The following is a 57,671-nucleotide window of genomic DNA, read 5'->3' as shown; positions in this document are numbered from 1 at the left end:
AGCAGATCCAACGGCTGAGCATCAGCAATGATGTCGCCGTAGATCATATCAATACCGATACCAGAAAGTGCGTCCATAATAAGCGGCATTTGCACGGGGCCGGCGATTGTTTTGATATCCAGTCGCTGCGCATGGCCCTGGATAATAGAAACCCACATTTCATCCATCAGGTTGCCGTGAACACTGGCGCTGATCTCACTGTCGAGTAACAGGTAATCGACGGTGTGAAACTTCAGATTTTCAACGATCTCTAAGTCGCGTCCAACCTGGCTTAAAATAATCCGACAACCCGCGTGACGAAGCCGCTGAATGGCCGATAGGCTCTGAGCTGGATGCGATTTCATCACTCCGGCTGGAATGGTCAGGTGTAATAAGCGTGGTGGTAGCGGACTACGTTGCAACTGCGCCAGCAGTTCATCCACAAGTTCGGTACTCAACAGTCCGGCGGCAGAAAGGGGAAGGGCAATACTGAGTCCCTTACTGGCAATCGCCGTCGCTGCATGCTGGAAAAATTCGTTAAAAACCCGGCGGTCAAGCGCATGATTAAGCGCAGGGTCAACGAGCCCGGTACGGAAGATATGCTCTTCGATAACATCACCGTCCTCTGTTCCCAGGCGCAGTGAGAGGAGCCAGAAGCTGAATGTCTCAGGAATGCGTGGAGAGGCCACACCCCGGGCGATCATGAGCATCGGGTTGTGTGCAATAATGTGTTTCTGTTCATCAAACGACAGCAGTTCCCGTGAGGTGTGCGTCTGACTTTGCTGAGGTTCATACACGCAGACCCGGCCACGTCCGCTGTTTTTGGCGGCATAGCAGGCGATATCTGCCTGAGACATGACCTCAGTCGCGACATGATTTTTCTCATCGATCAGCGTAATACCCGCACTGGCGCCTATGCGGTGCAGACGGCCTTCCCACCTGAACTGATACTCGTTGATGGCGCTGATAATACGGCCTGAGATAAAGCGAGCGCTTTCGATGTTGCAATCAGGCAGCAACAGGCCGAATTCATCGCCACCGAGACGTGCCAGTACATCGCTGGTACGCAGCATGCTGAGCATCAGAGAAGCCAGTTCGCGCAGCAGGGCATCGCCAGCGGCATGGCCCGCGCTATCGTTCACGGCTTTAAACCTATCCAGATCGATAAAGACCAGAACATGGCGTTGATGCGTATCGTGTACGGCTTGTAGCAATTGTTTCAGATGGTTCTCGAAACTGACCCGGTTAGCAAGATGGGTGAGGTCATCATGCGACGCGCTGTAGCTCAGCTGGCGTAACATCTTACGCGACTCGGTGACGTCCTGAATGACCAGTACGGAGCCAATGCTGCCGCCGTCAAGGGTACTGAGTGGCGTAATGCTGTACTGAATGTCGTAACTGTTGCCGTTACGGCAATGCAAAACCACCTCCTGCTCTATGGCAGTACGTGACATATCGGCACTGTAGATGTTTTCCATCAATGGCCCGTTATCGCCAAAGGTAATACGCAGCACTGTCAGTAATGGAATACCTATTGCGTCATCCTGCTGCCAGCCGCTCATCTTCTCGGCAACCGGGTTCATAAAGGTCACATTCATGTCGACATCAATACAAATCACCGCTTCGCCGATTGAGTCCAGCGTGATGTGCAGGCGCTCTTTTTCCTGGTACAACGCTTCGTTGAGCTGCTTCACCTCGGTCATATCCAAATTAATGCCGAGTAAGCGTTCAACTTCTCCGTCTTTATTCAGCACCCGGTTAGCCAACGAGCGGATGTGTCGCACGCCGTCACGTACCGCAATACGAAATTCGAGTTTAAAGGGAATTCGTGCGGCCAGAGAGTCGCGAATCACATTTTCAGCATGCTCGCGATCTTCCGGTACGACGCACTCGTACCAGACTTGCCAACTGGGTTTGATATGCGGCGGGACTTCATAGAGATCGAACATGCGCTTATCCCAACTGATCACGTCGGGTTGCAGTTCCCACTCCCAGATACCAATACCGCCCGCTTCGTTGGCGAGAGTAATGCGTTCCATCAGTCGCTTATTCATCCACTCGGTGTGCTTCAGGTCGTTTATGTCTTCAACCTGCGCAATAAAGTAGAGCGGGGTGTTGTCGCTGTGGCGTACCAGCGAAACGGCCAGCAATGCCCAGACGACGTCGCCCGCACGCGTGTAGTAGCGCTTTTCCATGGAGTAGCTATCGATTTCACCACGGGCCAACATGCCGAGTTGTTCGAGGTCGTTATTCAGATCTTCCGGCCAGGTGAGCTGCTGGAAGGTCAGCGCTCTCAGTTCATCCTGACTGTAGCCAAGAAACTGACACAACGCCTTGTTTGCCTGTAACCACTGCCCTTCGGTACCGACCAGCGCCATGCCAATCGCGGAATATTCCATTGCATTACGAAAACGCGATTCGCTTTCAGAGATGTGTTTTCGCTCGGCCCGAAATGCGTACATCACCATAGTCATCATGTTGGCTGGCAACAGAATCATCAAAAACGGCAGCCACGGAATACTGGTCATCACATTCGCTTTTGGCGTGTAGAGCAGCGATGGGTTGGCAGCCAGCATCAGAGAGACCATCATGACGGTGCTGAGGAAAATTAAAAATGCTTCCATACGTGGCAAACGGACTGCGCTCCACATCAGCAACACAATGACGCAGGTAAACGGCCACGGCACGTACATCATGGAGAGCCAACTGAACGTTAAGGTGACGAGCAGCGTGATGAGGGTCTCAAGCAGTAAACGTGGATCGCGGTGGCGCAGCAGATAATGAGGCTTGAATAACAGACCCAATGGCACCAGCGCCAGCGCGCCGATGGATTCGGAAAGCACCCAAATGAGAAACGTATTTAACGAGGTTCCTTCCGGGAGCAGTAGCCACATCAGCACACCACCTAACAGCGGGGGGATGACGGCGCTACCTAACGCCAAACGCGCCCAGTCATTCAGATTCTGTAAGGGGTTATACCAGGGGAGCAGTTTGCGCAATAACATCGCGCCGGCGACCGCTTCAATAATATTGATGGTCGTATAAGTGTAGTTAAGCGAACCGCCAGGAAAAAACAGCAAAGACGCGCCGATGCTGCCGAATGCGCAAGCCAGCGCTATCCCGGGCCACATTTTTCCTGCATGGCGGTAAAACGCCACCATCATGATTGAGGTTGGAAACCAAAGCGGTGCCAGTTGGGTACCGAAACGCGACAGCTCCAGCGAGAATAGCGTAAAGATAAATGCCACCAGACCTAAACTGGCCAGGCGCAGCAGAGGATGGGGTAGGGTAACTAAAACATGTTGGAATTGTTTACTCATTACCACTTTACCCAAATAGCCGATGTCGGCCAGCAGAGTTACCGGCCGCATCACGTTTAATCTTCGTTTATGCTAGTACAAATAATTTACAATTTATACGCCAGTTGCTCATAAATTAACACGCTCAAGCCATTAATTCCTAAGGCGGGTGAATAAAAATTGAGCCTGCTTTAAAATTAACCGTTTTAATTTGCGACAGGGAAAGCATTGGTGCAGCCTGGGCTGGCATCGCGCTGCTGAAATCCCTATAATTGCCGCGTTTGGCGTTTCGACGCCGCCCTTCCTTACATCCAGGTTAATCAGGTCGCTAAATTTATGACTGATCAGTCCCATCAGTGCGTCATTATCGGCATTGCCGGCGCATCGGCTTCCGGCAAGAGTCTTATTGCCAGTACCCTTTATCGCGAATTGCGTGAACAAGTCGGTGACGAACATATTGGCGTTATTCCCGAAGACAGCTATTACAAAGATCAAAGCCATCTGTCGATGGAAGAACGCGTAAAAACGAACTACGACCATCCGAACGCGATGGATCACAGTTTGCTGTTTCAGCATCTGCAAACACTTAAACGTGGTTCCGCCATTGAATTGCCCGTTTATAGCTATGTTGAACACACGCGCACACAAGAAACTATTCATATTGAACCCAAGAAAGTCATTATCCTGGAAGGCATTTTGTTGCTGACGGATGCGCGTTTGCGTGACGAAATGAACTTCTCCATTTTTGTTGATACGCCGTTGGATATTTGCCTGATGCGCCGTATCAAGCGGGATGTGAATGAACGTGGTCGTTCAATGGATTCGGTGATGGCGCAATACCAAAAAACCGTACGTCCGATGTTCCTGCAATTTATTGAGCCTTCAAAACAATACGCCGATATCATCGTGCCTCGCGGGGGTAAAAACCGCATTGCTATCGATATTCTGAAGGCGAAAATCAGTCAGTTCTTTGAATAAGTTCAGCGAATTGTGTACCGTTCAGTGATAACCTGGTTCACCCTTAATGCGCCTGGCATTAAGGGGTTGAAGCACGAAAGGAGAAAGTGCCATGCGTTTATGTGACCGAGATATTGAAGCCTGGTTGGATGAAGGTCGTTTGTCGATCAATCCACGTCCTCCTGTCGAGCGTATCAATGGCGCAACGGTAGATGTGCGTCTTGGTAACAAATTTCGTACGTTCCGCGGTCATACGGCGGCGTATATTGATTTGAGCGGGCCGAAGGATGAGGTCAGCGCTGCGCTTGACCGCGTAATGAGTGATGAAATTGTCCTCAAAGATGGTGAAGCGTTTTTCCTGCATCCGGGTGAATTAGCGCTGGCGGTAACTTTCGAGTCCGTTACGCTACCTTCCGACCTTGTTGGCTGGTTAGACGGTCGTTCTTCGCTGGCACGTCTGGGCCTGATGGTACACGTTACGGCACACCGTATTGATCCGGGTTGGTCGGGCTGCATCGTCCTGGAATTTTACAACTCAGGAAAATTACCGTTGGCGCTGCGCCCCGGTATGCCGATTGGTGCGCTGAGCTTCGAACCGCTTTCCGGCCCGGCAGCGCGACCTTACAACCGTCGCCAGGATGCGAAGTATCGCGATCAGCAGGGCGCGGTAGCCAGCCGGATCGATAAAGACTGAGTGTTTTTCAGTCCATTGGGGATAGCATGAGACGATTTCTGACGACGCTGATGATTCTTCTGGTCGTGCTGGTGGCCGGTTTCTCTGCGTTAGTATTGTTGGTGAATCCGAACGATTTTCGCGCATACATGGTGAAGCAAGTTGCTGCGCGTAGCGGATATCAACTGCAGTTGGATGGTCCTCTGCGCTGGCACGTATGGCCCCAGTTGAGCATCCTCTCCGGGCGCATGGTGCTAACGGCCGAAGGCGCCAGCGAACCTCTTGTTCGTGCCGACAATATGCGTCTGGACGTCGCCTTGTGGCCGTTGTTGAGTCACCAACTCAGCGTAAAGCAAGTCATGCTCAAAGGCGCGGTGATTCAACTCATACCTGAAACCGAGGCTGTGCGCGGAGTCGATGCCCCTGTTGCGCCAAAAGATAATACACTGCCGGATCTGGCAGAAGATCGTGGATGGTCGTTCGATATCGCTCGCCTGCGCGTGGCTGACAGCGTTCTGGTATTCCAGCATGAAGACGATGAACAGATAACGGTTCGTGATATTCACCTGAATATGGAACAGGATGCCCAGCATCGCGGAACGTTCGATTTCACCGGCCGTGTTAACCGCGACCAGCGCGACCTGACGTTGTCGATCAGCGGCGCTGTCGATGCGTCAGACTATCCGCATGATTTAGTCGCTAACATTGAACAGCTGAGCTGGCAGTTACAGGGCGCTGACTTGCCGCCGCAGGGGATCCGCGGCCAGGGTCAGCTTCAGGCCCGGTGGCAGGAAGAGAAAAAACAGCTCAACTTTACGCAGATTAACTTAACTGCCAATGACAGTTCACTCGCCGGGCAAGCGCAGGTGACGCTGGCGGAGAAACCCGCATGGGACGTCGATCTGAAATTCGGCCAGCTCAATCTGGATAATCTGATCGTACAGCATGACGCTCTGGCGGCGACAGATACCGGGGCACAGCAGAGTCAGAGCCAGTCGACGCTGGCGCGACCGGTCATTGCCTCGCAGGTTGATGCCGTCTCTTATCAGGGACTGCAAGGATTTTCCGCCAATATTGCACTACAGGCGGATAAAGTTCTCTGGCGGAAAATGGCATTTGATAATGTTTCTGCAAAAATCGTCAACCAGGCTGGCTTGTTGAATATCAATGAGTTGCAGGGAAAAAATGACGGTGGATTGATCTCGCTTCCTGGCTCGCTGGATGCCAGAAAAGGCTCTCCTCGGGCAGTCTTTCACCCACGGCTGGAAGGCGTAGAAATCGGCACTATCCTGAAAGCCTTTGACTATCCGATAGCCCTTACTGGCAAGCTGTCACTGACTGGCGATTTTTCGGGCTCTGACATCGATGCGCAGGCATTTCGTCACAGCTGGCAGGGACAGGCCAATGTTGAGATGAGCGGCACGCGTATGGAAGGCATGAACTTCCAGCAACTGGTGCAACAGGCGGTTGAACGTAGCGGCGGCAATGCAAGCTCACAGCAGGATTTGGATAATGCGACGCGGCTGGATCGCTTTGTGACCGATCTGACGCTGGATAACGGCAAGGTTACGCTGGATAACATGGAAGGGCAGTCTGCCATGTTGGCGCTTTCGGGTAAGGGCACGTTAGATCTGGTTGAGCAAAATTGTGATACTCAGTTTAACGTACGCGTGCTGGGCGGATGGCATGGGGAAAGCAAATTGATCGATTTCCTCAAAGCGACCCCGGTTCCGCTCAGGGTCTATGGCAAGTGGCAGTCGTTGAACTATAACCTGCAGGTGGACCAACTCTTGCGTAAGCACATGCAGGATGAAGCAAAACGTCGATTGAACGACTGGGCCGATCGCAACAAAGACTCTCGCAACGGCAAAGACGTTAAAAAGCTGCTGGATAAACTCTGATCTCTATTGCCGGATGTCGCTTTAGCGCCATCCGGCATATCGCTTATACCTCGTAATCCATCTCTTCTTCACTGCGCAGTGGTATCAACTGGACTTTCTGCACCCGATGGTTTTCTACTTGCAAGGTTTTCAGCAAATAATCACCAACCTGTACTTCCTCTCCGGTTTTCGGGATACGCTGCAGATACTCCATTAACAGCCCGGCGATGGTGTGATACTCACGTTTCTCATCTAATGGGATCGGGACATACTGCACCAGGTCTTCCAGCGGCATATGACCGTTTGCCGTCCACGACCCATCGGCGTTTTTCTGAATATCATGACGAGCGTCGATCTCTTCGACTTCATTTGGCAAGTTACCCGCGATGGTTTCCATCACGTCGCTCAGCGTCACAATTCCTTCCACCGAACCAAACTCATCGGCCACAAAAGCGAAGTGCGTACGGGCATTACGGAACTGCTCCAGCGCCGGAAGAAGCGGCAGGGTTTCCGGGAATACCAATGGCTGGCGAAGCAAGACGCGCAAATCGAGCGGTTCGCCACGCAGCGACTGTTGCAGAAGGTCAATCACATGCACCACACCGAGCAGTTCTTCCTGCTCATCTTCTCCGGTTACGACCAGACGCGTATGCTGGTTTTTCTCCAGTAGTGTGCGAATTTCTGTTTCCGGCGCATTGAGATCAATGTGCTCGATATCATGGCGTGACGTCATGATGCTGCTGACGGTTCGCTGATTAAGGTTCAGTACGCGCTCAATCATCCGCCGTTCTTGTGGTGCAAAAATCTGACCTTCATGATGATCCGCCAACATGGCGGCAGTTTCAGCATCCAGCTCGGCATCTTCTTTTTGACCGCTTATCAGGCGCATCACTGCCTCGGCGGTACGCTGGCGTAACGTGTGGTTAGCCGACAGGAAACGACGACGGTTAAAAATAGCCAACTGGTTCAGGGCTTCTATCATGACCGAGAAGCCGATAGCCGCGTACAGATAGCCTTTCGGTATGCGAAAACCGAAGCCTTCCGCGACCAGGCTGAAACCAATCATCAGCAGGAAGCTCAGGCACAGAATAACAATAGTTGGGTGGCTGTTAACAAAGCGGGTCAACGATTTACTGGCCAACATCATCAGGCTGATGGCAATGATCACCGCCGCCATCATGACCGCCAGATGATCAACCATACCAACAGCGGTGATCACCGAGTCCAGTGAGAAAATGGCATCCAGTACCACTATTTGCGCGACCACGCCCCAAAATTTCGCACCCCGACGTTGGGTGGGATTGTCGCTATCTTTCCCTTCCAGCCTTTCGTTAAGCTCCATCGTCGCTTTGAATAGCAGGAAGAAGCCGCCAAATAGCATGATCAGGTCACGGGCGCTGAAGCTGAAGTCCCGAATGCTGAACAGAGGTGTGGTCAGCGTCACCAGCCATGATATTGACGCCAGCAGCAGCAGGCGCATAACCATTGCCAATAGTAGCCCGGTAATACGCGCCTTATCTCGCTGGGATGGCGGGAGTTTCTCCGCGAGGATGGCAATAAAAACAAGATTATCAATGCCAAGAACGAGTTCTATCACGATTAGCGTGACGAGTCCGGCCCAGATTGACGGATCGGCAATCCATTCCATAGTAAATGCTATACCCATAGTTATATGACAATTGTCACAATTCGATCATGGGTAAAACCGACGAAAAATGCAATGGCGAGAAGGGATTTCTCTGCCCTTTATATCATGACTGGGGCGAGAAAATAGCCTGAAGGTAACTGCAAGAAATGGCTTTATTCATCCAGTTATATTTAGGAAATATCGCAGGTTGGATATTTATATATTAATATTGTCAACATCAATAAAATCCTAAAAATAGACATATCTCACGCTTAATATTAATCTTAAAAGGCTATGTTTCAGGACTTGTTATCTTGCCTGCTATTCGGTTAGCTGCAACAATTCTTCCCGTAATAATCAAAAGAGAAATATGTTGCCAGTATCGCACCATGCTATTTCTGATGGGCAGGTGCTATGAATATGATGAAAATTGCGAGGACGGTAAAAATATAAATTAATCAGTGCATTGGTAGCTAATGAAGCCAGGGGCGGTAGCGTGCCTGGTCGCCTGATGATAAACCTAAATTATTCTGTCAAGAGACTGCAGATGAATTCATTTTTTTTAGGACTGATGCCAGTTAAATTTCTATTCAATTAACGGCAAGGTAAATGCAAACAGGCGTAATCGCTATTTAAAACGCACGTGATAATGACTCTGCCAAAGTGATAAATAATCAATGATGAAATCCAAACTTAAATTGATACCAGTATTGGTGTCGGTAATATTGATCAACGGTTGTACCGTGCTTCCGGGCAGCAATATGTCTACCATGGGCAAAGATGTGATTAAGCAGCAGGATGCCGATTTTGATATCAACCGAATGGTGAATGTTTATCCGCTTACCCCTCGACTGGTTGAACAATTGCGTCCGCGACCGAATGTTGCTCAACCTAATATGTCGCTGGATCAGGAGATCTCCGGGTATCAGTACCGGGTTGGACCCGGCGATGTCCTGAATGTCACCGTCTGGGATCATCCCGAACTCACCACGCCTGCGGGACAGTATCGTAGCTCAAGCGATACGGGAAACTGGGTGCAACCTGACGGCACTATGTTTTATCCCTACATTGGCAAAGTTAGCGTGGTGGGAAAAACGTTGGCAGAAATTCGTAGTGATATTACCGGGCGCTTAGCGAAGTACATCGCAGACCCGCAGGTGGACGTTAATATCGCCGCATTCCGCTCGCAGAAGGCGTATGTCTCCGGGCAGGTGAATAAATCCGGTCAACAGGCCATCACCAACGTACCTCTTACCATCCTTGATGCTATTAATGCTGCAGGCGGTCTCACTGAAGCGGCCGACTGGCGCAACGTTGTGCTGACCCACAAAGGGCAGGAGCAACGAATTTCTCTGCAAGCGCTAATGCAAAATGGCGATCTGAGCCAGAACCGTCTGCTCTATCCTGGCGATATTCTGTTTGTCCCGCGAAACGACGACCTGAAAGTGTTCGTGATGGGTGAAGTGAAAAAACAGAGCACCCTCAAGATGGACTTCAGCGGTATGACACTCACCGAAGCGCTGGGTAATGCGGAAGGCATCGACCTGACCACCTCCAATGCCAGCGGTATCTTTGTTATTCGTCCATTAAAAGGCGAGGGTGAGCATAACGGCAAGATAGCCAATATCTACCAGCTTGATATGTCTGATGCGACATCGTTGGTGATGGCGACCTCTTTCCGACTTCAGCCTTACGATGTGGTGTATGTCACGACCGCGCCGGTTGCTCGCTGGAACCGTTTGATCAATCAGTTGCTGCCGACCATTAGCGGTGTTCGTTATATGACGGATACGGCCAGCGACCTTCACAACTGGTAATCGCCATGTTTAACAAAATCTTAGTTGTCTGCGTGGGGAACATTTGCCGCTCTCCGACGGCAGAGCGCTTGTTAAGGCAATTCCATCCGGCGTTGACGGTGTCTTCCGCTGGCCTCGGCGCGCTGGTAGGCAAGGGCGCCGATCCGTGCGCCATCAGTGTGGCGCAGGCACATAACGTGTCGCTGGAAAACCATTGTGCACGGCAGATCTCGGGACGGATGTGCCGGGAGTATGACCTGATCCTGACTATGGAAAAACGCCATATTACGGCGTTGTGTGAAATGGTGCCGGAGATGCGCGGCAAAGTGATGCTGTTCGGCCATTGGGACAGCGAACGCGAAATACCTGACCCGTACCGCAAAAGCCGTGATGCGTTTGATGCGGTGTATGCACTACTTGAGCGGTCTGCCCGCCAATGGGCCCAGGCACTGAATGCGGAGCAGGGAAAATCATGACAGAAAAAGAAAAACAGTCTGCCACGCCGGTAACGGGCAACGATGAAATCGATATCGGACGTCTGGTGGGGACCGTAGTCGAAGCACGCTGGTGGGTACTGGGCATAACCGCCGCATTTGCGCTGTGTGCGGCGGTCTACACCCTGTTTGCCACGCCGATCTACAGTGCCGATGCGCTGGTACAAATTGAGCAAAACACCGGCAGCTCGTTGGTCCAGGATATTGGCTCGGCGTTATCCAACAAGCCACCTGCTTCTGAAGCGGAAATTCAGCTTATTCAGTCACGACGAGTATTGGGCAAAACGGTAGACGATCTCAATCTGGATATTTCCGTCACCAAAGATTCATTTCCTCTTTTTGGTGCCGGCTGGGACCGTCTGATGGGCCGCCAGAATGAAACGGTCAATGTGAAGACTTTCACCTTACCAACGTCAATGAATGAACAGACCTTCACGTTGAGCGTACTGAACGACAAAAGTTATCAACTGGTGAGTGACGGGGGTTTTAGCGCCCGGGGGCAAGTCGGCAAGGTGTTGGAACACGATGGCGTGACGATGCTGGTTGAGGCAATTCATGCCAGCCCGGAGAGCCAATTTACCGTCAGCAAATTCTCCACGCTGGGCATGATAAACACCCTGCAAAATAATCTGATGGTGGCGGAAACAGGCAAAGATACCGGCGTATTAAGCCTGACTTTTACCGGCGAAGACCGCGAGCAAATCCGCCAAATCCTCGACAGTATTACCCGCAACTATCTGCAACAAAACGTGGAACGTAAATCCGAAGAGGCCGCCAAAAGTCTGGCGTTTCTTGCAAAGCAACTGCCTGAGGTGCGTAATCGGCTGGACGTTGCCGAAAACAAGCTGAACGCCTTTCGTCAGGATAAAGACTCCGTGGATTTGCCGCTGGAAGCCAAAGCGGTGCTGGATTCGATGGTGAATATCGACGCGCAGCTGAATGAATTGACCTTCAAAGAAGCGGAGATTTCCAAGCTGTTCACCAAAGCGCACCCGGCGTACCGCACGCTGCTGGAAAAACGCCAGGCGCTGGAAGATGAGAAAAGTAAGCTGAACGGGCGCGTAACGGCGATGCCGAAAACACAGCAGGAAATTGTTCGCCTGACGCGTGATGTGGAGTCCGGTCAGCAGGTCTATATGCAGTTACTGAACAAGCAACAGGAACTGAAGATTACCGAGGCCAGTACGGTTGGCGATGTGCGCATTGTCGATCCCGCGATTGCTCAGCCTGGCGTGCTGAAGCCGAAAACGGCGCTGATTATTCTCGGCAGTATCATTCTCGGTTTGATGCTTTCCGTGGTGGGCGTATTGCTGCGTTCTCTGTTTAATCGCGGTATTGAAAGCCCGCAGGCGCTGGAAGAGCATGGTATCAGCGTGTATGCCAGTATTCCGCTGTCTGAATGGCAAAAAGCACGTGATAACGTTCAGACCATTAAAGGTGTGAAACGCTACAAGCAAAGCCAGCTGTTGGCCGTGGGGAATCCGACTGACCTGGCAATAGAAGCGGTGCGCAGCCTGCGTACCAGCCTGCACTTTGCCATGATGCAATCACGTAATAACGTGCTGATGCTGACCGGGGTCAGCCCGTCGATTGGCAAAACGTTTGTCTGTGCCAACCTGGCTGCGGTTATCAGTCAGACCGACAAGCGCGTGCTGCTGATCGACTGTGATATGCGTAAAGGCTATACCCATGAGCTGCTCGGGACCAATAACATCAACGGTCTGTCTGAGATCCTTAGCGGCAAGGGTGACATTCCCTCCTGCGCAAAACCGACTTCAATTGCACATTTTGACCTGGTCCCTCGCGGGCAGGTTCCCCCCAATCCTTCAGAACTGCTGATGAGCGAACGCTTTGGCGAGCTGATGACCTGGGCCAGTGCGAACTATGACCTGGTGCTGATCGATACGCCGCCCATTCTGGCGGTGACCGATGCGGCTATCGTAGGGCGCCACGTCGGCACCACGCTGATGGTGGCGCGTTACGCGGTCAACACGCTGAAAGAGGTGGAAACCAGTCTGAGTCGCTTCGGGCAAAACGGTATTCAGGTGAAAGGGGTGATCCTCAACTCCATTTTCCGGCGCGCCAGCGGGTATCAGGATTACGGTTACTACGAATACGAATACACGTCGGATTCGAAATAGATAACTAACAGCAACGCATATCGAATGTAGGCCTGATAAGCGTAGCGCCATCTGGCAACTTTATCTGGGACAAAAAAATGACGACAGACAACCCGCTAATTTCTATTTATATGCCCACCTGGAACCGCCAGCAGTTGGCTATCCGGGCGATTAAATCGGTGCTGCGCCAGGACTATAGCCACTGGGAAATGATCATTGTCGATGATTGCTCTTGCGAGTATGAGCAACTGCAACAGTTTGTTGAGGCGTTAAACGATCCACGTGTGAGCTATACGCATAACGAGATTAACTCCGGCGCGTGCGCGGTACGCAATCAGGCCATCATGCAGGCCAGTGGGCAGTACATTACGGGAATTGATGATGACGATGAGTGGACGCCGAATCGCCTGAGCACATTCCTTCAGTCTCGTCATCAACTGGTGACGCACGCTTTTCTCTACGCTGATGATTATGTCTGTGAAGGTGAGGTTTATTCACAGCCAGCCAGTCTGCCGTTGTATCCAAAGTCGATGTACTCACGACGGCGATTCTATAAACGCAATATCATTGGTAATCAGGTCTTTAGCTGGGCCTGGCGTTTCAAAGCATGCCTGTTTGATACGACGTTAAAAGCCGCGCAGGATTACGACATTTTTCTGCGCATGGTGGTGGCCTACGGTAAACCCTGGAAGGTAAAAGAGGCGACGCAGATCCTGCATGTGAATCACGGCGAGATGCGCATTACTTCCTCTCCACATAAGTTCTCCGGTTATTTCCAGTTCTATCGCAAGCACAAAGGTAAATTTGACCGGGCGAGTAAAAAATATCAGCTGTTTACCCTTTATCAGATTCGTAACAAGCGGATGAACTGGCGCACATTGCTGACGCTGCTTTCCATCCGTAACGGCAAACGCCTGGCTGACGGTCTGCGAGGACGTTAAGTATGCTGCGTCAACATGTGAGAGCAAAGGTAATGCAATGAATATTCTGCAATTTAATGTTCGGCTTGCCGAAGGCGGGGCGGCCGGGGTCGCGCTGGATTTACACCTGCGCGCACTGGAAAAAGGGTGGTCGTCGCGGTTTGTATACGGTTATGGCAAAGGAGGCAAGAAAAGCGCCAGTCACGGGAATTATCCGCACGTGATTAAACATGCGCCGCGTTTGACGTCGGCGGCGAATATTGCGCTGTTTCGCCTCGCAAACCGCGATCTGTTTGGCAATCTCGACAATATGTACCGCACAATCACCCGCACCGCGGGCCCGTTGGTTCTGCATTTCCATGTGCTGCACAGTTACTGGCTGAACCTCGAAGAGGTGGTGGCGTTTTGCCAAAAGGTGAAGGCACATAAGCCCGATATCACCCTGGTCTGGACGCTGCACGATCACTGGAGTGTTACCGGACGCTGCGCCTTTACCGATGGCTGCGAAGGCTGGAAAACGGGCTGCCAGAAATGCCCAACGTTAAGCAACTATCCCCCGGTTAACGTTGATAAAGCACATCAGCAACTGCCCGGAAAACGTCAAATGTTTCGCACGATGCTGGCGCTTGGCTGCCAGTTTATCTCGCCCAGTCAACATGTGGCGGAAGCATTTAATAGCCTGTACGGCGCCGGGCGTTGTCACATCATCAATAACGGTATCGATGTGGCGACGGAAGCGATTCTTGCTGATTTGCCGGTTCAGCATGAGCCGCTGGGCAGACCGAAAATTGCCGTGGTAGCCCACGATTTGCGCTATGACGGCAAAACCAGCCAGCAACTGGTCCAGGCGCTTATCGCGCTCGGTGACAAAATAGAACTGCATACCTTCGGTAAGTTTTCCCCGTTTGCCGGATCAAACGTCGTCAACCATGGGTTTGAAAGTGACAAACGAACCTTGATGGGGGCGCTAAATCAGATGGATGGGCTGGTGTTCAGTTCGCGGGTTGATAACTATCCGCTGATCTTGTGCGAAGCCCTTTCTATCGGTGTACCGGTTATCGCCACGCACAGTGAGGCGGCACAGGAAGTGCTGGCAAAATCAGGCGGCAAAACGTTCAGTGAAGCGGATGTTCTGCGTCTGGTACAACTGAAAAAATCAGAAATTGCACAGGCGGTATTTGACACCTCGCTGGCGACCTTTAGCCAGCAGAGCCGGACAGCATACAGCGGACAACAGATGCTGGAGGAATATGTCTCGTACTATCAGGGTCTGTAGCTATCTGGTGTTGCCGCTGCTTTATCTGCTGGTTAACGTCAAGCTTGCACAATTGGGTGAAAGTTTCCCTGTCACCGTTGTCACTTTTTTACCGCTGTTGCTACTGCTGTTTGTCGACCGTATCAATATTAAAAAACTGTTGATTGCGTTGGGAGTGGGTGGGGGGCTGACGGTGTTTAACTACCTGTTTGGCCAATCGCTGGATGCCAGCAAGTATGTAACATCCGCCATGTTGTTTATCTATACCGTGATCATTATTGGCATGGTGTGGAGTATTCGCTTCAAAACCATTTCGCCACATAACTATCCTAAGATTTTGCGTTTATTCTGGCTGGTGGTGGGGTTAGTGGTCGGTCTGGCGGCCGTTGAAATGGCACAGATCATTCTCAGCGGTGGCAGCAGTATAATGGAAGCTATTTCGAAATATCTTATTTACAGCAATAGCTATGTGCTGAACTTTATTAAATTTGGTGGAAAACGTACCACTGCACTCTATTTTGAACCCGCATTTTTCGCTCTGGCGTTAATCTCAATTTGGCTCAGCATCAAACAGTTTGGTATCAAAACGCCCGGGACCGATGCTATGATTCTGACTGGGGTGATATTGTCAGGATCGTTTTCAGGGGTAATGACATTTATTTTGTTTTACCTGCTGGAGTGGGCGTTTCAGTATCTGAATAAGGATGCGATAAAAAAGAAGTTACCCCTGGCGATTATCTCACTGAGTGTGTTTGTGGTGGGCGTGATATTTGCCTTCCCCTACATCGCGACGCGTCTTGGTGATTTAGGCACTGAAGGCTCTTCATCTTATTATCGCATAGTCGGGCCGTTGGTTATGGTTGGATATTCATTACTGAATGTCGACGGTGTAGTGAGATTTGGCTCACTTTATGAGTATGTTGCATCATTCGGAATCTTTAACGGTGCAGATGTAGGTAAAACGATAGACAATGGTTTGTATCTGTTAATTATCTATTTTTCGTGGTTTGCCGTAATATTATCCCTGTGGTACATGGGGAAAGTAACGAAAATGATGATGAATGCGTTTGGTGATAATCAGAATTATCGGGTGCAGCTTTATCTTTTTACACCGTTGTCGTTGTTTTTCACCGGTTCAGTATTTAGTCCGGAATACGCATTTTTAATCGTATGTCCGTTTATTTTGCGCAAAGCGCTGAATATCGCGAGGTAATTTACATGCTGCTGAGTATTATCACCGTCGCTTTTCGCAATCTGGACGGGATCGTCAAAACCCATGCGTCACTGGCGCATCTTGCGCAGGCGAGCGATATCAGCTTTGAGTGGATTGTTATCGATGGGGGGTCTACAGACGGTACGCCGGCGTTCCTGGAGAATCTCAATGGAGAGCATCAGTTACGTTTTGTCAGCGAGCCTGATAACGGTCTCTACGATGCAATGAACAAGGGTATCGCTATGGCGCACGGGCGTTTTGCACTCTTTCTCAACTCTGGAGATATTCTGCATGCTGATTCTGCACATTTTATTCGCCAGTTAAAAACGCAGAGTGATAAAACGATGGTGATTGGCGATGCTTTGCTGGATTTTGGCAATGGTAAAAAAATGATGCGCCGGGCTAAACCGGGTTGGTATATCTACCACAGTTTGCCAGCCAGTCATCAGGCAATATTTTTCCCGCTGACGGGCCTGCAAACCTGGCATTATGACTTGCAATATAAAGTATCATCGGATTATGCGCTGGCAGCAAAATTATACAAGTCCGGGTTCGCTTTTAAAAAACTGACTGGTTTAGTGTCAGAGTTTTCCATGGGCGGCGTATCGACTACGAATAATCTGGAATTGTGTCGGGATGCCAAAAGAGTCCAGCGTCAAATATTGCGCATGCCCGGTTTTTGGGCTGGATTTTCTGAATACATACGTCTGCGTACAACCGGTAAGACAAAACACTTATATGGTAAAACGTAAGGTTACACTATGCAGGATTTAAACGGCTTCGCGGTGCCGAAAGGTTTTCGCGGCGGCGGTGCAATTAAAGTGCAATTATGGTGGGCGGTACAAGCAACATTATTTCACTGGTCACCACAAGTTATGTACCGCTGGCGTGCATTTTTATTAAGGATATTTGGCGCAAAAATAGGAAAAAACGTAGTTATTCGGCCCTCAGTAAAAATTACTTATCCGTGGAAATTGACACTGGGTGATTACGTCTGGGTGGGGGATGACGCGGTTCTATATACGTTGGGTAATATTACGATTGGGGCTCATGCGGTTATTTCGCAGAAAAGCTATTTATGCACCGGAAGCCATGATTATGCCAGCCAACACTTTGATATTAGCGCCTCGCCAATTGTGATTGGCGAGAAATGCTGGCTGGCGACAGATGTTTTTGTCGCGCCTGGCGTGACGATTGGCGACGGCACCGTCGTGGGTGCACGCAGCAGCGTTTTTAAATCGTTGCCGGCCAATGCCATATGTCGGGGTAACCCCGCAGTAGTTACGCGTAAACGCGTCGAGAACGTTACTCCCTGAAGGGAAATTTTAAGAGGTAATAACATGTCAAAAGTCGCTCTCATTACTGGCGTAACCGGGCAGGATGGTTCTTACCTGGCAGAGTTTCTGCTGGAAAAAGGTTATGAAGTTCATGGCATTAAGCGCCGGGCCTCGTCATTTAATACCGAACGGGTAGACCATATTTACCAGGACCCGCATGCGGGTAATCCCAAATTCCATCTGCATTATGGCGATTTGACGGACTCCTCTAATCTGACCCGCATTTTGCAAGAGGTTCAGCCGGATGAAGTCTATAACCTGGGCGCAATGAGCCACGTGGCGGTGTCGTTTGATTCGCCAGAATATACTGCGGATGTTGATGGGATCGGCACGCTGCGTTTGCTGGAAGCGATTCGCTTTCTGGGGCTGGAAAAGAAAACCCGTTTCTATCAGGCCTCCACCTCTGAACTGTACGGTCTGGTTCAGGAGATCCCACAGAAAGAAACGACGCCGTTCTACCCGCGATCGCCCTATGCCGTCGCCAAACTGTATGCCTACTGGATCACCGTCAATTACCGAGAATCCTATGGCATATATGCCTGTAACGGCATTCTGTTTAACCATGAATCTCCGCGTCGTGGCGAAACCTTCGTCACACGCAAAATTACCCGTGCAATTGCCAACATCGCCCAGGGGCTGGAGTCCTGTCTGTACCTCGGCAATATGGATTCGCTGCGTGACTGGGGACATGCCAAAGACTACGTCAGGATGCAGTGGATGATGCTGCAGCAGGAACAGCCGGAAGATTTCGTGATCGCCACTGGCGTGCAGTATTCCGTCCGTCAGTTTGTGAAAATGGCCGCTGCCCAACTCGGTATTACGTTGCGCTTTGAAGGTGAGGGCGTGAATGAAAAAGGCATTGTGGTTTCGGTGACTGGGCATGATGCGCCAGGGGTGAAACCGGGGGATGTGATGATCGCCGTCGACCCGCGCTATTTCCGTCCTGCAGAGGTGGAAACACTATTGGGCGATCCGACAAAGGCACACGAAAAACTGGGCTGGAAACCGGAGATCACATTGCGCCAGATGGTTTCTGAAATGGTTGCTCACGATCTGGAAGCAGCGAAGAAACATTCACTACTGAAATCCCATGGTTACGATGTTGCTATTGCGCTGGAGCACTGAGGATGATGAAACAACGAATTTTTGTGGCGGGCCATTCTGGGATGGTGGGGGCCGCCATCGTAAGACAACTCGCGCAGCGAGAAAACGTGGAGCTGGTGCTGCGTACCCGCGCTCAACTTAACCTGCTGGACGCCAGTGCGGTGCAGGCGTTCTTTGCCACTGAACATATTGATCAGGTTTATCTTGCCGCGGCAAAAGTGGGCGGGATTGTGGCTAACAATGCTTATCCTGCTGATTTTATTTACGAAAATATGGTTATTGAGAGCAACGTAATTCATGCGGCTTATTTGCATAGCGTGAATAAACTGCTGTTTCTCGGTTCATCCTGCATTTATCCGCAGTTGGCCAGGCAGCCAATAGCTGAAAGTGAACTGCTACAGGGGTTGCTGGAACCCACTAACGAACCGTATGCGATAGCCAAAATTGCCGGAATTAAGCTTTGCGAGTCATATAACCGTCAGTATGACCGTGATTACCGTTCAGTGATGCCGACAAATTTGTACGGCCCCCACGACAATTTTCATCCCAGCAATTCGCATGTTATCCCGGCGTTACTGCGCCGCTTTCATGAAGCCTGTGAGCAGAATGCGCCGGATGTGGTGGTGTGGGGCAGTGGCACGCCGATGCGTGAGTTTCTTCATGTGGACGATATGGCGGCAGCCAGCATCCACGTGATGGAGTTAGATCGGGAAGTCTGGCTGGAGTATACCCAACCGATGCTATCACATATCAATGTGGGCACTGGCGTGGATTGCACTATCCGTGAGCTGGCACAAACGATCGCGCAGGTCGTAGGGTACAAAGGACGTGTAGTGTTTGACGCCAGTAAACCGGACGGAACACCACGCAAACTACTGGATGTGACACGGTTGCACCAGCTTGGTTGGTATCACGAGATACCCCTGGAAGCGGGGCTTGCCAGTACGTATCAGTGGTTCCTTGAGAATCAGCAACGGTACCGGGGGTAGCGATGTTGTTACGTCATGAAGACTTTGCCGCCATTGTACGTTCTACTCCGCTGATTTCTATCGATTTGATTGTGGAGAATGCTCAGGGGGAGTTTTTGCTCGGTAAACGCCTTAACCGACCGGCACAGGGCTACTGGTTTGTACCTGGTGGTAGGGTGCGAAAAGATGAGTCTCTACACACGGCCTTTGAGCGGTTAACTGCAGCCGAGTTGGGGGTTCGTTTACCGCTGTCCTCCGCTGAGTTTTATGGTGTTTGGCAGCACTTCTATGACGATAACTTTTCTGGTCAGGATTTTTCGACACATTACATCGTGCTGGGTTTTCGTCTGAGGGTGTTGGAAAAAGAGTTACAACTTCCCGGGGAGCAGCACGAGACCTGGCGTTGGATGATGCCGCAGTCGCTGTTAGCGACTGACAACGTGCATGAAAACAGTCGGGCATACTTTATGTCGGAACGTCAGGCTGAGGTGCCTGGTTTATGAAGATCCTGGTGTATGGCATTAATTATTCTCCTGAGCTTACAGGCATCGGCAAGTACACCGGTGAAATGGTGGAATGGATGGCGCGTCAGGGGCATGACGTTAGGGTGATTACCGCGCCACCTTATTATCCCCAGTGGAAAGTCAATGACTGCTATTCATCATGGCGTTATCGCCGTGAAGAGGGGGATGCGATCGTCTGGCGCTGTCCGCTATATGTGCCGAAACAACCGTCAACGATCAAACGTCTGCTGCATTTAGGCAGTTTTGCCCTGAGCAGTTTTTTCCCTCTGATGGCACAGCGTCGTTGGAAGCCGGATCGCATAATTGGCGTTGTGCCGACACTGTTCTGTACACCTGGTATGCGCCTGCTGGCGAAGCTGTCTGGCGCGCGTACGCTGTTGCACATTCAGGATTATGAAGTTGACGCCATGCTTGGCCTTGGGATGGCTGGTAAAGGTAAATTCGGAACAGTGGCAAAGTTGGCTAGCGTCTTCGAACGCAATGGTCTGCAGCGCATGGATCTTGTTTCAACGATCTCTCGCTCAATGATGCACAAAGCTCTGGATAAAGGCGTGTCAGCAGAGAAAGTTATTTTCTTTCCAAATTGGTCGGAAGTGGCTCGTTTTCGTGATGTAACTGACGCTGAAGCTTGGGCGCTGCGCCATGAACTGGGGTTGCCTAAGGATAAAAAAATTATTCTGTACTCAGGCAACATCGGTGAAAAGCAGGGACTTGATAGTGTGATAGATGCGGCAGCCTGGCTCAGTAATCAGCCATGGCATTTTGTGATCGTTGGGCAGGGAGGCGGTAAAGCGAGGCTGGAAAACATGGTCAGCGGGCGGAGCCTGAGTAACGTGACATTTCTCCCGTTGCAACGCTATGAGGTGCTACCTGCGCTACTGAAGATGGGGGACTGCCATTTAGTCGTACAAAAGCGTGGTGCAGCAGATGCCGTTCTTCCCTCCAAACTGACCAATATCCTGGCTGTTGGTGGTAATGCAGTGATTACCGCTGAGCCTGATACCGAACTGGGCCAGCTATGTGACACCTTTCCTGGTATTGCTGTTTGCGTGGAGCCGGAATCGGTGAACGCACTTGTAAGTGGTATTGAACAGACGTTATTGATGCCGAAAGTCAACATAGTGGCTCGTCACTATGCCGAACGCACGCTGGATAAAGAAAACGTGCTTGGTCAATTTATTGCAGATATACGGGGATAAAAGATGAGTCAGTCCAAACTCTTTCCGGTTGTGATGGCTGGTGGCTCGGGTAGTCGTTTATGGCCATTGTCCCGTGTGTTGTATCCAAAGCAGTTCCTGTGTCTTAAGGGCGACCACACAATGTTACAGACGACAATTTGCCGTCTAAAGGGTGTGGAGTGTGAAAGCCCGGTCGTTATCTGCAATGAGCAACACCGTTTCATTGTGGCGGAACAACTACGGCAACTGCACAAGTTAACCGATAATATTATCCTCGAACCCGCTGGGCGCAATACGGCTCCGGCTATTGCATTGGCTGCATTGGCGGCAACACGCCATAACCCGCAGGGCGATCCGCTGCTGCTGGTGCTGGCAGCGGATCACATGATTGCTGATGAAGAGGCGTTCCGCAAGGCGGTTCTCAATGCTATGCCCTATGCCGAGTCGGGAAAGCTGGTCACATTTGGTATCGTGCCGGATCAGGCTGAAACTGGCTATGGTTATATTCGACGTGGAGATATTTCCCCCGCCAATACCGATGCGGTTGCTTTTGATGTTGCGCAGTTTGTTGAAAAACCGAACCTGGAAACCGCTCAGGCTTATGTCGCAAGCGGTGACTATTACTGGAACAGCGGTATGTTTCTGTTCCGCGCTAGCCGCTACCTGGAAGAGCTGAATAAATTCCGGCCCGATATTCTAGAAGCTTGCAAGAAAGCTATGAGCTTGGTTGATCCCGATCTCGATTTTATTCGTGTAGGTGAAGAGGCCTTTCTCGCCTGTCCGGAAGAGTCTGTGGACTATGCGGTAATGGAGCGTACTGCAGACGCGGTAGTTATGCCGATGAATGCTGGCTGGAACGATGTAGGTTCGTGGTCATCACTGTGGGAAATCAGTGCGCATACTGCTGAAGGCAATGTGCATCACGGTGACGTGATTAGCCACGAAACAGAAAACAGCTATGTATATGCGGAATCTGGCCTGGTGACTACCGTTGGCGTGAAGGACCTGGTAGTGGTGCAGACCAAAGATGCAGTGCTGATTGCCGATCGCAACGCGGTACAGGATGTGAAGAAAGTGGTGGAGAGAATTAAGGCTGATGGCCGGCATGAGCATCATAACCACCGTGAAGTCTATCGTCCGTGGGGCAAATACGACTCTATTGACGCAGGCGATCGTTATCAGGTTAAGCGTATTACCGTTAAGCCTGGTGAGGGATTATCGATGCAGATGCACTTGCACCGCGCCGAACACTGGGTTGTAGTGGCAGGAACTGCGAAAGTCACAATCAATGATGATATCAAACTGCTCGCGGAAAATGAGTCAGTCTATATTCCGTTGGGAGCAACCCATTGCCTGGAGAATCCCGGGAAAATTCCGCTCGATCTGATTGAAGTACGCTCTGGTTCTTATCTTGAAGAAGATGATGTGGTGCGTTTTGAAGATCGCTACGGGCGGGTCTAACGGTTATTAAATCCGCCGGGTAAGCGCTGCGTCATCCGGCAAATTACGACAACACTATTTTTGGCCATTTATAGGGTCAGGGCTAACTGTTGCCTGAAGAAGGGTAAATCATGACGGAATTAACCTGTTTCAAAGCCTACGATATTCGCGGCAGGTTGGGTGAAGAACTGAATGAGAATATTGCATGGCGAATTGGTCGTGCCTTCGGTGAATTGCTGAAACCGAAAACGGTAGTACTGGGCGGTGATGTGCGTCTGAGCAGTGAGTCGCTCAAGCTGGCGCTGGCAAAAGGATTGCAGGATGCAGGTGTGGATGTGCTGGATATTGGTATGTCAGGCACCGAAGAAATTTATTTTGCTACTTTTCATCTTGGTGTTGACGGCGGTATTGAAGTGACCGCCAGCCATAATCCAATGGATTACAACGGCATGAAATTGGTACGTGAAGGTGCGCGGCCGATCAGTGGTGATAGCGGCCTACGCGACGTGCAACGCCTGGCAGAAGCGAATGAATTCCCGCCCGTCAATCAGGCAAATCGTGGCAGTTTTACCCTTCTCAATCTGCGTGATGTCTATATCAATCACCTGCTGGGGTACATCAACACCAGCAATCTTAAGCCAATGAAGCTGGTGTTGAATTCCGGTAATGGTGCAGCAGGCCCGGTAGTGGATGCCATCGAGGCACGCTTCAGGTTGATGGGGGTGCCGGTTGAGTTTATCAAAATTCACAACACCCCAGATGGCAATTTTCCAAACGGTATCCCTAATCCTCTTCTGCCGGAGTGCCGTGCGGATACATGTAATGCGGTAATTGAGCACGGTGCAGATATGGGGATTGCTTTCGATGGAGATTTTGACCGCTGCTTCCTGTTTGATGAAAAGGGGCGGTTTATTGAGGGTTACTACATTGTTGGTCTGTTGGCAGAAGCGTTTCTGGAGAAACATCCAGGAGCGAAAATCATTCACGATCCACGTTTGTCCTGGAACACTGTGGACAGAGTGGTTGCTGCGGGCGGTACGCCAGTGATGTCTAAAACAGGACATGCATTTATCAAAGAGCGCATGCGTCTTGAAGATGCAATCTACGGTGGCGAAATGAGTGCCCATCACTATTTTCGTGATTTTGCATACTGCGACAGCGGGATGATCCCGTGGTTGCTGGTTGCGGAACTGGTTTGTCTGAAAGGACTATCTTTGGGCGAACTGGTGCGGGACAGAATGGCGGCGTACCCGGCGAGTGGGGAAATTAACAGCATGTTGGCAGAACCTGCGGCGGCGATTGCACGCGTAGAACAGTACTTTTCGCGTGAGGCGCTGGCGGTGGACAGAACGGACGGCATCAGCATGTCGTTTGTCGACTGGCGCTTTAATTTGCGTTCATCTAATACCGAACCGGTAGTGCGTCTGAACGTGGAATCGCGCGGAGACATTCCGCTGATGGAAGCGCGAACGCGCACTCTCCTGGCATTGCTAAATCAGTAATGCTGGTATTTCCCTTGCCCGATAAGGGCAAGTGGTGACTAACAGGAACCACGATGACACATCTAAAAAAGCGCGAACGAGCCAAAACCAATGCGTCGTTAATATCGATGGTGCAACGCTTTTCAGATATCACCATCATGTTTGGTGGATTATGGATAGTCTGCGAACTGAGCGGTTTGCCTTTCCTGTATATGCACCTGCTGGTAGCGTTAATCACGCTGGTCGTTTTTCAAATGCTGGGCGGGATAACGGATTTTTACCGCTCCTGGCGCGGGGTGAAAATTTCAACTGAGTTGGTGCTGCTGCTGCAAAACTGGACGCTGAGTCTGATTTTTTGCGCGGGTCTGATTGCCTTTAATAACGATTTTGATAATCGGTTTGCGCTCTGGCTGGCATGGTATCTGCTGTCAAGTATTGGTCTGGTGCTGTGTCGTGCGTTTATTCGCTACGGGGCGGGATGGTTGCGAAATCGTGGTTATAACACGCGACGGGTAGCGGTAGCAGGGAACCTGCCTGCTGGACAGATGCTGCTGGACAGCTTTCGCCATGAGCCGTGGTTGGGATTTGAGGTCGCGGGTGTTTATCACGACCCCATACCGGGGAAAAACGCCCGGGATTGGGCGGGAAATCTGCAGCAGCTGGTGGATGATGCCAAAGCTTCACGCATTCATAACGTCTATATCGCTATGTCGATGAGCGATGGGGCGCGCGTAAAAAAACTGGTACGCGAACTGGCTGATACCACCTGTTCAGTGCTCCTGATCCCTGATGTCTTTACCTTCAATATTCTGCACTCGCGGATTGAAGAGATGAACGGCGTTCCGGTGGTTCCGCTGTATGACACACCGCTTTCAGGCATTAATCGTCTGCTGAAGCGCGCGGAGGATATCGTCCTGGCATCGTTAATCCTGCTGCTTATTTCTCCTGTGCTATGCGCCATTGCGCTGATGGTGAAGCTGACCTCAAAGGGGCCGGTAATTTTTCGTCAGACCCGCTATGGGATGGACGGGAAACCGATCAAAGTCTGGAAGTTTCGTTCCATGAAGGTGATGGAAAACGATGCGGTGGTTACCCAGGCCACCCAAAACGATCCGCGTGTGACCCGCGTGGGTAACTTCCTGCGGCGGACGTCTCTGGATGAATTACCACAGTTTATCAATGTGCTGACAGGAGGGATGTCTATTGTCGGGCCGCGCCCACATGCGGTGGCGCATAACGAACAGTATCGTCAGCTGATAGAAGGGTACATGTTGCGCCATAAGGTGAAGCCAGGCATTACCGGCTGGGCGCAAATCAACGGCTGGCGTGGTGAAACCGATACGCTGGAAAAAATGGAAAAACGGGTAGAGTTTGACCTCGAATACATTCGCGAATGGAGCGTGTGGTTCGATATCAAAATCGTTTTTCTGACGGTGTTTAAAGGCTTCGTCAATAAAGCGGCATATTAAGATGAGTTTACGAGAAAAAACCCTCAACGGCGCCAAATGGTCCGCCATTGCTACGGTAATCATCATCGGTCTGGGGCTCATCCAGATGACGGTTCTGGCGCGGATTATTGATAATCATCAGTTCGGGTTATTAACGGTGTCGCTGGTGATTATCGCGCTGGCCGACACGCTGTCTGATTTTGGAATCGCCAACTCGATTATTCAGCGCAAAGAGATAGGTTATCTTGAACTAACCACCTTGTATTGGTTAAACGTTGGGCTGGGGATAGTCGTCTGTATTGCTTTGTTTTTGCTCAGCGAAACTATTGCCGATGTGCTTAATAACCCTGGGCTGGCACCACTGATTAAAGCCTTAGCGCTGGCGTTTGTGGTGATCCCGCATGGGCAGCAGTTCCGTGCGCTGATGCAAAAAGAACTGGCCTTCAACAAAATTGGCATGATTGAAACCAGTTCAGTCCTGGCCGGTTTTACTTTTACCGTGGTTAGCGCGCATTTTTGGCCGATCGCCATGACGGCCATTGTTGGGTATCTGGTGAACAGTACGCTACGCACGCTGTTGTTTGGCTATTTTGGCCGCAAAATATATCGACCAGGGCTGTGTTTTTCACTTTCATCCGTGTCGCAAAATCTGCGCTTTGGGGCGTGGCTGACGGCGGACAGCATTATCAATTACGTGAACACCAACCTTTCAACGCTGTTGCTGGCCAGAACCCTGGGGGCTGGCGTGGCGGGAGGCTTCAATCTTGCCTGGAACGTGGCAGTTGTACCGCCCATCAAACTGAATCCGATAATTACCCGAGTACTGTTTCCTGCGTTTGTCAAAATTCAGGACGATACCGAAAAACTACGGGTCAATTTTTACAAGCTGCTATCCGTTGTTGGCATTATCAATTTCCCGGCCCTACTGGGATTAATGGTGGTATCGAATAACGTCGTACCGCTGGTGTTTGGTGAAAAGTGGAACAGTATTGTTCCGGTGCTGCAACTGCTGTGTGTTGTAGGTCTGCTGCGCTCAGTCGGAAATCCGATAGGCTCTCTGCTGATGGCCAAAGCACGGGTTGATATCAGTTTCAAATTCAACATGTTCAAAACCTTTTTGTTTATCCCCGCCATCCTGGTTGGCGGAAATATGGCGGGTGTGATTGGCGTCACGCTGGGTTTTTTACTGGTACAGATCATAAACACCATCCTGAGCTATTTCGTGATGATCAAACCGGTACTGGGACCGAGCTATCGGCAGTACATGCTCAGCCTGTTGCTACCGTTCTGGCTCTCCCTACCCACGCTGGTGGTGAGCTACGCGCTGGGAATGACATTGCAAAACAAGTTGCCGTTAAGTGTGTTGCTGAGCCTGCAGATAGCCGCTGGCGCGCTGGCGTTTGTCGTGATGATTGTGCTGTCACGTGATCCGCTGGTGGTGGAAATCAAACGCCAGTTCTGCCGTGGTGAAAAAATGAAAGCCTTGCTCCGTGCAGGGTGAATTGCATGTGTTGTCGTCCGGGGACGGCGAAACCGTCATCCGCACTGATTTTAAGAGGTCATGATGAAGTTACTGATTCTGGGCAACCACACCTGCGGGAATCGCGGGGACAGCGCCATTTTGCGCGGTTTGCTGGATGCCATTAATACGATCCAGCCAGAGACGGAAGTGGATGTGATGAGCCGCTACCCGGTGAGTTCCTCCTGGTTACTAAACCGACCGGTGATGGGCGATCCACTGTATTCACAAATGAAGCAGCATAACAGTGCTGCAGGCGTCATGGGCCGTGTAAAGAAAGTACTGCGTCGTCGCTATCAGCATCAGGTGCTGCTCTCGCGCGTCACCGATTCCGGAAATCTGCGCAATATCGCTATTGCTCAGGGATTTACTGACTTTGTCCGCCTGTTGTCGCGTTATGACGCCATTATCCAGGTCGGCGGATCGTTTTTTGTCGATCTGTATGGCGTGCCGCAGTTTGAACATGCCTTGTGTTCGTTTATGGCTAAAAAACCGCTGTACATGATTGGTCACAGCGTAGGGCCATTTCAGGATGAACAGTTCAATCAGCTGGCGAACTACGCTTTTGGGCACTGCAATGCGTTAATTTTACGAGAATCGGTCAGTCTGGAACTGATGAAACGCAGTGAAATAACGACAGAGAAGGTCGAGTCGGGTGTGGATACCGCCTGGCTGGTCGACAACCATCACGATGACTTTGAGCCGGGTTATGCCGTACAGCACTGGCTACAAACGGCAGCAAAGCAGAAGACAGTCGCCATTACACTACGTGAACTGGCGCCGTTTGATAAGCGTCTTGGAACCACACAACAGCTCTATGAGCGAGCCTTTGCCGGCGTGGTTAATCGGATCCTTGATGAAGGTTACCAGGTGATAGCGCTCTCAACCTGTACCGGTATTGATAGTTACAACAAAGATGATCGCATGGTTGCACTGAACCTGCGTCAGTACGTTAACGATCCGGCCCGTTATCACGTGGTCATGGATGAACTAAACGATCTCGAAATGGGAAAAATATTGGGCGCATGTGACCTGACGGTGGGCACACGCCTGCACTCTGCCATCATCTCGATGAACTTTATGACGCCGGCGATAGCCATTAATTATGAGCACAAATCGGCGGGGATTATGCAGCAACTGGGGTTAGCGGAAATGGCGGTTGATATCCGCCATCTGCTGGACGGTAGCCTTGAAGGCAAGGTCGCCGATACCCTGCGACAGTTGGTTGAACTTAACGTCCGGGTAGCGGAGGCCGTTAAGCGTGAACGTGAACACGGTAGGCGTATGGTGCAATCGGTATTAACGCGTATTCAGGAGGGGAAATGAAAGTCAGCTTTTTCCTGCTTAAATTTCCGCTGTCCTCTGAAACCTTTGTGCTGAATCAGATCACCGCGTTTATCGATATGGGGCATGATGTTGAAATTATCGCGTTATATCAGGGCGATCTTGATAACACCCATGCTTCCTATGTGGACTACCGCCTGGGCGAAAAAACACGATGGTTATTGAAAGAACCGGCTGGCAGGTTGGCAAAGCTGAAATATCGCACCACGACGATGTTACAGGGTATTACCCGGACAGCAACCTGGAAAGCGCTCAATGTCCCACGCTATGGCGATGAGGCGCGTAATCTGATTTTAGCGTCCATCTGTGCGCTTACCCCGCGAGCATTCCAGGCCGATGTCTTTATTGCGCACTTTGGACCCGCAGGGGTAACGGCGGCCAAACTACGTGAACTCGGTGTGATCCGCGGCAAAATAGCCACTGTCTTCCATGGTATTGATGTTTCACATCGTGACATCCTTGCCCGCTATACCCCCGAATATCAGAAGCTGTTTCAGCGCGGTGATTTGATGTTGCCCATTAGCAATCTCTGGGCCGGACGTTTGCGGAATATGGGATGTCCACCGCATAAAATAGCGGTATCGCGTATGGGGATTGATATGACGCGTTTTACACCTCGTGAGGTGAAAGCGCCGGGCACGCCGCTAGAAATTCTCTCCGTTGCACGGTTAACCGAGAAAAAAGGGCTGCATGTCGCTATTGACGCGTGCCGCCAGTTGAAGGCGCGAGGTATCTCATTTCGTTATCGCATTCTGGGAATTGGCCCTTGGGAGCGTCGGTTACGTACGCTTATCGAGCAATATCAACTGGATGACGTGATTGAAATGTCAGGATTTAAACCCAGCCATCAGGTTAAGGCGATGCTTGAGCAGGCGGATGTCTTCCTGTTGCCTTCTGTCACGGGAATTGATGGTGACATGGAAGGGATCCCAGTGGCGTTGATGGAAGCCATGGCTGTAGGGATACCGGTTGTTTCTACCGTGCACAGTGGGATCCCTGAGCTGGTGGACTCTGGAAAGTCAGGCTGGCTGGCACCAGAAAATGATGCTCAGGCCCTCGCGGAGCGATTAGCGACGGTCAGTATGCTCGACTGTGAGCAAGTGAAGCCGGTGGTGGCGTGCGCCCGCGAAAAAATAGCCGCTGAATTTAACCAGCAGGCGATCAATAAACAGCTAGCCAGCCTGCTGCAAACGATGTAAATCGAGGTTGTATGCCAGAGAAAAAACTCTCCCGACGTACTTTTCTGACGGCAGGTTCTGCGCTTGTCGTTCTCCATTCTCCCGTTGCCCGGGCGCTTAAATCATCGGGTAGCGTCAACATTCAGGATTACAATCCCGAGGATTGGGTGGTTTCCTTCCGACAGGCATTTATAGACGCGCAAACCGTCGTCGTGCCTGCTGGTCTGGAGTGCAAGAATATCAATACCGCAATCGAGATCCCGCCAGGTAAAACGTTGCATCTGCAAGGCGGGGTCAGTAGCAGCAGTCGTGGGCGATTTATTCTGCAGGATGGCTGCAGCGTGACAGGGGTGCAGGGGGGGCGCTTGCGGAATATTACCCTTGATGTTCGGGGCTCCGACTGTGTGATAAAAGGCATAGCCATGAGCGGTTTCGCCCCCGTGGCACAAATTTATATCGGGGGGAAAACGCCGCGAGCGATGCGTAACCTCACCATTGATGACATTACCGTCACTCATGCGAACTATGGGATCCTGCGTCAGGGGTTTCATAACCAGATGGATGGGGTACAGATAACCAACAGCCGTTTTAGCGATTTACAAGGTGACGCCATCGAGTGGAACGTCGCGATAAACGACAGTGACATCGTGATTTCAGACCATGTTATAGAACGCATCAATTGTACTAACGGAAATGTTAACTGGGGTATCGGTATTGGGCTGGCAGGTAGTACGTACGACAACACCTATCCAGACGAACTGGCGGTGAAAAGATTTGTGGTTGCCAATATAACGGGCTCGGATTGTCGGCAGTTAGTCCATGTCGAGAACGGCAAACATTTTATCATTCGTAATATTACTGCGCGGAATATCACCCCGGATTTCAGCAAGAAAGCGGGTATCGATAATGCTACAGTCGCTATTTATGGATGTGATAATTTCGTCATTGATAATATCAATATGAAAAATAGCGCAGGGATGTTGATTGGTTACGGTGTGATCAAAGGACGATATTTGTCCATCCCACAAAACTTTAAGTTAAATAATATTCAACTGGATAACACACATCTCGATTATAAATTACGTGGTATTCAGATTTCCTCAGGGAATGCAACTTCATTTGTGGCCATTACCAACGTTGAGATGAAGCGCGCGACGCTGGAGCTGCACAACAAACCTCAGCATCTTTTCTTGCGAAATATCAAGGTAATGCAGCAATCCACTACAGGACCAGCGCTAAAGATGCACTTTGATCTGCGCAAAGATGTCCGCGGTAAGTTTATGGCCAAACAGGGTACCTTGCTCTCGCTGGCCAACGTTCATGCAGTTAATGAAGCAGGACAAAGCTCGGTTGATATTGACAGCGTAAACCAGCAGGTCGTGAATGTCGCGGCAGTGAATTTTCGATTACCGGGCTGGTAATTTTACGACCATTCCTGGCTAAAAACCTACCCGGCTAAGAATATGATTACTGCATTCTGCCGGCAAGCGGCGTAACATGCGTCCCAACAGAGTGATGTAATTCATACTGGCTAAAACAAGCTAAAAAGCTATAATTCAGCAATTATTGAATAGGTGAATGACTTAATGATTAATTTAAAAGCAGTTATTCCGGTAGCGGGCCTCGGGATGCACATGTTGCCTGCCACAAAGGCCATCCCAAAAGAGATGCTACCGATCGTTGATAAGCCGATGATTCAATACATTGTCGACGAGATTGTAGCTGCAGGTATCAAAGAAATCGTTCTTGTAACACATGCGTCTAAGAACGCGGTTGAGAACCACTTCGACACCTCTTATGAACTTGAATCGCTGCTTGAACAGCGTGTTAAGCGCCAGTTACTGGCTGAAGTGCAGTCCATCTGCCCTCCTGGTGTGACTATCATGAACGTTCGTCAGGCACAATTGCTTGGTCTGGGGCACTCTATTCTTTGTGCCCGCCCAATTATCGGCGACAACCCTTTTGTGGTGGTGTTACCTGACGTCGTGCTGGATACGGCGAGTGCGGATCCACTGCGCTACAACCTGGCTGCAATGGTGGCCCGCTTTAATGAGACCGGGCGTAGTCAGGTGCTGGCAAAACGTATGGCAGGCGATCTTTCCGAGTATTCCGTTATTCAGACCAAAGAGCCTTTAGATAACGAAGGTAAAGTCAGCCGCATCGTTGAATTCATTGAAAAACCCGATCAGCCGCAAACCCTTGATTCAGACCTGATGGCTGTAGGGCGCTATGTGCTTTCTGCTGATATTTGGGCGGAAATTGAGCGCACGCAACCTGGCGCATGGGGACGTATCCAGCTTACGGATGCCATTGCTGAGATGGCGAAAAAACAGTCTGTTGATGCCATGTTGATGACGGGCGACAGTTACGACTGCGGTAAAAAAATGGGTTATATGCAGGCATTTGTGAAGTACGGGCTGCGTAACCTGAAAGAGGGACCGAAGTTCCGTAAGAGCATCGAGAAATTGCTTGGTGTTTAGCTGTCTTGGTCGATATTAATTAGGTTTAGTTGTTTTAAAAAGCATGGACGATTCTGGGTGATATCTTAGCTGGTTGATGCTTCTCTTGGCTTTTTTATGAGTAACAACAAGTATCGATTGGTGTTTAACCGCATCTTTTTTCCTTGTTTCTTTCTACAATTAATACGACAATATTGAGGAGATCCTGCTGTTCAGGATCTCCAAAATTTAAGTGTGCAGTGCATTGGTAGCTGTTGAGCCTAGGGCGGTAGCATGTTTAAAAAACATGCAGGTAATTGTGTTGAAGTAGGTTCGTTTATTCTGACAATAGTTGACAAGAACACGTACATATTTAAACAAATAGATTTGCAGTTAGAATAAAATAAATTCATCTTATGGAAATGGCATGACTCTACTCGTGACTGGTGGTACAGGTTATATTGGCTCACATACTGTTTTACAGTTAATTGAGGGCGGGTATGAAGTTGTGGTGCTCGACAATCTGAGCAATTCATCTATTGAATCGCTTCGTCGCGTTGAATTATTAGTTGCAAAAAATATTCCATTCGTCAAAGCAGACATCAATGATAAAGATGAGCTCAAAAAAATCCTAACGAGCTATAATATTGAGGCCGTTCTTCATTTTGCGGGGCTGAAGTCAGTAGGCGAGTCTGTTGATAAACCATTAGAGTATTATATTAATAATGTCAGCGGTTCACTTGCGTTACTTGAGGCGATGAAGGAAGCGAACGTTTACAAGTTTATCTTTAGCTCGTCTGCAACTGTTTATGGAAATTGTTCGCCAGTACCAAATCTGGAAGATTCTCCTGTTGGTAGTGCATCTTGTCCATATGGAACGACAAAGGTGGTGCTAGAGGAGATATTATCAGATTATGCAAAATCAAATAATAAATTAAAAATTATTGCGTTACGATATTTTAATCCCGCTGGTGCACATCCAAGTGGTTTGATTGGTGAGGATCCTAATGGCATCCCAAATAATCTTGTGCCGTATATTTCGCAGGTCGCAATTGGTAAGCTAGAAAAATTGTTCGTCTACGGCGGTGATTATGACACAATAGATGGTACGGGAGTTCGGGATTTTATCCATGTTGTAGACCTTGCCGCTGGACACGTAAGTGCATTACGCCATCTTGATCATGTTGAAGGATATGAAGTATTCAATCTTGGAACTGGACAAGGTGTATCAGTTTTACAAGTCATTAAAGCATTTGAAAAAGCAAGTAACCTAAAAATAAATTATGAGATTGTAGCCAGGAGACCTGGCGACATCGCAGCTTCATGGGCTGATGTTTCAAAAGCAGAGAAAATATTAAACTGGAAAGCTAGATTTAACATTGATGATATGATGTATCATACATGGAACTGGCAAAAGAAAAATCCTAATGGTTATAAGGCATGATAGATCTAAAATCATGAAACTGTGTCTTATATTACCCCCGTTTTAATTTGATTACTATTGTCCTCCTGAGTGAGTTGCGACGATTATCTCGTTGTTATTTTGATAAAACCAGTCTTTTAGGTCATTACAATAAATAACTATTACATATAGGATAGTGTTGTTTGTAAAATTCTAACAGGAAATAATTTCCTGATGGGATATTATCTGAAAGTACATGCAGAAATAGAGTTTAGAACTTGACTATGAAAATAGCATTAATCGGTACTACAGCAGAAAGTCTAATCCAATTCAGAAAAGAACTGATTAATTCATTGTGTAAGAATGGGCATGTGGTCTATGCATTTGCAATTGACTATGATAATAGCACTAAAGAAAAAGTAAAATCATTTGGCGCTATTCCTGTTTGTTATTCTTTTAGTCGTACTGGTTTAAATCCATTTACCGATGTTGTTAATACTTACAAGTTATATAAAACTCTGAAATCATTAAATTTGGATTTAGTGTTTTCATATTTTTCAAAGCCAGCCATTTTTGGTACACTGGCAGCAAAGTTTGCAAAAATACAGAAGCGTTATGCAATGCTTGAAGGTCTTGGTTTCTTTTTTACCAATTCTGGAGGGCATGTCTCTGTACGCAAAAAATTACTAAAGAAATTACTTGTTTCGTTATACAAAATTAGTTTTAAACATATTGATAGCTTAGTGTTATTGAATGTCGATGATAAAAGAGATCTTTTAGTAAATGAAAATATTTATGTTAAAGACGTTCATGTATTAGGCGGCATTGGTTTAAATATGTCGGACTATCCGTATTGTCCTCCGCCAGTTGATCCAGTCTCTTTTATATTTGTTGCCAGATTTTTACAAGAAAAAGGTGTCTACGAATTTATAGAAGCAGCAAGGATAGTCAAACATCAGTTTCCACAAACACAATTTTGTATGCTGGGAAGTCTTGATCTGCATAATCCTGGTAGCCTCACGATAGAGAGGCTCAACGAATTAAAAAGTAATAACATCATTGAGTTACCTGGTCATGTGGATAATGTTCAGGATTGGCTCGCTAAAGCGAGTGTTTTTGTTTTGCCTTCATGGCGTGAGGGTTTTCCTCGCAGTACTCAGGAAGCGATGGCCATGGGACGTGCTGTAATAACCAGCGACGTACCCGGGTGTCGGGAGACCGTTGTTGATGGTGTTAATGGTTTTTTAATTGAGCCTCGGTCACCAGTAGCATTGGCTGAAAAAATGCTTTGCTTTTTATATAACCCTGAGTTGATTCCCCAGATGGGAAATGCAAGTTATCAAATTGCCCAACAAAAATTTGATTCGAGCATAGTAAATGCTAAGTTGATGAAGATACTCCAGCTGGAAATTGAATGCTTGAAAACGCCCGAGAAAGAATAATATATTCCAGGATGGCAAAATTGAATACATATGTTAACTCCAACAATTCCCCAATTCATTCCTGGCAAGTAGCTCTTATATAAGAGACATACTGAGGTAAATATGGGGCTGTGACAGTTTACTGAACAATGCTACATTTGAGTTAATATACTTTCATCAAGAGTTCGAGAAAATTAACTCGTGATACTCACACCTGACAGGAGTACATAATGTCTAAGCAACAAATCGGCGTCGTTGGTATGGCTGTGATGGGGCGCAACCTGGCGCTCAACATCGAAAGCCGTGGTTACACCGTGTCCGTTTTCAACCGCTCACGTGAAAAAACGGAAGAGGTTATCGCCGAGAATCCGGGGAAAAAACTGGTTCCTTACTATACGGTAAAAGAGTTTGTTGAATCGCTTGAAACACCTCGTCGTATCCTGTTAATGGTGAAAGCGGGTGCTGGCACTGATGCAGCTATCGACTCCCTGAAACCTTATCTGGATAAAGGTGACATCATCATTGATGGCGGTAATACGTTCTTCCAGGACACTATCCGTCGTAACCGTGAGCTCTCCGCTGAAGGTTTTAACTTCATCGGAACCGGCGTATCTGGTGGTGAAGAAGGTGCGCTGAAAGGCCCATCCATCATGCCGGGTGGCCAGAAAGAAGCTTATGAACTGGTCGCGCCAATCCTGACCAAAATCGCAGCGGTTGCTGAAGATGGTGAGCCGTGTGTGACGTATATTGGTGCCGACGGTGCAGGTCACTACGTGAAGATGGTGCACAACGGCATTGAATACGGTGACATGCAGCTGATTGCCGAAGCCTATTCATTGTTGAAAGGTGGTTTGAACCTGAGCAACGAAGAACTGGCCAGCACCTTTACCGAGTGGAATAACGGTGAACTGAGCAGCTATCTGATCGACATCACCAAAGATATCTTCACCAAAAAAGACGAAGATGGTAAATATTTGGTGGATTTCATTCTGGATGAAGCGGCAAACAAAGGTACCGGTAAATGGACCAGCCAAAGTTCTCTGGATCTTGGTGAACCGCTGTCTCTGATCACTGAATCAGTGTTTGCTCGCTATATCTCTTCGCTGAAAGATCAGCGTGTCGCTGCCTCTAAAGTCCTGTCAGGACCTAAAGCTCAGCTTGCGGGTGATAAAGCAGAATTTATTGAGAAAGTACGTCGTGCACTGTACCTCGGTAAGATCGTTTCTTATGCTCAGGGCTTCTCACAACTGCGTGCCGCGTCCGACGAGCATAACTGGGATCTGAATTACGGCGAGATTGCAAAAATCTTCCGTGCGGGCTGTATTATTCGTGCGCAGTTCCTGCAGAAAATCACCGATGCCTACGCTAAAAATCCGGGTATAGCGAACCTGCTGCTCGATCCGTACTTCAAGAACATTGCCGATGAATACCAACAGGCACTGCGTGATGTCGTAGCGTATGCCGTGCAGAATGGTATCCCGGTTCCGACATTCTCTGCTGCTGTCGCTTATTACGACAGCTATCGTGCAGAAGTATTGCCCGCTAACCTGATTCAGGCACAGCGTGATTACTTCGGTGCGCATACCTACAAACGTACTGATAAAGAAGGTGTTTTCCATACCGAATGGATGGAATAAGTCTTCTGATAGTCACTGGCCCGGTTCTCTAACCGGGCTTTTTTTTATCTTAAATCTGATTGATTTACGTTGATTGCTTAATCTTTACTTAATATTTCTGGCGTACCCTGATCAAGAAAATCTGAATTGTTTTAACCTTCGTTGACACAATATTCGACAAAACGTTAAAACATTATTCTCTTATCAGGATGTACGACATCATGATTAAATATTAAGTTAATACTGAGAGCATGAAATGAAAATTACCATTTCTGGTACCGGATATGTTGGCCTGTCAAATGGTCTTCTTATCGCCCAACATCATCAGGTCATTGCTCTGGACATTGTCCCTTCACGTGTCGAGATGCTAAATAATCGGATATCTCCGATAGTCGATAAAGAAATTGAACAGTATCTACAATCAAGTGAGATAAATTTCAACGCCACGTTGGACAAGTACGACGCCTACCAGAATGCAGATTTTGTTATTATTGCAACACCGACAGATTACGACCCGAAAACAAACTATTTTGATACCTCCAGCGTTGAATCAGTTATCAGCGATGTGATTGCAATAAATCCTGATGCACTCATGGTGATTAAATCAACGGTGCCCGTTGGTTTTACTCAGACTATGCGACAGAAGTTTAACTCGGATAATATTATCTTTTCTCCTGAGTTCCTGCGCGAAGGAAAGGCGCTGTATGATAACTTATACCCATCACGAATTGTTATCGGTGAACGGTCTGCTCGTGCAGAGCGTTTTGCTGCCTTGTTGCAGGAAGGGGCAATAAAGCAGGATATCCCGGTGCTGTTCACTGATTCTACTGAAGCTGAAGCTATTAAGCTTTTTGCAAACACCTATCTGGCAATGCGTGTTGCCTATTTTAACGAACTTGATAGCTATGCAGAAAGCTTGGGGCTTAATGCACGACAGATCATCGAAGGGGTTTGTCTGGACCCGCGCATTGGTAACCATTACAACAACCCTTCATTCGGTTATGGTGGATACTGTCTGCCAAAAGACACAAAGCAATTACTCGCCAACTATCAATCTGTACCTAATAATATTATTTCAGCCATCGTTGATGCTAACCGCACACGAAAAGATTTTATTGCTGATGCTATTCTTTCGCGTAAACCCAAAGTTGTCGGTATCTATCGCCTGATTATGAAAAGCGGCTCGGATAATTTCAGAGCATCGTCTATTCAGGGTATTATGAAGCGCATTAAAGCGAAAGGTATCCCGATCATTATTTATGAACCGGTAATAGCAGAAGAGAGTTTTTTCCATTCACGGGTTGAACGTGATTTGGCTAAATTCAAAAGTGAGGCCGATGTGATTATCTCTAACCGCATGGCAGAAGAACTGCTGGATGTCGCTGATAAAGTGTATACCCGCGATTTATTCGGTAACGATTAAAGGTTTTGCTAAATAATGATACCGGCATCATGCCGGTATCGTTCTATTACTGATGACGTTTGCGTAAATTCTCAATCACCGTCGTCAGATCGAGATCCTGGTCCTGCAGCAGAACCAGCAGGTGATACATCAGGTCCGATGCCTCATTGGTCAACTCGAAACGGTCATGCACGGTCGCGGCCAGTGCTGTTTCAACACCTTCTTCTCCAACTTTCTGGGCAATTCGCTTCGTACCGCTGGCGTACAATTTTGCGGTATAGGAGCTGGCGGGATCTGCCGTTTTGCGCTCAGCCAGCAGTTGCTCCAGTTGATACAGGAACAGCCATTGGTGGCTGGACTCACCAAAACAGCTGCTGGTGCCTTTGTGACAGGTTGGCCCAATCGGGTTAACCAGCGCCAGCAGGGTGTCGTTGTCGCAATCAGCAGAAATGCTGACGACATTAAGAAAATTGCCAGAGGTTTCACCTTTGGTCCACAGGCGCTGTTTAGTACGCGAGAAAAAGGTCACTTTCCCGCTTTCGATCGTTTTATCCAGCGCTTCCGGGTTCATATACCCGAGCATCAGCACTTCACCGGAAATCGCATGCTGCACGACGACTGGCATCATCCCATCGGTTTTTTCCCAGTCCAGCTTGCGGCATTGTTGCTTGGTTAACATATCCTGATCTCCACGCCCTGTGTTGCCAGGTACGCTTTTAATTCGCCAATATTGATAATTTGCTTGTGGAAGACCGAGGCGGCAAGCGCGCCATCGACATCCGCATCCCTGAAGGCTTCGAGGAAGTGCTCCATCGTTCCGGCACCGCCAGAAGCGATCAGTGGAACATGGCAAACTTCGCGCACTTTTTTCAATTGCTCAAGATCGTAGCCGTTACGCACGCCGTCCTGATTCATCATATTAAGAACGATTTCACCCGCGCCCAGTTTTTGCACCTCTGTTACCCAGTCGATCGTTTCCCACTGTGTAACGCGCGTACGGTTTTCATCTCCGGTGTACTGATTGACGTGATACTTCCCGGTTTGTGCATCATGCCAGGTGTCGATACCCACCACGATGCATTGCACGCCAAAGCGATCCGCCAGGCGGGTGATCAACGTTGGGTCAGCCAGAGCAGGGGAGTTGATAGAAATTTTATCTGCGCCGAAAGACAGTATCTTTGCGGCATCCTCGGGGGATTTAATTCCACCGGCGACACAGAACGGAATGTCGATTACTTCTGCTACGCGTGATACCCAGCTTTTGTCCACCACGCGACCATCGCTCGATGCGGTGATATCGTAAAAAACCAGCTCATCTGCGCCTTCATCGGCATAGCGTTTTGCCAGCGGAACGATATCGCCAATAATCTCGTGATTGCGGAACTGAACACCTTTGACAACCTGCCCGTCACGAACATCAAGGCAAGGGATTATGCGTTTTGCCAGCATTGGATGGCCTCCTCAACGGTGAATTTACCTTCCAGCAAAGCACGACCCACAATGACGCCGCCAACGCCGGTTCCGCGCAGGGCGGCGACATCTTCAATTCCACCAATCCCGCCGGATGACTGAAATGCCACCTGGGGATATTTCGCACACACTTCTTCGTACAGTGCAACGTTTGAGCCAGCCAGCGTGCCGTCGCGAGAGATATCGGTGCACAGCACATGCTTCAGCCCAACGGGTAAATAGGCCTCAACCAGTTCTTCCAGTGAAACGCCGGAGTCTTCCTGCCAGCCGCTGACCGCAACCTGTTTATTCCCGAGCTCGTCAATCCGCACATCCAGAGCCAGCACCAGCGCATCAGCGCCGAAACGCGTGAACCAGGTTTTAACACGTTCGGGCGATTTTACCGCCGTCGAGCCGACAACCACACGTGCAACGCCCGCATCCAGCAAAGCGGCGACGTCTTCTTCAGTACGTACGCCACCCCCTACCTGCACCGGTACGTTTACGCCAGCCACCAGTGTTTTAATCAGCGGTATTTGCCGTTTCTGCGGATCTTTTGCACCGGTCAGGTCCACCAGGTGCAGCACCTTTGCGCCTTGTGCGGCATAGCTTTGTAAACGGGGCAAGGGATCGGTACCGTAATCACGCTGCGTTGCGTAATCGCCCTGATGAAGACGCACAACCGTGCCGTCGATTAAATCTAATGCCGGAATAATCATTACATCTCCAGAAAGTTTTTCAGCAACTTCGCGCCAGCGGCACCTGAACGCTCCGGGTGGAACTGCACGCCAAAGAAATTATCCTTTTGTATCGCTGCGGTGAAGGGCTCACCGTAGTTGCATTGCGCAATAGTCCATGGGTTCACCGGCATCGCGTAGCTGTGTACAAAATAGAAATACGCCCCATCCTCAATACCCTGGAAAAGGCGGTTTCCGGCCTGTGGATAGACACGGTTCCAGCCCATATGCGGCAACGGCAGACCAAAATCGGTCATTTTGGGTACGTCTTGATCAATAATCCCCAGCAGGGAGACACCGTTGCTTTCTTCACTGCGCCAACCAAGCAGCTGCATACCTAAGCAAATCCCCAGTACAGGTTGTGTGCAGGCTTTAATCAGTTCAATCAGCTCACGCTCGTGTAGCTGATCCATTGCCGCCTGTGCGGTACCCACACCAGGCAGAAACAGTTTATCGGCACGCAGCACAACATCCGCATCGCGGCTAACCACCGGATCATGGCCGTGGCGTGCGACGGCGGATTTCACCGAGTTCAGGTTGGCACAGCCGGTGTCGAGGATCACCACGTTCATCACAGCACTCCTTTTGAAGAAGGAAGCGTGTCGCCTTCTACGCGAATAGCCTGGCGCAGCGTGCGGCCAAAGGCTTTGAACAGACTTTCCACGCGGTGGTGGTCATTTTTACCTTTGGTTTTAAGGTGTAACGTGACACCCATGGTGTAAGAGAGCGAACGGAAGAAGTGTTCGATCATCTCCGTACTCAGATCGCCGACGCGCTGATAGGTAAACTCAGCCCGGTACTCCAGATGTGGACGTCCGGAGATATCCAGGGCGCAGCGTGCGAGGCACTCGTCCATCGGCAGCACAAAACCAAAACGGTTGATGCCTCGTTTATCGCCCAACGCCAGTTTTAAGGCTTCGCCCAGAGCCAGCCCGGTATCCTCAACGGTGTGGTGATCGTCAATATACAGATCGCCTTTGACGGCTATCTCCATGCGAAAACCACCGTGGGTCGAGATTTGATCCAGCATGTGGTCAAAGAAGCCGACGCCGGTATTAATTTTGCTGCGGCCTTCGCGGTCCAGCCAGACTTTAACGTCAATCTGCGTTTCTTTTGTATTACGTTCAACGTGGGCGTAGCGATCCCGTTTGGTTAGCTGCTCGCCGATCATCGCCCAGTTCAGCGTGTCGCGGTGATAGCGTAACCCGGTGATGCCCATGTTTTCCGCCAGTTGAATGTCGGTTGCGCGATCGCCGATCACGTAGCTGTTCTCGGTATCCAGCACCTGTTCAATCAGGTATTGCTCGACCAGCTTCACTTTGGGTTTACGACAATCACACGCGTCTGCCGGCAGGTGCGGGCAGATCAGTACTTCATCAAATATAACGCCCTGTGAAGTGAAAATTTGCATCATCAGGTTGTGCGGACCGTCAAAATCCGCCTGCGGGAAGCTCTGTGTTCCCAGTCCATCCTGGTTGGTGATCATCACCAGCTTAAAACCTGCTTTTTGCAGTTTTAGCAAGACCGGGACCACCTCCGGCTCAAAGGCAAGCTTGTCGAAGCGATCAACCTGAAAGTCACTGGGCGGCTCGGAAATCAGGGTTCCATCACGGTCAATAAAAAGATACTTCTGGCTCATACTTGCTCCGCACGTAAGGCGTCAATGACGCGCTGGCTCTCTTCACGGGTTCCGACAGTAATACGCAGGCAGCCGCTCAATGAAGGTTGTTTGTTCTGGTCTCGTAAGATAATGCCCTGATCCCACAAAGATTTAAATACGCTGCTTGATGCGGTGAAGCGCGCCAGAACATAGTTGGTTTCAGAGTCGAAAACTTGTTCGACACAGCGGATGGTTTTCAGGTTATCAACCAGGTACTGACGCTCTTGCAGAATCTGCGCCACGCGCTCGCGCATAGCGGAAATGCCTTGCGGCGTTAGCGCCTGAGCGGCGATATCTGCCACCGGTGTAGAGAGCGGGTAAGGCGCGATCACTTTCAACAACAGGTTGATAACGTCTTCATTAGCTAGCGTAAATCCGCAGCGCAAACCGGCAAGGGCAAACGCCTTAGACAGGGTGCGCAGTATCACCAGGTTTGGGTACTCCGATAACCAGCCCGCCAGTGTGGCCTGCGGGCAAAACTCGATGTACGCTTCGTCGGCGACCACGATGGCTTTGCCCTGCGTCATGTCGAGCAGTGAACGCAGATCCTGCGGGTTAATTAACTGGCCAGTCGGGTTATTGGGACTGCATACGTAAACCACTTTCACGCCATCAAGCTTGTCAGCGATACCCTGTAAATCCAGTTGCCAGTCGGCAAGAGTTGGTACGGTGCGACATTCAACGCCAATGGTTTCAGCACTGACGCTATACATGCCATAGGTTGGCGGGCAGTAGAGAATCGCATCTTTACCCGGCTCGCAAAAAGCACGTACCAGCAACTCGATACCTTCATCAGCACCGCGGCTGACCAGTACCTGCTCTGGCTTAACGCCTGCATACTGCGCGTAGTTCTCGATCACTGCCTTCGGCTGGCACTCCGGATAACGGTTCAGTGTTTGCTGAGTCAGTTGGAATTCAACGGCGGTGGGGAACTCATTGGCATTGAGCCAGACGTCGCCATTTCCGCCCAGACGGCGGGCTGACTGATACGGTGTTAGCTCACGGACATTTTTACGGGCTAAATCAGTAACGCTGAGAATGTTGTCAGTGCTCATGCTTGCTCCTTCAGGGCGTTAACGCGCAGGGTAACGGCATTTTTGTGGGCTGTCAGTCGTTCTGCAGCGGCCAGCGTTTCGATGGTTGCGGCCAGGGCAGAGAAACCTTGCGGCGATAATTCCTGTACGGTCATCCGCTTCTGGAAATCGGCCAATCCAAGACTTGAGCAGGTTGCGGTATAGCCGTAGGTAGGCAGCACGTGGTTAGTCCCGGAGGCATAGTCACCGGCAGATTCCGGTGACCAGTCACCGAGAAAGACAGAGCCCGCACTGGTGATGTCATCGACCAGTTCGCGAGCATTGCGGGTCTGAATGATCAGGTGCTCCGGGCCGTACGCATTAGAAATCGCTACGCATTGCGCAAGGGAGCGGGTGACAATCAGACGGCTGGCGCTTAACGCCTGCCGCGCGGTTTCAGCGCGTGGCAGCGCGGCAAGCTGGCGCTCGACTGCTTCAGCAACCTGGCTGGCCATACCGGCATCCGGCGTCAGCAGGATCACTTGGGAATCGGGGCCGTGTTCGGCCTGTGAGAGTAAGTCAGAGGCAACGAAATCCGGCGTGGCGCCGCTGTCGGCAATCACCAGTACTTCAGACGGACCTGCTGGCATATCGATGGCAGCACCGTCCAGACGCTGACTAACCTGACGCTTGGCTTCGGTCACAAAGGCATTACCGGGGCCGAAAATTTTGTCCACTTTCGGCACGGATTCGCTGCCAAATGCCAGCGCGGCAATCGCTTGTGCGCCCCCAACGTTAAACACGTCCTGTACGCCGCAGAGCTGCGCGGCATACAGAATTTCATCGGCGATAGGTGGGGGAGAACACAACACCACTTTTTTACAGCCTGCAATGCGGGCCGGGGTGGCGAGCATTAACACCGTTGAGAAGAGCGGCGCGGAGCCCCCGGGAATGTACAGTCCAACAGAATTTACCGGGCGGGTAACCTGTTGGCAGCGTACACCGGGCTGCGTTTCAATATCGACGACCGGCAGTTGTTGCGCGTTATGAAACGTCTCGATGTTTTTCACGGCGACTGCCATGGCCTGTTTAAGGTCATCGCCAAGACGTGCGCCAGCGGCGGCAATCTCTTCAGCACTGACTTTCAGCGCACTCACGTTAGTTTTATCAAACTTTGCGCTGTATTCACGTAGCGCTGCGTCACCGCGCGACTTTACGTTATGCAGAATTTCGCTCACGGTACGGGTGATGCTCTCTGACGCCGAGATTGCCGGGCGCATCAGTAATTCACTTTGCTGCTCTTCAGTACAGTTATTCCAGTCGATGATGGTATTAAAGCTCATAATCGTCTTCCTTTTTTTGCCGGATGGCTCGTTGTTTATCCGGCCTACGGGTCTTGTAGGCCCGGCAAGCGAAGCGCCACCGGGCAGCATAAGTGGAATTACTCCATCATCTTCTCAATAGGCAGCACCAGGATGGAGCTGGCGCCAAGCGCTTTCAGTTTTTCCATCGTTTCCCAGAACAGGGTTTCGCTGCTAACCATGTGCATTGCCACGCGCTGCTGATCGCCGGCCAGTGGCAAAATCGTTGGGCGTTCAGCGCCTGGCAGCAAGGCGATAACGTCGTCCAGACGTTCACTTGGCGCGTGCATCATGATGTATTTAGATTCGCGAGCCTGAATAACCCCCTGAATACGGGTCAGCAGCTTATCAATCAGTTGTTGTTTAGCTGCCGGCATTTCTCCGTCACGCTGAATCAGGCAGGCTTTGGAACGGTAAATGACTTCCACTTCACGCAGGCCGTTGGCTTCAAGCGTTGCACCGGTGGAGACCAGATCGCAGATTGCATCTGCAAGTCCCGCACGGGGAGCAACTTCGACAGACCCATTTAACAAACAGGATTTGAACGAAACCCCTTTCTGGTCGAGATAACGTTTGAGCAGGTGCGGATAAGAGGTGGCGATACGTTTGCCGTTCAGTGCAGACGGACCGTCCCAGGCTTCGTCAACCGGGGTCGCCAACGAAAGACGACAGCCGCCGAAGTCCAGACGACGTAACGTAAAGTAACGAGGATCTTCACCCTGTGCCCGGCGGTTGAGCAGTTCTTCTTCCAGCACGTTTTCGCCGATGATGCCGAGATCAACGACGCCATCCATGACCAGACCCGGGATATCGTCATCGCGTACGCGGAGAATATCAATAGGCATATTCTCTGCCATCGCAATCAGGCGCTGGGTGTGAAGATTAATTTTAATACCACAGCGGGCCAGCAATTCGCGTGAGTCATCGCTTAAACGGCCTGACTTCTGCATAGCTATGCGTAAGCGGGTGTTGTCTAACATTCTCTATTCCTCGTTATCCTGTCTGAATCGGTTTGGGTCACGCACAAAAAAAAAGCCCCCGGAGGAAATCTTCCGGGGGCTTTCTCATACGCTCATGCACCGCTGGAAGATTTAAATGTCTCCCAGCACACATCGCCTGAAAGACTAGTCAGGATGATGGTGATGATGGTGATTAAATTGAGCGCGTGTCATAAATTTTCTCGATGAATGCTTATTCATTTGATGTCTTTTAACCTAAACCACTTTAGCCACGGAAAGCAAGGGCTTTTTTTGATCATTAATTCATTTCATATTGATACTATGAATTGTCAGCCACCGTGGGCTGGCGTAGCCTTGGGTTATAGGCCAAAAGTCAGGAGAAAAGGCATGAAAAAGGTCGCAATTGTCGGATTAGGTTGGTTAGGCATGCCGTTAGCCATGTCTCTGGCGGCCAGGGGCTGGCAGGTAACCGGCAGCAAAACCACATTGGATGGGGTGGAAGCGGCCCGAATGAGCGGTATTGAAAGCTACTTGCTACGCCTGGAGCCTGAACTGGTCTGTGAACCTGACGATCTCGATGCGCTAATGGATGCGGATGCGCTGGTCATTACCCTGCCTGCACGCCGTAGTGGCCCGGGTGAGACGTTTTATTTACAGGCAATGCAGGAACTGGTCGACAGTGCGCTGGCGTATCGTATTCCACGGATTATTTTTACCAGCTCTACCTCGGTTTATGGTGATGTGCAGGGGACAGTGAAAGAGGGCACACCACGCAATCCGGTCACGGCAAGTGGTCGAGTCCTGAAAGAACTCGAAGACTGGCTGCACAATTTGCCGGGAACGTCGGTGGATATTCTGCGCCTGGCAGGTCTGGTGGGACCGGGCAGACATCCCGGTCGCTTTTTTGCGGGTAAAACTGCACCTGATGGCCAGCATGGCGTCAATCTGGTGCATCTGGATGACGTGGTTTCTGCTATCACGTTGCTGCTGCAAGCGCCTAAAGGGGGACACATCTATAATATATGTGCGCCTATGCATCCGGCGCGCAATGTGTTCTACCCTCAGATGGCTCGTCTGTTGGGGATGGAACCACCGGATTTCCGGGACGGAGTGGATAACGGTAAAGGTAAAGTCATTGATGGCAACCGAATTTGTAATGAGCTTGGATTTGAGTACCAGTATCCCGATCCGCTGGTGATGCCGATGGAGTGACAGATCAGCAGAGTGTCGCTGTATACCGCCAGGGGGCGAGTATGAAACCACTGCTGGATGTTTTAATCATTCTTGATGCGTTAGAGAAAGAGGGGAGTTTCGCGGCGGCGTCCGCAAAATTGTTTAAGACGCCGTCAGCGCTGAGTTATACCGTCCACAAACTGGAAAGCGATCTCAATATTCAGTTGTTGGATCGCAGTGGACACCGGGCCAAATTTACCCGAACCGGACAGATGCTGCTGGAAAAGGGACGCGAGGTACTACATACCGTGCGCGAACTTGAAAAGCAGGCCATCAAACTGCATGAAGGCTGGGAGAATGAACTGGTTATCGGCGTAGACGATACCTTTCCCTTTTCGCTTCTTGCCCCGCTCATCGAATCTTTCTATCAACACCACAGCGTAACGCGTCTTAAATTTATCAATGGCGTATTGGGCGGCTCCTGGGATGCCCTGATTCAGGGCCGGGCCGATATCATTGTGGGTGCCATGCGTGACCCACCCACAGCGAGTGACTTTGGATTTGCGCGCCTGGGTGTGCTTGAACAGGCTTTTGTTGTTGCCCCCCATCATCCATTGGCGCAGGAGCCGGAACCGTTGAGCCGCAGAACGATCAAACGTTATCGCGCCATTGTGGTCGGCGATAATGCGCATCCCGCGAACATATCGGCTTCTCAGCTTCTTGACGATCAGGAAGCCATCACCGTTTTTGACTTCAAAACCAAACTGGAACTGCAGATCAGTGGTCTGGGATGTGGTTATATTCCGCGCTATCTGGCACAACGATTTCTGGACAGCGGGGCCCTGATTGAGAAGAAAGTTGTCGCGCAAATTCTGTTTGAACCCGTGTGGATTGGCTGGAACGAGCAGACCGCGGGATTAGCCAGTGCATGGTGGCGGGATGAAATTTTAGCAAATAGTGCTATCGCGGGTGTCTATGTAAAAACGGTTGTCGATAAATCAATCGGTTAGGAAAAAATATTTTTTGACAAGGCTCTCATTCTCTTGTCATTTCGCCCTAATTTAGGGCACAATGCGCCGCTTGCAAAAAATGAGATTAACCGACGTTTTAATACGCGTCGGTTATTTTTTTGCATCAAACCAATCATTCATAAAAGAGGCCGGGCTTCGTACCGGATAGATACTTACTTAAAAATCGACAGTTGTTGTCGCTGAGGATTAACAAAAAATGGGGCAATTTTTTGCTTACGCGACGGTTTCCGCCGTAATGGAGGATAACCATGTCGCATAACGCTACTCCAAACACCTCTCGCGTGGAATTACGTAAAACGCTTACGCTGGTTCCGGTTGTCATGATGGGCCTTGCCTATATGCAGCCGATGACGCTGTTCGATACATTCGGTATCGTATCAGGAATGACCGATGGTCACGTCCCGACAGCTTACGCCTTTGCACTGATCGCCATCCTTTTTACCGCACTGAGCTACGGTAAACTGGTGCGTCGCTATCCGTCTGCAGGCTCTGCCTACACTTACGCCCAGAAATCCATTAGCCCGACCGTTGGCTTTATGGTGGGTTGGTCATCACTGCTGGACTACCTGTTCGCACCGATGATCAACATTCTGTTGGCGAAAATCTATTTTGAAGCCCTGGTGCCGTCGATACCGTCATGGATTTTCGTGGTAGCACTGGTGGCCTTTATGACTGCTTTTAACCTGCGCAGCCTCAAATCTGTCGCGAACTTCAACACCGTGATCGTGCTGTTGCAGGTCGTGTTGATTGCGGTGATCCTCGGCATGGTCGTTTATGGCGTGTTCGAAGGGGAAGGTGCGGGTACGCTGGTGAGCAGCCGTCCGTTCTGGTCAGGTGACGCGCACGTGATTCCAATGATCACGGGTGCTACTATCCTGTGCTTCTCATTCACTGGTTTCGACGGTATCAGCAACCTCTCTGAAGAGACCAAGGATGCTGAGCGCGTGATCCCGCGTGCAATTTTCCTGACCGCGCTGATTGGTGGCCTGATCTTTATTGTCTCCACCTATCTGTTGCAGCTGTACTTCCCGGATATCTCTCGCTTCAAGGACCCGGATGCTTCACAGCCTGAAATCATGCTGTACGTAGCCGGTAAGTTCTTCCAGGTCGGCGCGCTGATTTTCTCCACCATTACCGTATTGGCATCCGGGATGGCGGCGCATGCAGGCGTAGCGCGTCTGATGTACGTGATGGGGCGCGATGGTGTATTCCCGAAAAGTTTCTTCGGTTATGTGCACCCGAAATGGCGTACTCCGTCCATGAACATCATCCTGGTTGGCGCGATTGCCCTGCTGGCAATCAACTTCGACCTGGTAATGGCGACGGCGCTGATTAACTTTGGTGCGCTGGTGGCGTTTACCTTCGTTAACCTGTCGGTAATCTCCCAGTTCTGGATCCGTGAGAAGCGTAACAAGACGCTGAAAGACCACTTCCAGTATCTGTTCCTGCCGATGTGCGGTGCGCTGACCGTGGGTGCGCTGTGGGTGAACCTGGAAGAGAGCTCTATGGTTCTGGGACTGATCTGGGCTGGTATTGGCCTGATCTACCTGGCTTGTGTGACCAAGAGTTTCCGCAACCCGGTACCGCAGTACGATGAAGATATCGCGTAATAATCTAATCTGACATCGAAAAACCGGAGACATGTTCTCCGGTTTTTTTATTCCTGCGCTTTATATCCAGCCAGTATTAATAACCGTTAGTTCTAAATTAGAGAATTTGGTTATTGGTTCTGAACCAGTTAGTCATGAATAATTTCCTGACTAATATACTTCTGGCTAATTAATTTATGTTTTCAATGATCTTAAGCGGGCTCATCTGTGGCGCGCTGCTTGGCTTTGTCATGCAACGTGGGCGATTCTGTCTGACGGGTGGCTTTCGCGATATGTACATTGCGAAAAACAATCGTATGTTCTATGCGCTACTGATAGCCATCTCTGTGCAAAGCGTGGGTGTCTTTGCGTTGATCCAGGCGGGTGTGCTCTCCTATGATGCCGGCACTTTCCCATGGCTGGGAACCGTTGTTGGTGGTTATGTTTTTGGTATCGGAATTGTTTATGCGGGCGGGTGCGCTACCGGAACCTGGTATCGTGCAGGAGAGGGGCTTATCGGTAGCTGGATTGCGCTATTTACCTATATGGTGATGAGTGCGGTGATGCGCTCTACGCATGCGAGTGGGCTGAATCAGGCGCTGAAAACCTACAGTACTGAGCATAACTCCATTGCCGATACGTTGAACCTGTCCGTATGGCCACTGATCGCTATTCTGCTGGCGGTTACATTGTGGGTGGTGGCGAAAGAGCTGAGAAAACCAAAATTGAAAGTCGCTACGCTACCGCCTCGTCGTACCGGCCTTGCGCATATTTTATTTGAGAAGCGCTGGCATCCATTTGTTACTGCGGTTCTGATCGGGCTGATTGCGCTGTTGGCATGGCCGCTGAGCGAAGCAACCGGACGAATGTTTGGCCTGGGTATCACGTCACCAACCGCTAATATTTTGCAATTCCTTGTCGCAGGCGACAGTAAGTTTATTAACTGGGGAGTGTTCCTGGTGCTGGGCATTTTTCTCGGCTCATTTATTGCAGCGAAAGCCAGTCGCGAATTTCGCGTTCGTGCAGCCGACGCACCCACCACGCTGCGTAGCGGTTTTGGCGGTCTGTTAATGGGCTTTGGTGCCAGCATCGCGGGTGGTTGTTCGATTGGCAACGGTCTGGTTATGACGGCGATGATGACCTGGCAGGGATGGGTTGGCCTGGTCTTTATGATTCTCGGCGTCTGGACTGCGTCATGGATTGTGTATATCAGACCGCAGCGTAAGGCAAAACTAACCGCTGCTGCGGCAAATTAAGCGTAAGGATTTGATGATGGCAATTAAAAAACTGGATGTGGTCACGCAGGTTTGTCCGTTTCCACTGATTGAAGCAAAAGCGGCACTGGCAGAAATGGCAAGTGGTGATGAACTGGTGATCGAGTTTGACTGTACCCAGGCAACTGAGGCAATCCCGCAATGGGCTGCCGAAGAGGGGCACGTGATTACTGATTATCAACAGGTGGGTGACGCCGCCTGGAGTATTACGGTGCAGAAAGCGTAAACACGATCCCTCCGTCGTCTGGCGGAGGGCATTTCATCTTCAAACTATCTCTTGCGCATACTGCCAGAGCGATTTCAGTAGCATCAGTTTCTCTTTGTTGTCAGCGTATTGCTGACTCAACATCTGCAATTCATTCGCGTAATTTTGCAAAAACTCCGGTGTGAATACCTGACGACGATGATCCAGCCAGCGTTGCTGCTCTCCCTCATCCAGTGTTCCAGGGAAATTGCGTGCGCGATAATTAAACAGCAGTTTTTCAATGCGCTTATCGACGAAAGTGATGTCCAGTGCGGGTAAATTGCGAGGTTCGGTTTCCAGAACGATCTTCATTGCGGCACGGTCAGCATCGCTGAAAAAACCGTTGTATAACTGCGCATCTACGTTGTCCGATGGCGCAAAGGGCTCTGCTTCGGCAAAAATAGCCACCACTTTATCGCGTACCTGCGGGTTTTCACGCAGGACTTTAAGATTATCCAGACAATTCTGGCGGTTAATACCGAGACGTTCGGCATCTTCCGGACGTAACGTATTAGCCTGTGCCAGAACCGGGCATTTGTTGATATGCACCAGTTTAATTGGCACCGCGGCGTTATCTCCCAGATCGGCTTTGGCGGTGTAAAGACGCTCGCGCAGGGTGTCGCTATCCAGTTCAAGCAAGGGAGAAATATTACCGGCTAAGTCGACCATAATAACCGCATTACGATTATCCGGATGCCAGGCGAGCGGGGCAACCCAACTGGTGTTACCTCGCCATGCACCGAACATCCCAGATACATGCACTAAGGGCTTCATTTGCGGGACATCAATCAACGCAGCCAGCTTGTGTTTATTGCGGTGACTGTAGAGATAGTCAAACAGACGCGGCTGACGTGACTTTACGAGTTGCGCCATTGCAATGGTGGCATACACGTCTGCCATCGCATCGTGAGCATTAGCATGCTCAATGCCGTTGGCGCGGGTCAGATGCTCAAGACGGAAACTGGGTAGACCGTCGTCGTTTTCAGGCCAGTTGATCCCTTCCGGTCGTAGCGCATAGCAGGCGCGCATCACATCCAGCAAATCCCAGCGAGAATTGTCGTTCTGCCAGCTCCAGGCGTAGGGATCATAAAAATTGCGATACAGGATATTACGTGTCACTTCATCATCGAAGCGCACATTGTTATAGCCGAGGATACACGTTTTCGGCACGGTAAACAGCGCATGGATGCGGGCAGCAAAAGCGGCTTCATTCTCACCCTTATCACGTGCTTCTTGCGGCGTAATGCCGGTTATCAGTACCGCTTCTGGTTGTGGCAGATAGTCGTCGGCGGGCTTGCAGTAAAAGACTTCGGGATCGCCAATGATGTTGAAATCGCTATCTGTGCGGATGGCCGCAAACTGCGCGGGTCTGTCCAGTGCCGGATGGGTACCAAAGGTCTCGTAATCGTGGAAGAGAAAACCAGGTTGCTGCTTGCCGTCATTCATTGTTCAGTTATGTCCGGGATCAATTTAGCGCTTATCTAAGAATACCAAAAAATAGCGCGGTAATCAGCAACGGGATTATCAATACTCGGCGGTGGCCGCAATAAAATTGCGGTGAACGTGATTAAAATAAAACGAATTAATAGATTTGGAGTTTTAAAGATATTTCATGAAATAAGAAAACGTTATCTTCTGAGTTTATAAATAAACTAACTGAGAACCATTATTGTTATTTTTACGTTTGTCAGCGCATTCTGGAAACTTTAAAACTCTTTTATAAACAATGGGTTTTATTCTTGCCAGTTAACGGGGTTTCATTGTAATGAAATGTGAGTAAGGTTAAAAATTAATAATTTAAAGGCCATATAATCATTGGATATATCTAATAACAGGAGGTTATATGAGCATTAGTCGGCGTAATTTTTTGCGGGGCGTGGGTATTGGCTGCTCGGCCTGTGCAATAGGCAGTTTCCCACCTGGCGCACTGGCGCGAAATTCGCCAGAGAGTATTAAAGGGAAAACATCCCTGACGCCAAGTCTGTGTGAAATGTGTTCCTTTCGCTGTCCAATTCAGGCTCAGGTGATTAATAATAAAACAGTTTTTATCCAGGGAAACCCTAATGCCCCTCAGCAAGGCACGCGCGTTTGTGCTCGCGGGGGCAGCGGTGTTAGCCTGGTAAACGACCCGCACCGGATTGTGAAACCGATGAAACGCACCGGGCCGCGTGGCAGTGGCGAATGGCAGGTCATTAGCTGGCAACAGGCGTATCAAGAAATTGCCGAAAAGATGACGGCAATAAAAAATCAATACGGGCCGCAGGGCGTTGTCTTCTCCTCTAAATCCGGTTCGCTTTCCGGCCATTTATTTCATTTGGCGACGGCTTTTGGCTCACCAAATACCTTCACGCACGCTTCAACTTGTCCAGCAGGTAAAGCCATAGCCGCCAAAGTAATGATGGGTGGGGATTTAGCAATGGATATCGCCAACACCCGCTATATGGTCTCTTTTGGACATAACCTCTATGAAGGAATTGAGGTTGCCGATACTCATGAACTGATGACCGCACAAGAGAAAGGCGCGAAGATGGTCAGCTTCGACCCCCGACTGTCGGTATTTTCCAGTAAGGCGGATGAATGGCATGCGATTAAACCGGGGGGAGACTTACCGGTGCTGATGGCGATGTGCCACGTCATGATTACTGAAAAATTGTATGACGCGGGATTCGTTGAACGCTACACAACAGGTTTTGACCAACTGGCAGAGGCGGTACAAGAGGCCACGCCGGAATGGGCACAAAATTTGGCCGACGTACCTGCGGATGTCATTACCCGGGTGACTCGTGAAATGGCGGCCTGCGCCCCCCATGCGATTGTCAGCCCCGGCCACCGTGCGACTTTTTCGCAGGAAGAGATTGACATGCGGCGCATGATTTTCACCCTCAACGTGCTGCTGGGAAATATTGAGCGCGAAGGCGGCATGTACCAGAAAAAAGCGGCTGCAACCTACAATAAGCTGGCGGGAGAGAAGGTGGCTCCGGTGCTGGCGAAACCGGATGCTAAACTCCCTAAGCCAACGGCGCAGCGTATTGACCTGGTCGCGCCGCAATTCAAATACATCGCTGCGGGCGGCGGGGTGGTGCAGAGCATTATCGATGCTGTGTTAAACCAGACGCCTTATCCGGTGAAAGGATGGATTATGTCCCGGCATAATCCTTTTCAAACTGTGACCTGTCGGCCGGATCTGGTCAAAACCGTTGAGCAGTTGGATCTGGTGGTGAGCTGCGATGTCTATTTAAGTGAAAGCGCGGCCTATGCCGATTACCTGTTACCTGAATGCACCTATCTCGAACGCGATGAAGAAGTCTCTGATATGTCGGGGCTGAATCCAGCCTATGCGCTGCGCCAGCAGGTCGTTGAGCCTATTGGTGATGCGCGCCCAAGCTGGCAAATCTGGAAAGAGCTGGGCGAGCAACTGGGGCTTGGGCAGTTCTATCCGTGGCAAGATATGCAAGTACGCCAGCTGTATCAGCTCAATGGTGACCATGCGTTATCTGCTGAACTGCGCCAGAAGGGTTATCGGGAGTGGGGCGTACCGCTGTTACTCCGTGAGCCTGAATCGGTACGCCAGTTTACTGCGCAGTATCCGGGAGCAGTGGCCGCTGACAATGACGGTACGTATGGCGAACAACTGCGCTTCAAATCCCCATCCGGAAAGATCGAACTCTATTCCGAAGAACTGGAGACACTCCTGCCGGGCTATGGTATTCCGCGTGCACGCAATTTTGCGCTCAAGGCCGACAATGAACTCTATTTCATTCAAGGCAAAGTCGCAGTTCACACCAATGGCGCGACGCAATATGTCCCATTGCTCAGCGAGTTGATGTGGGATAACGCGGTGTGGATCCACCCGAAAACGGCTGGAGAAAAAGGGATTAAAAGCGGTGATGACATCTGGCTTGAAAATGCGACGGGTAAGGAGAAAGGCAAAGCGTTGGTCACTGCCGGTATTCGACCCGATACGCTGTTCGTCTATATGGGATTCGGCGCCAAGGCGGGAGCCAAAACCGCAGCGACAACGCATGGGATCCACTGTGGAAACTTGCTTCCACATGTGACCAGTCCGGTATCCGGCACGGTGGTCCACACCGCTGGCGTTACGCTTCGTCGGGCATGAGAAAGGAGAACATCATGAATCAGTCAACAAATCCGTATGTCATGCTGCATGACGAGAAACGCTGTATTGGTTGTCAGGCGTGCACGGTTGCCTGCAAAGTTCTGAATGACGTGCCAGAAGGTTTTAGCCGGCTGCAGGTGCAGATCCGCTCACCGGAAAACGAACCTGAGGTGCTGTCTCACTTCCAGTTTGTCCGCGTCTCCTGCCAGCACTGCGAAGATGCGCCTTGTGTCAGCGTCTGTCCGACTGGCGCTTCGTTTCGGGACGAAAACGGCATTGTGCAGGTGGACAAGTCCCGCTGTATTGGCTGTGATTATTGCGTTGCCGCCTGTCCGTTCCATGTGCGCTACCTGAACCCACAAACAGGAATTGCAGATAAATGTAACTTTTGTGCAGACACCCGTCTGGACGCTGGACAATCGCCTGCCTGTGTTTCCGTATGCCCTACGGATGCGCTGAAGTTTGGTCGCCGTGATGACCCTGAAATTCAGCACTGGATTCATCAAAAAGAGGTTTACCGTCAGCAGGATACGCGCAGCGGTGCGGTGAGTATTTTCCGGCGTAAAGAGATTCATCAGGAGGGAAAAGTATGAATTCTATCTGGGGAGCTGAGCTTAACTATGCGCCAGACTACTGGCCGCTGTGGCTCATTTATGCAGGCGTAGTCATTCTGTTGATGATTGCCGGTCTGGTGGTACATGCGCTGCTGCGTCGAATGCTGGCGCCCAAAACGGCAGCCGGAGAAGAGCACCGTGACTATCTTTACTCATTGGCTGTCCGCCGTTGGCACTGGGGAAATGCGCTGCTTTTTATCCTGCTTCTGCTCAGCGGTTTGTTCGGCCATTTTTCTATCGGACCGGTAGCGCTGATGGTGCAGGTGCACACCTGGTGTGGATTCGCATTACTGGCTTTCTGGATTGGCTTCGTCATGATCAATGCCACCAGCGGCAACGGTTGCCACTATCGTGTGCAATTCAGCGGGTTGATAAAGCGCTGCCTGCTACAAACGCGTTTTTATCTGTATGGGATAATGAAAGGTGAGGCACATCCGTTTGCGGCAACAGCGGAGAATAAATTTAACCCCCTGCAACAGTTAGCCTATCTGGCCATCATGTATGCGTTGGTTCCGCTGTTAATCATTACCGGGTTGCTCTGTCTTTACCCGCAGATTATAGACGCCGGGCCGGTGGTACTGGTGCTGCATATGGTGTTGGCGATTGTTGGCATTCTGTTCATTTGCGCACATATTTACCTGTGCACATTGGGTGATACGCCGGGGCAAATCTTTCGCAGCATGATTGACGGCTATCACCGTCATCGCAGCCATCATGCAGAAACAGCATCACATAAAGGCTAATCCTGCGCGGATTTTGCAGGGGAAGCCCGTCTGACATTCTTTCTTTAATAGCAAGAAAATGTGCCTTATGTCACATTTTCTTGCAATTTATCCATGTTTGTTCGGCAGAACTTCCGTAAAAAGAACGGCTATTTCTCCTGGTTATGAGGACATGCTGTTGAAACGCCGTTTGTTTATTGCCGCTTCGCTATTCGCGATTAGCTTTTCGTCCGCTTATGCGACTGATGTCGCCAGTTTTGCACCCCGGCCTCCCGCCATTAATGCTGGCGCGTGGGTGCTTATGGATTACACCACGGGCCAAATCCTGACCGCCGGTAATGAACACCAGCAACGCAACCCCGCCAGCCTGACCAAGTTAATGACCGGCTATGTTGTCGATCGTGCGATTGATAGCCATCGCATTAGCCCAACGGATATCGTCACTGTCGGACGTGACGCATGGGCGAAAGATAATCCGGTGTTTGTTGGCTCATCGTTAATGTTCCTGAAAGAAGGCGATCGCGTTTCAGTACGTGATTTAAGTCGCGGTTTAATTGTTGATTCCGGCAATGACGCATGCGTCGCGCTGGCTGATTACATCGCGGGTGGGCAGCCACAGTTTGTCGCGATGATGAACAGCTACGTTGAGAAGCTGAAGCTTAAAGATACACATTTCGAAACGGTGCATGGGCTGGACGCGCCAGGCCAGCATAGCTCGGCCTACGATCTGGCCGTGTTGTCCCGGGCAATTATTCACGGGGAACCTGATTTCTACCACATGTACAGTGAGAAGAGTCTTACCTGGAACGGTATCACACAGCAAAACCGTAATGGACTGCTGTGGGATAAAACAATGAACATTGATGGCCTGAAGACCGGGCACACATCCGGGGCCGGATTTAACCTGATCGCCTCTGCAGTTGACGGACAGCGTCGCTTGATTGCCGTGGTTATGGGCGCCGAGAGCGCGAAAGGGCGCGAGGATCAGGCACGTAAACTGCTGCAGTGGGGGCAACAAAATTTTGATACGGTGCAGGTTTTGCGTAGCGGTAAGCAAGTCGGTGTCGAACGAATCTGGTATGGCGATAAAGAAAGCATTAGCCTCGGCACCGAGCAGGATTTCTGGATGGCACTGCCTAAGGCTGAAGTCCAGAATATCAAAGCAAAATATGTTCTTGATAAGAAAGAATTGGTAGCGCCTATTGCCGCGCATCAACGCGTGGGGGAAATTGAACTCTATGACAGGGATAAGCTGGTGGCGCATTGGCCACTGGTCACCCTGGAATCGGTCAGTAAAGGCGGCGTATTTTCACGTCTGAGCGATTACTTCCACCATAAGGTGTAATTTTTCACCCATGCTACTGACTGGCAAGAGTGCGAAACTGCTCACATAATAATCACTATTTCCTTGTGGCCGTAATACACAAAAATTACACTGTATATAAATGGGTCTTCCCCGATCATGGTGGGAAGGCTCAGAACGCCATATTCAGCTTTCCGTAGTGGAACATCACCCCCAGTTTAAAGCGCTCCCGGTTTCGGTATCCCCTGGCTTTTATCCTCAGCAGCCTGATCTTGCTGTTAAGTGCCTCCGCATTTCCGTTTGAGACACTGTGTCGCATCGCATTCAGGATCCCCTACAGCCTTTTTCCTATCGTTTTCGCGGCATTTTTCATCATGGGAACGTCACTGTTAGCCGCCAGCGCCAACCATCT

Annotated in this window: 49 protein-coding genes, 2 pseudogenes and 1 other annotated feature (2 of these 52 only partly in view); of the genes and pseudogenes, 38 read left to right on the top strand and 13 right to left on the bottom strand. The window is 50.2% G+C overall.

Annotated features, from left to right (window positions below):
- On the top strand, positions 1-2 hold a 2-nt sliver of the coding sequence (gene alkA / locus RYZ59_RS11515; RefSeq protein ID WP_318048019.1) for a DNA-3-methyladenine glycosylase 2. The gene continues 868 nt to the left of window position 1, outside the view; only 2 of the gene's 870 nt are visible here; its start codon lies off the left edge, out of view; only part of the stop codon is in view: it crosses the left edge, with 2 bases visible at positions 1-2.
- Here alkA and RYZ59_RS11510 read toward each other — a convergent pair.
- Positions 1-3,299, bottom strand: the 5' portion of a protein-coding gene (locus RYZ59_RS11510) for a diguanylate cyclase (RefSeq protein ID WP_318048091.1). Its footprint begins 31 nt before the window's first position; the window shows 3,299 of its 3,330 coding nt (coding positions 1-3,299); it begins with the start codon at positions 3,297-3,299; the stop codon falls past the left edge of the window. The two genes, alkA and RYZ59_RS11510, sit on opposite strands and share 33 nt — an antisense overlap.
- A gap of 315 nt (positions 3,300-3,614) precedes the next feature.
- On the opposite strand from RYZ59_RS11510, the gene udk reads away from it, so the two are divergent.
- The 3 genes from udk to asmA all read left to right on the top strand — a co-directional run bounded on the left by udk (position 3,615) and on the right by asmA (position 6,809).
- Positions 3,615-4,256 (top strand): uridine kinase, encoded by a 642-nt coding sequence (gene udk, locus RYZ59_RS11505; RefSeq protein WP_005128328.1) that lies wholly within the window; start codon positions 3,615-3,617, stop codon positions 4,254-4,256.
- Between the two features lie 91 nt (positions 4,257-4,347).
- Positions 4,348-4,929 (top strand): dCTP deaminase, encoded by a 582-nt coding sequence (gene dcd, locus RYZ59_RS11500; RefSeq protein ID WP_003036774.1) that lies wholly within the window; start codon positions 4,348-4,350, stop codon positions 4,927-4,929.
- Positions 4,930-4,955: 26 nt separating this feature from the next.
- Positions 4,956-6,809, top strand: coding sequence for an outer membrane assembly protein AsmA (gene asmA / locus RYZ59_RS11495; protein WP_318048020.1), 1,854 nt, complete (start codon positions 4,956-4,958; stop codon positions 6,807-6,809).
- 43 nt (positions 6,810-6,852) lie between these two features.
- Here asmA and RYZ59_RS11490 read toward each other — a convergent pair whose 3' ends face one another.
- Complete coding sequence (locus tag RYZ59_RS11490; RefSeq protein ID WP_318048093.1) at positions 6,853-8,436, bottom strand: TerC family protein; 1,584 nt, start codon at positions 8,434-8,436, stop codon at positions 6,853-6,855.
- A 656-nt stretch (positions 8,437-9,092) separates the two neighbouring features.
- Here RYZ59_RS11490 and RYZ59_RS11485 point away from each other — a divergent pair.
- The 24 genes from RYZ59_RS11485 to ugd all read left to right on the top strand — a co-directional run bounded on the left by RYZ59_RS11485 (position 9,093) and on the right by ugd (position 38,034).
- Positions 9,093-10,232, top strand: a complete 1,140-nt coding sequence (locus tag RYZ59_RS11485) for a polysaccharide export protein (protein WP_318048021.1) — start codon at positions 9,093-9,095, stop codon at positions 10,230-10,232.
- A gap of 5 nt (positions 10,233-10,237) precedes the next feature.
- A complete protein-coding gene (gene wzb / locus RYZ59_RS11480) occupies positions 10,238-10,687 on the top strand; it encodes a low molecular weight protein-tyrosine-phosphatase Wzb (RefSeq protein ID WP_271442402.1) in 450 nt (149 codons plus the stop codon).
- Complete coding sequence (gene wzc, locus RYZ59_RS11475; RefSeq protein ID WP_318048022.1) at positions 10,684-12,846, top strand: tyrosine-protein kinase Wzc; 2,163 nt, start codon at positions 10,684-10,686, stop codon at positions 12,844-12,846. Before wzb ends, wzc begins: the two co-directional genes overlap by 4 nt.
- Before the next feature lie 77 nt (positions 12,847-12,923).
- The gene (gene wcaA / locus RYZ59_RS11470) at positions 12,924-13,766 is read left to right on the top strand and encodes a colanic acid biosynthesis glycosyltransferase WcaA (RefSeq protein ID WP_137382249.1); all 843 of its coding nucleotides are present in this window, start codon (positions 12,924-12,926) and stop codon (positions 13,764-13,766) included.
- A 37-nt stretch (positions 13,767-13,803) separates the two neighbouring features.
- Entirely contained in the window at positions 13,804-15,021 is a 1,218-nt protein-coding gene (wcaC, locus tag RYZ59_RS11465) for a colanic acid biosynthesis glycosyltransferase WcaC (protein WP_318048025.1), read from the top strand.
- Entirely contained in the window at positions 14,996-16,213 is a 1,218-nt protein-coding gene (gene wcaD / locus RYZ59_RS11460) for a colanic acid polymerase WcaD (protein WP_318048026.1), read from the top strand. The genes wcaC and wcaD overlap by 26 nt, the downstream gene beginning before the upstream one ends.
- Positions 16,214-16,218: 5 nt before the next feature.
- Complete coding sequence (wcaE, locus tag RYZ59_RS11455) at positions 16,219-16,965, top strand: colanic acid biosynthesis glycosyltransferase WcaE (protein WP_318048028.1); 747 nt, start codon at positions 16,219-16,221, stop codon at positions 16,963-16,965.
- A 9-nt stretch (positions 16,966-16,974) separates the two neighbouring features.
- Entirely contained in the window at positions 16,975-17,529 is a 555-nt protein-coding gene (wcaF, locus tag RYZ59_RS11450) for a colanic acid biosynthesis acetyltransferase WcaF (RefSeq protein ID WP_318048030.1), read from the top strand.
- A 24-nt stretch (positions 17,530-17,553) separates the two neighbouring features.
- On the top strand, positions 17,554-18,675 hold the full coding sequence (gene gmd, locus RYZ59_RS11445; protein WP_318048033.1) for a GDP-mannose 4,6-dehydratase: 1,122 nt from the start codon (positions 17,554-17,556) through the stop codon (positions 18,673-18,675).
- A 2-nt stretch (positions 18,676-18,677) separates the two neighbouring features.
- Entirely contained in the window at positions 18,678-19,643 is a 966-nt protein-coding gene (gene fcl / locus RYZ59_RS11440) for a GDP-L-fucose synthase (protein WP_318048035.1), read from the top strand.
- A 2-nt stretch (positions 19,644-19,645) separates the two neighbouring features.
- Positions 19,646-20,125 (top strand): GDP-mannose mannosyl hydrolase, encoded by a 480-nt coding sequence (locus RYZ59_RS11435; protein WP_318048038.1) that lies wholly within the window; start codon positions 19,646-19,648, stop codon positions 20,123-20,125.
- Positions 20,122-21,345, top strand: coding sequence for a colanic acid biosynthesis fucosyltransferase WcaI (wcaI, locus tag RYZ59_RS11430; RefSeq protein WP_202038954.1), 1,224 nt, complete (start codon positions 20,122-20,124; stop codon positions 21,343-21,345). The genes RYZ59_RS11435 and wcaI overlap by 4 nt, the downstream gene beginning before the upstream one ends.
- A 3-nt stretch (positions 21,346-21,348) precedes the next feature.
- Positions 21,349-22,785 (top strand): mannose-1-phosphate guanyltransferase, encoded by a 1,437-nt coding sequence (cpsB, locus tag RYZ59_RS11425; protein ID WP_318048042.1) that lies wholly within the window; start codon positions 21,349-21,351, stop codon positions 22,783-22,785.
- A gap of 110 nt (positions 22,786-22,895) precedes the next feature.
- Positions 22,896-24,266 carry a colanic acid biosynthesis phosphomannomutase CpsG gene (gene cpsG / locus RYZ59_RS11420; RefSeq protein ID WP_318048044.1) on the top strand — a complete coding sequence of 457 codons (1,371 nt, stop codon included), beginning with the start codon at positions 22,896-22,898 and terminating at the stop codon, positions 24,264-24,266.
- A gap of 53 nt (positions 24,267-24,319) precedes the next feature.
- On the top strand, positions 24,320-25,714 hold the full coding sequence (gene wcaJ, locus RYZ59_RS11415; protein WP_137382259.1) for an undecaprenyl-phosphate glucose phosphotransferase: 1,395 nt from the start codon (positions 24,320-24,322) through the stop codon (positions 25,712-25,714).
- Between the two features lies 1 nt (position 25,715).
- Complete coding sequence (gene wzxC / locus RYZ59_RS11410) at positions 25,716-27,194, top strand: colanic acid undecaprenyl disphosphate flippase WzxC (protein WP_318048048.1); 1,479 nt, start codon at positions 25,716-25,718, stop codon at positions 27,192-27,194.
- A gap of 63 nt (positions 27,195-27,257) precedes the next feature.
- A complete protein-coding gene (gene wcaK / locus RYZ59_RS11405) occupies positions 27,258-28,538 on the top strand; it encodes a colanic acid biosynthesis pyruvyl transferase WcaK (RefSeq protein WP_318048096.1) in 1,281 nt (426 codons plus the stop codon).
- Positions 28,535-29,755 carry a colanic acid biosynthesis glycosyltransferase WcaL gene (gene wcaL, locus RYZ59_RS11400; RefSeq protein WP_318048050.1) on the top strand — a complete coding sequence of 407 codons (1,221 nt, stop codon included), beginning with the start codon at positions 28,535-28,537 and terminating at the stop codon, positions 29,753-29,755. The genes wcaK and wcaL overlap by 4 nt, the downstream gene beginning before the upstream one ends.
- An 11-nt stretch (positions 29,756-29,766) precedes the next feature.
- Positions 29,767-31,155, top strand: coding sequence for a colanic acid biosynthesis protein WcaM (gene wcaM / locus RYZ59_RS11395; RefSeq protein WP_318048053.1), 1,389 nt, complete (start codon positions 29,767-29,769; stop codon positions 31,153-31,155).
- A gap of 165 nt (positions 31,156-31,320) precedes the next feature.
- Positions 31,321-32,214: a UTP--glucose-1-phosphate uridylyltransferase GalF gene (gene galF / locus RYZ59_RS11390; RefSeq protein ID WP_048212027.1), complete on the top strand. Its 894-nt coding sequence runs from the start codon at positions 31,321-31,323 to the stop codon at positions 32,212-32,214.
- A 385-nt stretch (positions 32,215-32,599) separates the two neighbouring features.
- The gene (gene galE / locus RYZ59_RS11385) at positions 32,600-33,616 is read left to right on the top strand and encodes a UDP-glucose 4-epimerase GalE (RefSeq protein ID WP_318048058.1); all 1,017 of its coding nucleotides are present in this window, start codon (positions 32,600-32,602) and stop codon (positions 33,614-33,616) included.
- 242 nt (positions 33,617-33,858) lie between these two features.
- Positions 33,859-35,016, top strand: coding sequence for a glycosyltransferase family 4 protein (locus RYZ59_RS11380; RefSeq protein WP_048212025.1), 1,158 nt, complete (start codon positions 33,859-33,861; stop codon positions 35,014-35,016).
- Between the two features lie 209 nt (positions 35,017-35,225).
- The gene (gndA, locus tag RYZ59_RS11375) at positions 35,226-36,632 is read left to right on the top strand and encodes an NADP-dependent phosphogluconate dehydrogenase (RefSeq protein ID WP_040231903.1); all 1,407 of its coding nucleotides are present in this window, start codon (positions 35,226-35,228) and stop codon (positions 36,630-36,632) included.
- Between the two features lie 235 nt (positions 36,633-36,867).
- Complete coding sequence (ugd, locus tag RYZ59_RS11370) at positions 36,868-38,034, top strand: UDP-glucose 6-dehydrogenase (protein WP_318048062.1); 1,167 nt, start codon at positions 36,868-36,870, stop codon at positions 38,032-38,034.
- Between the two features lie 46 nt (positions 38,035-38,080).
- Here ugd and hisIE read toward each other — a convergent pair whose 3' ends face one another.
- From hisIE to hisL, 9 genes are all read right to left on the bottom strand, one after another.
- The gene (gene hisIE, locus RYZ59_RS11365) at positions 38,081-38,692 is read right to left on the bottom strand and encodes a bifunctional phosphoribosyl-AMP cyclohydrolase/phosphoribosyl-ATP diphosphatase HisIE (protein ID WP_318048065.1); all 612 of its coding nucleotides are present in this window, start codon (positions 38,690-38,692) and stop codon (positions 38,081-38,083) included.
- A complete protein-coding gene (gene hisF, locus RYZ59_RS11360; RefSeq protein WP_040231909.1) occupies positions 38,686-39,462 on the bottom strand; it encodes an imidazole glycerol phosphate synthase subunit HisF in 777 nt (258 codons plus the stop codon). The genes hisIE and hisF overlap by 7 nt, the downstream gene beginning before the upstream one ends.
- Positions 39,444-40,181, bottom strand: coding sequence for a 1-(5-phosphoribosyl)-5-[(5-phosphoribosylamino)methylideneamino]imidazole-4-carboxamide isomerase (gene hisA / locus RYZ59_RS11355; protein ID WP_137382268.1), 738 nt, complete (start codon positions 40,179-40,181; stop codon positions 39,444-39,446). Before hisA ends, hisF begins: the two co-directional genes overlap by 19 nt.
- Positions 40,181-40,771, bottom strand: a complete 591-nt coding sequence (hisH, locus tag RYZ59_RS11350) for an imidazole glycerol phosphate synthase subunit HisH (protein ID WP_318048069.1) — start codon at positions 40,769-40,771, stop codon at positions 40,181-40,183. Before hisH ends, hisA begins: the two co-directional genes overlap by 1 nt.
- Entirely contained in the window at positions 40,771-41,838 is a 1,068-nt protein-coding gene (gene hisB / locus RYZ59_RS11345; protein WP_137382270.1) for a bifunctional histidinol-phosphatase/imidazoleglycerol-phosphate dehydratase HisB, read from the bottom strand. The genes hisH and hisB overlap by 1 nt, the downstream gene beginning before the upstream one ends.
- Positions 41,835-42,914, bottom strand: coding sequence for a histidinol-phosphate transaminase (gene hisC, locus RYZ59_RS11340; protein WP_318048072.1), 1,080 nt, complete (start codon positions 42,912-42,914; stop codon positions 41,835-41,837). Before hisC ends, hisB begins: the two co-directional genes overlap by 4 nt.
- The gene (gene hisD, locus RYZ59_RS11335) at positions 42,911-44,215 is read right to left on the bottom strand and encodes a histidinol dehydrogenase (RefSeq protein ID WP_318048074.1); all 1,305 of its coding nucleotides are present in this window, start codon (positions 44,213-44,215) and stop codon (positions 42,911-42,913) included. The genes hisC and hisD overlap by 4 nt, the downstream gene beginning before the upstream one ends.
- Before the next feature lie 98 nt (positions 44,216-44,313).
- Complete coding sequence (hisG, locus tag RYZ59_RS11330; protein ID WP_202038942.1) at positions 44,314-45,213, bottom strand: ATP phosphoribosyltransferase; 900 nt, start codon at positions 45,211-45,213, stop codon at positions 44,314-44,316.
- A 46-nt stretch (positions 45,214-45,259) separates the two neighbouring features.
- Positions 45,260-45,382, bottom strand: a sequence feature (His leader region).
- The gene (hisL, locus tag RYZ59_RS11325) at positions 45,358-45,405 is read right to left on the bottom strand and encodes a his operon leader peptide (RefSeq protein WP_101741515.1); all 48 of its coding nucleotides are present in this window, start codon (positions 45,403-45,405) and stop codon (positions 45,358-45,360) included. Its footprint overlaps the feature before it by 25 nt.
- Before the next feature lie 174 nt (positions 45,406-45,579).
- Here hisL and RYZ59_RS11320 point away from each other — a divergent pair, with 174 nt between their 5' ends.
- From RYZ59_RS11320 to tsuB, 6 genes and pseudogenes are all read left to right on the top strand, one after another.
- Positions 45,580-46,404 carry an SDR family oxidoreductase gene (locus RYZ59_RS11320; protein ID WP_318048079.1) on the top strand — a complete coding sequence of 275 codons (825 nt, stop codon included), beginning with the start codon at positions 45,580-45,582 and terminating at the stop codon, positions 46,402-46,404.
- 41 nt (positions 46,405-46,445) lie between these two features.
- Positions 46,446-47,430 (top strand): annotated as a pseudogene (locus tag RYZ59_RS11315) (LysR substrate-binding domain-containing protein).
- Positions 47,431-47,592: 162 nt separating this feature from the next.
- Entirely contained in the window at positions 47,593-47,655 is a 63-nt protein-coding gene (yoeI, locus tag RYZ59_RS24765) for a membrane protein YoeI (protein ID WP_101741514.1), read from the top strand.
- Entirely contained in the window at positions 47,645-49,006 is a 1,362-nt protein-coding gene (gene plaP / locus RYZ59_RS11310) for a putrescine/proton symporter PlaP (protein ID WP_040231916.1), read from the top strand. The genes yoeI and plaP overlap by 11 nt, the downstream gene beginning before the upstream one ends.
- 176 nt (positions 49,007-49,182) lie before the next feature.
- The gene (gene tsuA, locus RYZ59_RS11305; protein ID WP_137382963.1) at positions 49,183-50,241 is read left to right on the top strand and encodes a thiosulfate utilization transporter TsuA/YeeE; all 1,059 of its coding nucleotides are present in this window, start codon (positions 49,183-49,185) and stop codon (positions 50,239-50,241) included.
- Positions 50,242-50,257: 16 nt separating this feature from the next.
- Positions 50,258-50,485, top strand: coding sequence for a thiosulfate utilization sulfurtransferase TsuB/YeeD (tsuB, locus tag RYZ59_RS11300; RefSeq protein WP_137383002.1), 228 nt, complete (start codon positions 50,258-50,260; stop codon positions 50,483-50,485).
- A 39-nt stretch (positions 50,486-50,524) separates the two neighbouring features.
- Here tsuB and sbcB read toward each other — a convergent pair whose 3' ends face one another.
- The gene (gene sbcB / locus RYZ59_RS11295; RefSeq protein WP_318048080.1) at positions 50,525-51,949 is read right to left on the bottom strand and encodes an exodeoxyribonuclease I; all 1,425 of its coding nucleotides are present in this window, start codon (positions 51,947-51,949) and stop codon (positions 50,525-50,527) included.
- Positions 51,950-52,346: 397 nt separating this feature from the next.
- On the opposite strand from sbcB, the gene phsA reads away from it, so the two are divergent.
- The 4 genes from phsA (at position 52,347) to dacD (ending at position 57,301) form a co-directional block, all read left to right on the top strand.
- Entirely contained in the window at positions 52,347-54,620 is a 2,274-nt protein-coding gene (gene phsA, locus RYZ59_RS11290) for a thiosulfate reductase PhsA (protein WP_202038938.1), read from the top strand.
- Between the two features lie 14 nt (positions 54,621-54,634).
- A complete protein-coding gene (gene phsB / locus RYZ59_RS11285; RefSeq protein WP_137382385.1) occupies positions 54,635-55,213 on the top strand; it encodes a thiosulfate reductase electron transport protein PhsB in 579 nt (192 codons plus the stop codon).
- Positions 55,210-55,977 (top strand): thiosulfate reductase cytochrome B subunit, encoded by a 768-nt coding sequence (gene phsC / locus RYZ59_RS11280; protein ID WP_318048082.1) that lies wholly within the window; start codon positions 55,210-55,212, stop codon positions 55,975-55,977. The genes phsB and phsC overlap by 4 nt, the downstream gene beginning before the upstream one ends.
- A 151-nt stretch (positions 55,978-56,128) precedes the next feature.
- Positions 56,129-57,301, top strand: a complete 1,173-nt coding sequence (gene dacD / locus RYZ59_RS11275; protein WP_318048085.1) for a serine-type D-Ala-D-Ala carboxypeptidase DacD — start codon at positions 56,129-56,131, stop codon at positions 57,299-57,301.
- A 130-nt stretch (positions 57,302-57,431) separates the two neighbouring features.
- Here the strand turns inward: dacD and RYZ59_RS11270 are convergent.
- A pseudogene (locus RYZ59_RS11270) lies at positions 57,432-57,671 on the bottom strand (transposase); the annotation flags it as partial.

The sequence above is a fragment of the Citrobacter sp. HN-141 genome (assembly GCF_033341895.1).
Taxonomy (GTDB): Bacteria; Pseudomonadota; Gammaproteobacteria; order Enterobacterales; family Enterobacteriaceae; genus Citrobacter.
This window is presented reverse-complemented; position numbering and strand designations above follow the sequence as displayed.

Bases quoted from the DNA above. Each gene is read 5' to 3' on its own strand.
- RYZ59_RS11490 (WP_318048093.1), bottom strand. From the start codon at position 8,436: ATGGAATGGATTGCCGATCCGTCAATCTGGGCCGGACTCGTCACGCTA.
- hisIE (WP_318048065.1), bottom strand. From the start codon at position 38,692: ATGTTAACCAAGCAACAATGCCGCAAGCTGGACTGGGAAAAAACCGAT.
- phsA (WP_202038938.1), top strand. From the start codon at position 52,347: ATGAGCATTAGTCGGCGTAATTTTTTGCGGGGCGTGGGTATTGGCTGC.
- tsuB (WP_137383002.1), top strand. From the start codon at position 50,258: ATGGCAATTAAAAAACTGGATGTGGTCACGCAGGTTTGTCCGTTTCCA.
- hisB (WP_137382270.1), bottom strand. From the start codon at position 41,838: ATGAGCCAGAAGTATCTTTTTATTGACCGTGATGGAACCCTGATTTCC.
- wzb (WP_271442402.1), top strand. From the start codon at position 10,238: ATGTTTAACAAAATCTTAGTTGTCTGCGTGGGGAACATTTGCCGCTCT.
- galF (WP_048212027.1), top strand. From the start codon at position 31,321: ATGATTAATTTAAAAGCAGTTATTCCGGTAGCGGGCCTCGGGATGCAC.
- asmA (WP_318048020.1), top strand. From the start codon at position 4,956: ATGAGACGATTTCTGACGACGCTGATGATTCTTCTGGTCGTGCTGGTG.
- cpsG (WP_318048044.1), top strand. From the start codon at position 22,896: ATGACGGAATTAACCTGTTTCAAAGCCTACGATATTCGCGGCAGGTTG.
- wcaK (WP_318048096.1), top strand. From the start codon at position 27,258: ATGAAGTTACTGATTCTGGGCAACCACACCTGCGGGAATCGCGGGGAC.
- hisG (WP_202038942.1), bottom strand. From the start codon at position 45,213: ATGTTAGACAACACCCGCTTACGCATAGCTATGCAGAAGTCAGGCCGT.
- wcaM (WP_318048053.1), top strand. From the start codon at position 29,767: ATGCCAGAGAAAAAACTCTCCCGACGTACTTTTCTGACGGCAGGTTCT.
- hisC (WP_318048072.1), bottom strand. From the start codon at position 42,914: ATGAGCACTGACAACATTCTCAGCGTTACTGATTTAGCCCGTAAAAAT.
- wcaC (WP_318048025.1), top strand. From the start codon at position 13,804: ATGAATATTCTGCAATTTAATGTTCGGCTTGCCGAAGGCGGGGCGGCC.
- hisD (WP_318048074.1), bottom strand. From the start codon at position 44,215: ATGAGCTTTAATACCATCATCGACTGGAATAACTGTACTGAAGAGCAG.
- galE (WP_318048058.1), top strand. From the start codon at position 32,600: ATGACTCTACTCGTGACTGGTGGTACAGGTTATATTGGCTCACATACT.
- hisF (WP_040231909.1), bottom strand. From the start codon at position 39,462: ATGCTGGCAAAACGCATAATCCCTTGCCTTGATGTTCGTGACGGGCAG.
- udk (WP_005128328.1), top strand. From the start codon at position 3,615: ATGACTGATCAGTCCCATCAGTGCGTCATTATCGGCATTGCCGGCGCA.
- hisA (WP_137382268.1), bottom strand. From the start codon at position 40,181: ATGATTATTCCGGCATTAGATTTAATCGACGGCACGGTTGTGCGTCTT.
- wcaE (WP_318048028.1), top strand. From the start codon at position 16,219: ATGCTGCTGAGTATTATCACCGTCGCTTTTCGCAATCTGGACGGGATC.
- RYZ59_RS11485 (WP_318048021.1), top strand. From the start codon at position 9,093: ATGATGAAATCCAAACTTAAATTGATACCAGTATTGGTGTCGGTAATA.
- wcaA (WP_137382249.1), top strand. From the start codon at position 12,924: ATGACGACAGACAACCCGCTAATTTCTATTTATATGCCCACCTGGAAC.
- plaP (WP_040231916.1), top strand. From the start codon at position 47,645: ATGTCGCATAACGCTACTCCAAACACCTCTCGCGTGGAATTACGTAAA.
- gndA (WP_040231903.1), top strand. From the start codon at position 35,226: ATGTCTAAGCAACAAATCGGCGTCGTTGGTATGGCTGTGATGGGGCGC.
- phsB (WP_137382385.1), top strand. From the start codon at position 54,635: ATGAATCAGTCAACAAATCCGTATGTCATGCTGCATGACGAGAAACGC.
- dacD (WP_318048085.1), top strand. From the start codon at position 56,129: ATGCTGTTGAAACGCCGTTTGTTTATTGCCGCTTCGCTATTCGCGATT.
- sbcB (WP_318048080.1), bottom strand. From the start codon at position 51,949: ATGAATGACGGCAAGCAGCAACCTGGTTTTCTCTTCCACGATTACGAG.
- phsC (WP_318048082.1), top strand. From the start codon at position 55,210: ATGAATTCTATCTGGGGAGCTGAGCTTAACTATGCGCCAGACTACTGG.
- wcaI (WP_202038954.1), top strand. From the start codon at position 20,122: ATGAAGATCCTGGTGTATGGCATTAATTATTCTCCTGAGCTTACAGGC.
- ugd (WP_318048062.1), top strand. From the start codon at position 36,868: ATGAAAATTACCATTTCTGGTACCGGATATGTTGGCCTGTCAAATGGT.
- wcaJ (WP_137382259.1), top strand. From the start codon at position 24,320: ATGACACATCTAAAAAAGCGCGAACGAGCCAAAACCAATGCGTCGTTA.
- gmd (WP_318048033.1), top strand. From the start codon at position 17,554: ATGTCAAAAGTCGCTCTCATTACTGGCGTAACCGGGCAGGATGGTTCT.
- wcaF (WP_318048030.1), top strand. From the start codon at position 16,975: ATGCAGGATTTAAACGGCTTCGCGGTGCCGAAAGGTTTTCGCGGCGGC.
- wcaL (WP_318048050.1), top strand. From the start codon at position 28,535: ATGAAAGTCAGCTTTTTCCTGCTTAAATTTCCGCTGTCCTCTGAAACC.
- hisH (WP_318048069.1), bottom strand. From the start codon at position 40,771: ATGAACGTGGTGATCCTCGACACCGGCTGTGCCAACCTGAACTCGGTG.
- dcd (WP_003036774.1), top strand. From the start codon at position 4,348: ATGCGTTTATGTGACCGAGATATTGAAGCCTGGTTGGATGAAGGTCGT.
- RYZ59_RS11435 (WP_318048038.1), top strand. From the start codon at position 19,646: ATGTTGTTACGTCATGAAGACTTTGCCGCCATTGTACGTTCTACTCCG.
- fcl (WP_318048035.1), top strand. From the start codon at position 18,678: ATGATGAAACAACGAATTTTTGTGGCGGGCCATTCTGGGATGGTGGGG.
- wcaD (WP_318048026.1), top strand. From the start codon at position 14,996: ATGTCTCGTACTATCAGGGTCTGTAGCTATCTGGTGTTGCCGCTGCTT.
- RYZ59_RS11380 (WP_048212025.1), top strand. From the start codon at position 33,859: ATGAAAATAGCATTAATCGGTACTACAGCAGAAAGTCTAATCCAATTC.
- cpsB (WP_318048042.1), top strand. From the start codon at position 21,349: ATGAGTCAGTCCAAACTCTTTCCGGTTGTGATGGCTGGTGGCTCGGGT.
- wzxC (WP_318048048.1), top strand. From the start codon at position 25,716: ATGAGTTTACGAGAAAAAACCCTCAACGGCGCCAAATGGTCCGCCATT.
- wzc (WP_318048022.1), top strand. From the start codon at position 10,684: ATGACAGAAAAAGAAAAACAGTCTGCCACGCCGGTAACGGGCAACGAT.
- RYZ59_RS11320 (WP_318048079.1), top strand. From the start codon at position 45,580: ATGAAAAAGGTCGCAATTGTCGGATTAGGTTGGTTAGGCATGCCGTTA.
- tsuA (WP_137382963.1), top strand. From the start codon at position 49,183: ATGTTTTCAATGATCTTAAGCGGGCTCATCTGTGGCGCGCTGCTTGGC.